The organism is Aeromicrobium sp. PE09-221, from assembly GCF_002174305.1.
Taxonomy (GTDB): domain Bacteria; phylum Actinomycetota; class Actinomycetes; order Propionibacteriales; family Nocardioidaceae; genus Aeromicrobium.
The window spans coordinates 1-57,671 of the sequence record NZ_MIJB01000029.1; the positions used below are offsets into that span (position 1 = coordinate 1).

Annotated in this window: 50 protein-coding genes and 1 tRNA gene (1 of these 51 running past the window's edge); 31 read left to right on the forward strand and 20 right to left on the reverse strand. The window is 68.0% G+C overall.

Annotated elements, in window-relative coordinates:
* Positions 1-107: 107 nt before the first annotated feature.
* On the reverse strand, positions 108-1,298 hold the full coding sequence (locus BHE97_RS15870; RefSeq protein ID WP_236757737.1) for an ArgE/DapE family deacylase: 1,191 nt from the start codon (positions 1,296-1,298) through the stop codon (positions 108-110).
* 319 nt (positions 1,299-1,617) lie between these two features.
* Between BHE97_RS15870 and BHE97_RS15875 the strand changes: the two genes are divergently transcribed.
* Positions 1,618-3,480, forward strand: a complete 1,863-nt coding sequence (locus tag BHE97_RS15875) for an anthranilate synthase family protein (protein WP_087625014.1) — start codon at positions 1,618-1,620, stop codon at positions 3,478-3,480.
* Positions 3,481-3,576: 96 nt separating this feature from the next.
* On the opposite strand, the gene BHE97_RS15880 is transcribed toward BHE97_RS15875, so the two are convergent.
* Both BHE97_RS15880 and BHE97_RS15885 read right to left on the reverse strand, forming a co-directional pair.
* Complete coding sequence (locus BHE97_RS15880; protein ID WP_087625015.1) at positions 3,577-4,260, reverse strand: class F sortase; 684 nt, start codon at positions 4,258-4,260, stop codon at positions 3,577-3,579.
* Positions 4,257-7,697, reverse strand: a complete 3,441-nt coding sequence (locus BHE97_RS15885; protein ID WP_087625016.1) for a S8 family serine peptidase — start codon at positions 7,695-7,697, stop codon at positions 4,257-4,259. The genes BHE97_RS15880 and BHE97_RS15885 overlap by 4 nt, the downstream gene beginning before the upstream one ends.
* Positions 7,698-7,837: 140 nt before the next feature.
* Here BHE97_RS15885 and BHE97_RS15890 point away from each other — a divergent pair, with 140 nt between their 5' ends.
* From BHE97_RS15890 to BHE97_RS15940, 12 genes are all read left to right on the forward strand, one after another.
* Positions 7,838-8,935 carry an ABC transporter substrate-binding protein gene (locus tag BHE97_RS15890; protein WP_170931456.1) on the forward strand — a complete coding sequence of 366 codons (1,098 nt, stop codon included), beginning with the start codon at positions 7,838-7,840 and terminating at the stop codon, positions 8,933-8,935.
* The gene (locus BHE97_RS15895; protein WP_236757738.1) at positions 8,932-10,059 is read left to right on the forward strand and encodes an iron ABC transporter permease; all 1,128 of its coding nucleotides are present in this window, start codon (positions 8,932-8,934) and stop codon (positions 10,057-10,059) included. Before BHE97_RS15890 ends, BHE97_RS15895 begins: the two co-directional genes overlap by 4 nt.
* Positions 10,056-10,916: a heme ABC transporter ATP-binding protein gene (locus BHE97_RS15900; protein ID WP_087625095.1), complete on the forward strand. Its 861-nt coding sequence runs from the start codon at positions 10,056-10,058 to the stop codon at positions 10,914-10,916. The genes BHE97_RS15895 and BHE97_RS15900 overlap by 4 nt, the downstream gene beginning before the upstream one ends.
* On the forward strand, positions 10,913-11,854 hold the full coding sequence (locus BHE97_RS20185) for a hypothetical protein (protein WP_170931457.1): 942 nt from the start codon (positions 10,913-10,915) through the stop codon (positions 11,852-11,854). The genes BHE97_RS15900 and BHE97_RS20185 overlap by 4 nt, the downstream gene beginning before the upstream one ends.
* On the forward strand, positions 11,851-14,277 hold the full coding sequence (locus tag BHE97_RS15905; RefSeq protein WP_170931458.1) for an HtaA domain-containing protein: 2,427 nt from the start codon (positions 11,851-11,853) through the stop codon (positions 14,275-14,277). Before BHE97_RS20185 ends, BHE97_RS15905 begins: the two co-directional genes overlap by 4 nt.
* A gap of 55 nt (positions 14,278-14,332) precedes the next feature.
* Positions 14,333-17,056 carry an immunoglobulin domain-containing protein gene (locus BHE97_RS15910; protein ID WP_087625019.1) on the forward strand — a complete coding sequence of 908 codons (2,724 nt, stop codon included), beginning with the start codon at positions 14,333-14,335 and terminating at the stop codon, positions 17,054-17,056.
* Between the two features lie 96 nt (positions 17,057-17,152).
* Complete coding sequence (locus tag BHE97_RS15915) at positions 17,153-17,830, forward strand: biliverdin-producing heme oxygenase (RefSeq protein ID WP_087625020.1); 678 nt, start codon at positions 17,153-17,155, stop codon at positions 17,828-17,830.
* Positions 17,827-18,219, forward strand: coding sequence for a hypothetical protein (locus tag BHE97_RS15920; protein ID WP_087625021.1), 393 nt, complete (start codon positions 17,827-17,829; stop codon positions 18,217-18,219). The genes BHE97_RS15915 and BHE97_RS15920 overlap by 4 nt, the downstream gene beginning before the upstream one ends.
* Before the next feature lie 121 nt (positions 18,220-18,340).
* Positions 18,341-18,895, forward strand: coding sequence for a Uma2 family endonuclease (locus BHE97_RS15925; RefSeq protein ID WP_236757739.1), 555 nt, complete (start codon positions 18,341-18,343; stop codon positions 18,893-18,895).
* A gap of 58 nt (positions 18,896-18,953) precedes the next feature.
* Positions 18,954-21,221 (forward strand): phosphoribosylformylglycinamidine synthase subunit PurL, encoded by a 2,268-nt coding sequence (gene purL / locus BHE97_RS15930; protein ID WP_087625023.1) that lies wholly within the window; start codon positions 18,954-18,956, stop codon positions 21,219-21,221.
* Between the two features lie 274 nt (positions 21,222-21,495).
* A complete protein-coding gene (locus BHE97_RS15935; protein ID WP_087625024.1) occupies positions 21,496-22,113 on the forward strand; it encodes a DUF47 family protein in 618 nt (205 codons plus the stop codon).
* A 3-nt stretch (positions 22,114-22,116) separates the two neighbouring features.
* Complete coding sequence (locus tag BHE97_RS15940; protein ID WP_170931459.1) at positions 22,117-23,130, forward strand: inorganic phosphate transporter; 1,014 nt, start codon at positions 22,117-22,119, stop codon at positions 23,128-23,130.
* Between the two features lie 143 nt (positions 23,131-23,273).
* Here BHE97_RS15940 and BHE97_RS15945 read toward each other — a convergent pair whose 3' ends face one another.
* From BHE97_RS15945 to BHE97_RS15955, 3 genes are read right to left on the reverse strand one after another with little or no spacing between them, the layout of a single operon-like run.
* A complete protein-coding gene (locus tag BHE97_RS15945) occupies positions 23,274-23,822 on the reverse strand; it encodes a PepSY domain-containing protein (RefSeq protein ID WP_087625025.1) in 549 nt (182 codons plus the stop codon).
* A gap of 56 nt (positions 23,823-23,878) precedes the next feature.
* Positions 23,879-25,159 carry a D-arabinono-1,4-lactone oxidase gene (locus BHE97_RS15950; RefSeq protein WP_087625026.1) on the reverse strand — a complete coding sequence of 427 codons (1,281 nt, stop codon included), beginning with the start codon at positions 25,157-25,159 and terminating at the stop codon, positions 23,879-23,881.
* Positions 25,156-26,316 carry an amino acid deaminase/aldolase gene (locus tag BHE97_RS15955; RefSeq protein WP_087625027.1) on the reverse strand — a complete coding sequence of 387 codons (1,161 nt, stop codon included), beginning with the start codon at positions 26,314-26,316 and terminating at the stop codon, positions 25,156-25,158. Before BHE97_RS15955 ends, BHE97_RS15950 begins: the two co-directional genes overlap by 4 nt.
* 92 nt (positions 26,317-26,408) lie before the next feature.
* On the opposite strand from BHE97_RS15955, the gene BHE97_RS15960 reads away from it, so the two are divergent.
* From BHE97_RS15960 to BHE97_RS15970, 3 genes are all read left to right on the forward strand, one after another.
* Positions 26,409-26,484, forward strand: a tRNA-Thr gene (locus BHE97_RS15960).
* Positions 26,485-26,628: 144 nt separating this feature from the next.
* The gene (locus BHE97_RS21015) at positions 26,629-27,012 is read left to right on the forward strand and encodes a type II toxin-antitoxin system VapC family toxin (RefSeq protein WP_170931460.1); all 384 of its coding nucleotides are present in this window, start codon (positions 26,629-26,631) and stop codon (positions 27,010-27,012) included.
* Positions 27,013-27,123: 111 nt separating this feature from the next.
* Positions 27,124-28,917: an aldehyde dehydrogenase family protein gene (locus tag BHE97_RS15970; protein WP_236757741.1), complete on the forward strand. Its 1,794-nt coding sequence runs from the start codon at positions 27,124-27,126 to the stop codon at positions 28,915-28,917.
* A 155-nt stretch (positions 28,918-29,072) separates the two neighbouring features.
* On the opposite strand, the gene BHE97_RS15975 is transcribed toward BHE97_RS15970, so the two are convergent.
* From BHE97_RS15975 to BHE97_RS15990, 4 genes are all read right to left on the reverse strand, one after another.
* The gene (locus BHE97_RS15975) at positions 29,073-29,513 is read right to left on the reverse strand and encodes an SRPBCC domain-containing protein (RefSeq protein WP_087625029.1); all 441 of its coding nucleotides are present in this window, start codon (positions 29,511-29,513) and stop codon (positions 29,073-29,075) included.
* Positions 29,500-29,844, reverse strand: a complete 345-nt coding sequence (locus BHE97_RS15980) for a metalloregulator ArsR/SmtB family transcription factor (protein WP_087625030.1) — start codon at positions 29,842-29,844, stop codon at positions 29,500-29,502. The genes BHE97_RS15975 and BHE97_RS15980 overlap by 14 nt, the downstream gene beginning before the upstream one ends.
* A 73-nt stretch (positions 29,845-29,917) precedes the next feature.
* On the reverse strand, positions 29,918-30,094 hold the full coding sequence (locus BHE97_RS15985; RefSeq protein ID WP_236757742.1) for a zinc transporter permease: 177 nt from the start codon (positions 30,092-30,094) through the stop codon (positions 29,918-29,920).
* On the reverse strand, positions 30,094-30,405 hold the full coding sequence (locus tag BHE97_RS15990; protein WP_087625031.1) for a metalloregulator ArsR/SmtB family transcription factor: 312 nt from the start codon (positions 30,403-30,405) through the stop codon (positions 30,094-30,096). The genes BHE97_RS15985 and BHE97_RS15990 overlap by 1 nt, the downstream gene beginning before the upstream one ends.
* A gap of 94 nt (positions 30,406-30,499) precedes the next feature.
* Here BHE97_RS15990 and BHE97_RS15995 point away from each other — a divergent pair, with 94 nt between their 5' ends.
* From BHE97_RS15995 to BHE97_RS16030, 8 genes are all read left to right on the forward strand, one after another.
* Positions 30,500-31,228, forward strand: coding sequence for a class I SAM-dependent methyltransferase (locus tag BHE97_RS15995; RefSeq protein WP_236757743.1), 729 nt, complete (start codon positions 30,500-30,502; stop codon positions 31,226-31,228).
* Positions 31,225-32,241, forward strand: coding sequence for a GTP-binding protein (locus BHE97_RS16000; protein WP_236757744.1), 1,017 nt, complete (start codon positions 31,225-31,227; stop codon positions 32,239-32,241). Before BHE97_RS15995 ends, BHE97_RS16000 begins: the two co-directional genes overlap by 4 nt.
* A gap of 93 nt (positions 32,242-32,334) precedes the next feature.
* The gene (locus BHE97_RS16005; protein WP_140400196.1) at positions 32,335-35,148 is read left to right on the forward strand and encodes a TIGR03773 family transporter-associated surface protein; all 2,814 of its coding nucleotides are present in this window, start codon (positions 32,335-32,337) and stop codon (positions 35,146-35,148) included.
* Between the two features lie 113 nt (positions 35,149-35,261).
* Positions 35,262-36,776, forward strand: coding sequence for an anchored repeat ABC transporter, substrate-binding protein (locus BHE97_RS16010; protein WP_236757745.1), 1,515 nt, complete (start codon positions 35,262-35,264; stop codon positions 36,774-36,776).
* Positions 36,766-37,731 carry a choice-of-anchor M domain-containing protein gene (locus BHE97_RS16015; protein ID WP_087625036.1) on the forward strand — a complete coding sequence of 322 codons (966 nt, stop codon included), beginning with the start codon at positions 36,766-36,768 and terminating at the stop codon, positions 37,729-37,731. The genes BHE97_RS16010 and BHE97_RS16015 overlap by 11 nt, the downstream gene beginning before the upstream one ends.
* A complete protein-coding gene (locus tag BHE97_RS16020; RefSeq protein ID WP_087625037.1) occupies positions 37,728-38,480 on the forward strand; it encodes an anchored repeat-type ABC transporter ATP-binding subunit in 753 nt (250 codons plus the stop codon). The genes BHE97_RS16015 and BHE97_RS16020 overlap by 4 nt, the downstream gene beginning before the upstream one ends.
* Positions 38,481-39,419 carry an anchored repeat-type ABC transporter permease subunit gene (locus BHE97_RS16025; protein WP_087625038.1) on the forward strand — a complete coding sequence of 313 codons (939 nt, stop codon included), beginning with the start codon at positions 38,481-38,483 and terminating at the stop codon, positions 39,417-39,419.
* 40 nt (positions 39,420-39,459) lie between these two features.
* A complete protein-coding gene (locus BHE97_RS16030) occupies positions 39,460-40,335 on the forward strand; it encodes a class I SAM-dependent methyltransferase (RefSeq protein WP_087625039.1) in 876 nt (291 codons plus the stop codon).
* Between the two features lie 20 nt (positions 40,336-40,355).
* Here BHE97_RS16030 and BHE97_RS16035 read toward each other — a convergent pair whose 3' ends face one another.
* Genes BHE97_RS16035 through BHE97_RS16045 form a run of 3 tightly spaced genes read right to left on the reverse strand, consistent with a single transcriptional unit; the run spans position 40,356 to position 44,620 of the window.
* Entirely contained in the window at positions 40,356-41,021 is a 666-nt protein-coding gene (locus BHE97_RS16035) for a TetR/AcrR family transcriptional regulator (protein ID WP_087625040.1), read from the reverse strand.
* 21 nt (positions 41,022-41,042) lie between these two features.
* Entirely contained in the window at positions 41,043-42,797 is a 1,755-nt protein-coding gene (locus BHE97_RS16040; protein WP_201791481.1) for an ABC transporter ATP-binding protein, read from the reverse strand.
* Complete coding sequence (locus tag BHE97_RS16045; protein WP_087625041.1) at positions 42,794-44,620, reverse strand: ABC transporter ATP-binding protein; 1,827 nt, start codon at positions 44,618-44,620, stop codon at positions 42,794-42,796. The genes BHE97_RS16040 and BHE97_RS16045 overlap by 4 nt, the downstream gene beginning before the upstream one ends.
* 223 nt (positions 44,621-44,843) lie before the next feature.
* Here BHE97_RS16045 and BHE97_RS20190 point away from each other — a divergent pair, with 223 nt between their 5' ends.
* A complete protein-coding gene (locus tag BHE97_RS20190) occupies positions 44,844-45,014 on the forward strand; it encodes a hypothetical protein (RefSeq protein ID WP_170931461.1) in 171 nt (56 codons plus the stop codon).
* A gap of 10 nt (positions 45,015-45,024) precedes the next feature.
* Here BHE97_RS20190 and BHE97_RS16050 read toward each other — a convergent pair whose 3' ends face one another.
* Positions 45,025-47,415, reverse strand: a complete 2,391-nt coding sequence (locus tag BHE97_RS16050) for a hypothetical protein (protein ID WP_087625042.1) — start codon at positions 47,413-47,415, stop codon at positions 45,025-45,027.
* 146 nt (positions 47,416-47,561) lie between these two features.
* Between BHE97_RS16050 and BHE97_RS16055 the strand changes: the two genes are divergently transcribed.
* Together BHE97_RS16055 and lpdA are read left to right on the forward strand one after the other, a co-directional pair.
* Positions 47,562-48,005 carry a GNAT family N-acetyltransferase gene (locus tag BHE97_RS16055; protein ID WP_087625043.1) on the forward strand — a complete coding sequence of 148 codons (444 nt, stop codon included), beginning with the start codon at positions 47,562-47,564 and terminating at the stop codon, positions 48,003-48,005.
* Positions 48,006-48,104: 99 nt separating this feature from the next.
* A complete protein-coding gene (lpdA, locus tag BHE97_RS16060; RefSeq protein ID WP_087625044.1) occupies positions 48,105-49,502 on the forward strand; it encodes a dihydrolipoyl dehydrogenase in 1,398 nt (465 codons plus the stop codon).
* A 130-nt stretch (positions 49,503-49,632) separates the two neighbouring features.
* On the opposite strand, the gene BHE97_RS16065 is transcribed toward lpdA, so the two are convergent.
* Positions 49,633-50,382, reverse strand: a complete 750-nt coding sequence (locus BHE97_RS16065) for a helical backbone metal receptor (RefSeq protein ID WP_087625045.1) — start codon at positions 50,380-50,382, stop codon at positions 49,633-49,635.
* Between the two features lie 245 nt (positions 50,383-50,627).
* Between BHE97_RS16065 and menB the strand changes: the two genes are divergently transcribed.
* The 4 genes from menB to BHE97_RS16085 all read left to right on the forward strand — a co-directional run bounded on the left by menB (position 50,628) and on the right by BHE97_RS16085 (position 54,155).
* Complete coding sequence (gene menB, locus BHE97_RS16070; protein WP_087625046.1) at positions 50,628-51,458, forward strand: 1,4-dihydroxy-2-naphthoyl-CoA synthase; 831 nt, start codon at positions 50,628-50,630, stop codon at positions 51,456-51,458.
* 240 nt (positions 51,459-51,698) lie between these two features.
* Entirely contained in the window at positions 51,699-52,568 is an 870-nt protein-coding gene (locus BHE97_RS16075) for an ABC transporter substrate-binding protein (RefSeq protein ID WP_087625047.1), read from the forward strand.
* A gap of 26 nt (positions 52,569-52,594) precedes the next feature.
* Complete coding sequence (locus tag BHE97_RS16080; RefSeq protein WP_201791494.1) at positions 52,595-53,425, forward strand: amino acid ABC transporter permease; 831 nt, start codon at positions 52,595-52,597, stop codon at positions 53,423-53,425.
* Between the two features lies 1 nt (position 53,426).
* The gene (locus tag BHE97_RS16085) at positions 53,427-54,155 is read left to right on the forward strand and encodes an amino acid ABC transporter ATP-binding protein (RefSeq protein ID WP_087625049.1); all 729 of its coding nucleotides are present in this window, start codon (positions 53,427-53,429) and stop codon (positions 54,153-54,155) included.
* Between the two features lie 3 nt (positions 54,156-54,158).
* Here BHE97_RS16085 and BHE97_RS16090 read toward each other — a convergent pair whose 3' ends face one another.
* The 5 genes from BHE97_RS16090 to icmF all read right to left on the reverse strand — a co-directional run.
* On the reverse strand, positions 54,159-55,139 hold the full coding sequence (locus BHE97_RS16090; protein ID WP_087625050.1) for an alpha/beta hydrolase: 981 nt from the start codon (positions 55,137-55,139) through the stop codon (positions 54,159-54,161).
* A gap of 17 nt (positions 55,140-55,156) precedes the next feature.
* Positions 55,157-55,642 carry a flavin reductase family protein gene (locus BHE97_RS16095; protein WP_236757746.1) on the reverse strand — a complete coding sequence of 162 codons (486 nt, stop codon included), beginning with the start codon at positions 55,640-55,642 and terminating at the stop codon, positions 55,157-55,159.
* Between the two features lie 178 nt (positions 55,643-55,820).
* Complete coding sequence (locus tag BHE97_RS16100; protein WP_087625051.1) at positions 55,821-56,318, reverse strand: thioesterase family protein; 498 nt, start codon at positions 56,316-56,318, stop codon at positions 55,821-55,823.
* 199 nt (positions 56,319-56,517) lie between these two features.
* Positions 56,518-56,985 (reverse strand): hypothetical protein, encoded by a 468-nt coding sequence (locus BHE97_RS16105; protein ID WP_087625052.1) that lies wholly within the window; start codon positions 56,983-56,985, stop codon positions 56,518-56,520.
* 83 nt (positions 56,986-57,068) lie between these two features.
* Positions 57,069-57,671, reverse strand: partial view of a fused isobutyryl-CoA mutase/GTPase IcmF gene (gene icmF / locus BHE97_RS16110; protein WP_087625053.1) — the final stretch only. It continues 2,586 nt past the right edge of the window; the window shows 603 of its 3,189 coding nt (coding positions 2,587-3,189); its start codon lies beyond the right edge, outside the window; the stop codon is at positions 57,069-57,071.

Consider the following 57,671-nt stretch of genomic DNA (forward strand, 5'->3'; position numbering starts at 1 on the left):
GCGGTGACGCCCCCCTGAGACCCGCGCCCGAGGCCAAGATATGGCCACTTGTGGCCCGTTCTGGACCTCGGAAACGGGCCACAAGTGGCCATATCTTGGCCCTGTGGTCAGGTGCAGCGGGCGAGGATGAGATCGCGGTAGATCTCGGCGCAATGGACGACCTCGTCGATCGGCACCGACTCGTCCACGGCATGGGCATCGGCGATCGACCCCGGCCCATACTGCACGGTCGGGATGTCCGCCCCGACGTAGAGTCGCAGGTCCGAGCCGTACGGCGCCCCGGCAGCCCCGGCACCCGTCAGCTCGCCCACCTGCCGCACGAAGTGATGGTCCGGGTCCGTCATGCCCGCCGCGAAGCGACCACCGGGCCAGCTCACATCGATCGGGTTCTCCCGCAGCCACGGATCCTGCGCGCAGAGCATCCCGATGTGCTGTTCGAAGGCCGCTTCAGCATCCGCGAAGCTCTCCCCGGGGCGTACCCCGTACCGTCCCTCAGCGACGAGCCGATCGGGAACGGTGCTCGCCCAGTCACCGGCACTGAGGATGCCCACCGAGATCGGGAACGGCAGGGGGCCGAAGAGAGTCGGGACATCGGCATTGCGCTCGGCCTCCAGCGTGTCGAGCGCCTCGAGGACCTGGGGGAGCAGTCCGATCGTCGAGACCCCGTCACGGCGCATCGAACCATGCGTCGCCGCGCCGCTGATCTCCAACCGGAAGGTCAGCGAACCCGCATTGGCGGCCACCACCCGGCCGGCCGTCGGCTCCGCGATGAGACATGCATCGCCGGTATGTCCGCGGCGCAGCGTGTCGAAGGTGCCGAGTCCGCCGTCCTCTTCGGCGACCACCGTGTGGATCGCGAACGGACGGGCGAGGGAGCGATGGTCGACGGCACGCGCGGCGGCGAAGATCGCCGCGACCCCGCCGAGCATGTCGCAGGTGCCGCGCCCGCGCCAGCGGCCGTCGCGGATGGTGAGGGTGAACGGGTCGGACTCCCAGAGCCCGACCTCCCCGATCGGCACGACATCGACGTGCCCGGCCAGGATCAGCGCGGGACGGTCCGAGGAGGTGGCGGCGACACAGCCCCACATCTCCTCGCGCTCGACCTCCTCGCCGGGATAGCCAGGATCGGCACGCAGATCCTCGAGGTCGGCGTGCCAGTGGTCGACCTCGAGGCCGAGGGAGGTGAGACGCTCGGCGCACCAATGCTGGATGGCCACCTCGGCCTCGGAACCGCCGACCGCCCCGAAGCCCACGAGGGTGGCCAGGTCGTCGCGCAAAGCGTCCTCGTCGATCTCCACGCGATCAGTGTGACATCTCGCCCTGGGCGGACCGATGATGCGCTGCAATAGCCATAGCGACCCGAGCACATCATCGTTCGTCCAGCCGGGGACAGACGATGCGCGTTGCGGCTGCCGGGGCGACCACGGTGCATCATCATCGGTCCGCCGGAGGCGTGGACGGTGGCCGGACGGAGATGCGCTACGCTGCCCTCCATGACGACTCGTACCTGGTGGCGCCGCCCGTAGGTGGCCTGTCGTCCCGTTGTATCCAACGCCCAGTCCGCCGTCGGCCGGTACTGGGCGTTCGTCGTCCACGGCCACGACACGTAGGAAGACCATGACCCTGCTCGACGATCTGCTCGCCCAGCCGGCCTTCGCCCTCATCCGTGGGCGCGAGGCCGACACCGTCACGCTCATCGGCGGCCCCCGCACCGATATCGAGAGCCTGGCGGAAATCCCCATCGTCGAGGGTGCAGAGGAGCGATGGGACCACCTCGTGCTCGTCCCCTATGCCCAGGTGCGCGAACGGGGCTTCGCGGCACATCAGGACGGCACGCCGCTGTCGGTCATCCGCGCAGACCTCCTCGCCGAGCTGCCCCTCGCGGACGTGCTCGAGCAGCTGCCCGATGTTCCTGTCGAATTCGTCGACCGCGGCGGCTTCGACACCAGCGACGAGGACTACGCCGAGATCGTTCGACAGATCATCGAGGGTGAGATCGGAGTCGGTGAAGGCGCCAATCTCGTCATCGGCAGGCACTACCGCGCGCAGGTCGCCGAGTGGGGGCATGAGCGCGCGCTGACGGTGCTGCGCCGACTCCTCGAGCGCGAGCGCGGCGCCTTCTGGACCTTCCTCGTCTTCACCGGCGATCGCTACCTGATCGGCGCGAGCCCTGAACGGCACGTGAGCCTCGACGCCGGGCAGGTACGGATGAACCCGATCTCGGGCACCTTCCGGATGCGCGGCCTCGAGACCCACGCGGACCGCAAGCGCGAGCTGCTGCGCTTCCTGTCCGATGAGAAGGAGATCTACGAGCTCTTCATGGTCGTCGACGAGGAGCTCAAGATGATGTGCGATATCTGCCATGAGGGCGGACTCGTGCTGGGCCCCTATCTCAAGCCGATGAGCCATCTCGTCCACACCGAGTACCTGCTCGCCGGGCGCACCGACCGAGATGTGCGCGACGTGCTGCGCGACTCCATGTTCGCCGCCACCGTCACCGGCAGCCCGGTCGAGAACGCCTGCCGGCTCATCGCCCGGTACGAGCCCGAGGGCCGCGGCTACTACGCCTCGATCGCGGCGCTTGTCGGTCGCGATGGCCAAGGGCGGCAGAAGGCCGACGCTCCCATCCTCATCCGCACCGCGGATGTCGACCTCGACGGCCGCCTGAAGGTCAGCGCCGGGGCCACCCTCGTCCGCGACTCCGATGCGGCCTACGAGACGGCAGAGACCTGGGCCAAGGCCGCGGGCATCCTCAGCGCCTTCGGCCTCGTCGACGACGCCCCGCCCGCGGCTGACGGCTTCGATGCCTTCACACGTGAGGACGACGTGCTCATCGCCCTCGGCTCGCGCAATCAGCGGCTCAGCCAGTTCTGGCTCAGCGACCAGTCCGGCACGGAGCCCGAGCCGCACCTGGTCGGCAAGCGGGTCGTGATCCTCGACGGCGAGGACGACTTCGTGAACATGCTGTCGCATGTGTTCGGGGTGCTCGGCATGAGCACCGATATCGTGCGCCACGACGAGTATGCCGAGGGCGCGCTCGACGGTCACGACCTCGTCGTCGTCGGTCCCGGCCCGGGCGACCCCCGGGTCGACGAGCCCAAGATGCGGGTGCTGCGGGGCGCCGTCGACCGGCTGCTGGAGCGTGAGCAGCCCTTCCTCGGCGTCTGCCTCGGCCACCAGGCGCTGTGCCACCAGCTCGGGCTGGATCTGACCTTCAAGGACATCGTCTTCCAGGGCACGCAGAGCCGACTCGAGGTGCTGGGGCGGTCCGAGACGGTCGGCTTCTACAACACCTTCGTTGCACGGGTTCCGGAGCAGGGGCTCCCCGAGGGGGTCAGCGTGGAGACCGACGAGAACGGGGATGTGCACCTCGTCGCCGGACCGCACTATCGCGGCATCCAGTTCCATGCCGAGTCGATCCTGACCCAGCGTGGCTATGAGCTGCTGCGCGATGTGGTGAACGAGCTCCTCCCCGCCTGAGCGATGAGCCTGGCGACACCCCGTTGAGTGTGACGTTTGGACGGTAAAAACGACACTTTCGCCGTCCAAACGTCACACTCAACGGGGATGTGATCGTCACCATCGTTCCGGCTCTGAGGACACGTCGCCCGACGACTCGGGGGCGAGCCGGGCGTAGATGACGACGTTGTCGTCGGTGGGACGCCCTTGATCGTCGAACAGACAGCTGATCAGGACCAGGCGTCCCGGGTTCGCCGTCCACAGATCGGCGATGTCGGCGAGCCGGCTCTGTTCGTGGATCATCGTGCGCTGCACGATGTACACGACCTCGCCGTGCTCGGTGGTCACGATGATCTCGTCGCCCGCATAGAGGGAGCTGCGCTGTTGCTCCCGGTCGACGAGGGCGTTGAACGCCGCCGGACCCACCGCCGCGCTATGGCCGATCAGGTAGGCCGTCTGATCGGCATCGGCGCCCATGCCGGCGTAGTCGTCGAGCCAGTACGCGCGGTCGCCCGTCGGCGGTACGAGGACGCCGTCGACGGCGGGCGGCTGCACGCCGACCTCGGCGTGCAGGTCGACGACCGGCACGCTGACCTCGAGCGGGGCGGCCGCGGGCAGCGGGCGGATGTCCCCCGACGCCGCGACCGACTCGACCTGTCGCCGTTCGGGGGGCGGCTCGGGTCGGTCGGCGCCGAACCATCCGACGGCGCCCACCACCGCGATCACCACGCCGACGACGATCACTGCGAGCGTCCCGATCAGCAGTGGTCGCCGTCGGGTCTCGGTCGTCTGCCGTGTCACGGCGTCCCCGCACGGTGGGCCGGTCGCCGCAGTGCCGCGACCACCAGGACCAGAGCGGCGGCGATGAACAGCACGCCGGTGCCGGCGATCAGGGCCTGCTCCAACCCGCTCAGCGACAGACCCGATCCGCCGTCGGTGCGAGGAGCGAGGATCGCGCCCTCGGCCCGCGGGGCTCCGCGAGGCTCGGCGTCGTCCTCTTCGCCGATCTGCAGCTCCACCCAGCCGATGAAGGTCCCTTCTGCGTCGACGAAGGTGAACTTGTACAGTCCGTCGTTCAGGCTGGACACGTCCAGCTGGACCCGGCCCTGGTCGTCGGCGCTGAGCCAGTCGACCGCTGTGCCGGAGGGGTAGACATGGGTGAAGAACCAGTCGCCCTCGTTCGCTCCGGGAATGGTCACGGTCAGCAGGTCGCCGTCCCGCTCGGCCTTCAGCCCGCCCTGATTGGCGCCGTTCAACTCGTCGATGTCGTCGACGGGCTTGTCGGGCGTCGTCGACGGACGCTCAGGACGATCCTGCCGCTGGGCGGTGGTGGTCGCGCCGGGACCCGCCTGCGGGGAGCTGGCGGCCGGGGCGAGCTGGGAAGGCCCTCCTCCGGATCCGCCGCTCGCCGCGCCGGGACGCCAGGGCGAGCCCGAACCGCCCTTGCCGCCGGGAGGTCTGGGGTTATCGGGATCATCCGGGTCGTCGGGGTCATCGGGATCGGTGGGCTCGATGATCTCCGGAGGAACGCTCGCCGCGCCCTCCGGTGCCGCCCAGTCGATCGCGTTGACGAAGACCTGCAACGCCCCCAGCGACCAGTTTCGCGAGTTGACCGAGGGCGCAGTGGCGTTCAGTGACATGAGCACCGACCGGTGGCGACCGGACTCGGCGACCGCGATGCCGCCGCCCCGGGCGGTGACCCCGCGGTCGCCGTCGATAGTGACCGTCTCGGCCAGCACCTGCCCCTGCGGGTACGCCGCGAACCACGCATGGTGCTTGGGGCCGTTCTGATCGTTGTGCACGATGACGTCGCCGATGCCGTAGGCGCCGCCGGTGGCGAAGCCGCGCTGGAAGATCGGGTGGTCGGCGATGACGCGATATCCGGTGGAGGCGATCGAGGGGTCATTGGGATCGTCCGCGGTCGCCCGCCCGCTGGGAGAACCGGTCGCGTTCGCCAGCTGGGCGATGCCCGCGTCCGCGCTCGTGCCGAGATCCAGCCAGAGCACGCCGGTGCCGGCGGCCTCGGCATGCGAGATGAACGTGCGCACCCGTTCGGCGTCGACGCTCGCCGGGGTGTCCCAGACCACCACGTCGTAGCCGGCCTCGTCGAGCTCCGACTGGTCGGGCAGTCCGGGCGTGCTCTCGGCGTTGAGACCCGCCGAACGGAGCGCTCGCACCGTGTTGCCCCGATCGCCGAGCACGAGCACCCGGGTCTGCTCGGCGAGCCGGTATTCGATCGTGGTGGTCCCGCCGGCGCGCACGGTGGCGGCGTCGGAGACGGACTCGATGTACCCCTCGGCGCTCGCGCGGACCTGGTACGCGCCGGCCGGGAGATCCTGGAAGCTGAAGCGGCCGGCGGCGTCGGTGCTGGTCTTCACCGGCTGGCCGAGGACGGCGACCTCGGCGCCCGCGATCGGTGCGCCGTCCAGGTCAGTGACACTGCCGGCCACGGTGCCGGTGGTCATCGGGGTCAATCGTGCCTCGAGCGTGACCACCTCGTCGGTGGGCACATGGGCCTGCACCTGCTGACTCTCATAGCCGAAGCGCTCGACGGTCAAGGTGTAGTCGCCGGGGACCAGGTCGGCCTGGAAGGTGCCGTTCTCATCGGTCGTCCACCGTTCTCCGACATCGGCGAAGGAGACCGTGGCCCCCCTGATCGCCGAGCCGGTGGCGGCATCCCTCACCGTGCCGCTGACCCCTGACGCACCGAGCACTGCGGAGATCGCCTTGTGCACGTCGATGCGGCCGTGACCATAAGCCGGGTCGGGCGCGGCGCCCCCACCGTCCGGATGCCAGGCGGTGTTCTCGAGCGCGTCGACGATCTGGTCGACGCTGAGTCCGGCCTGTGCTGAGCGGAGCAGGGCCACCGCGCCGGCGACATGTGGCGTCGCCATCGAGGTCCCGGTGGAATTTCCCCACTGGCCACCGGGTATCGCCGAGAACACGGCGGTGCCCGGCGCGCTGACATCGGGCTTGACGAAGCTTTCGGGCCAGCCGTACTTCTCACTGATCGCGCGAGGCCACTGCGTCACCGCCCCGCAGGAGCCCGGATCGACCCGGTCGTCCACATCGGTCATCCCGACGCCCACGGCCTCGTACAGGTTGCCGGGCGACGAGGTGCCGCTGGCGCCGCAGGGTGCGTTGCCGATCGCGATCGCCGGGAACACGCCGGCATCGCGGACGTTGCGGATGATATCGGCATAGGCGTCGGAGTAGCCACCCGAGCCGAGCGACATGTTGATGACGGTGGCGGGTGCGCCGACGTGGTCGTCCTTCGACTGCGCGGTGTGCGGGTCGAGTGCCCACTGGATTCCCGAGAGGATGGAGGCATAGGAGCCGCCACCGGGACCGCTCAGCACGTTGGCGGCCATCAGCTCGGCGCCGGGTGCCACGCCAATCCGGGTTCCCGAGGCGTCACCGCCCGCGATGGTCCCGGCCACATGAGTCCCATGCGAGCCTGGGTCGCTGGGGCGCGAGGGAACGGGGTCACCGCTGGCGTCGAAGCTGATCCAGCCGCCCGGATACAGCGGATCGTTGAGATCCGACCCCACGAGACGGCCGGCGATGTCGGGATGCTGCGGGTCGATGCCGGTGTCCAGCACAGCGACCCGGACCCCCTCGCCGGTGACCTCGAAATCGCTCCAGGCCTGAGGTGCCCCGATCTTGTCCAGACCGTAGGTGACGGCGGTGCCGTCGGCCAGGGCGGTGGTCATGGCGCCGGCGACCGCGGCCGGCTCGACGGCGCTCGTCTCCAGCGGGGTGACCTCGAAGTTGGGGATGACCTCGATGGCTCCGGGCAGCTCGGACAGCGATCGCAGGGTCGATTCGCTGGGCACCGCCCGCACCAGAATCGCCCCATTGATCCAGAACCGCTCGATCACGTCCACGTCCTCGGCGAGCTCGCCGAGGGCTTGCTCCGCACGGTCCCACTGGTCCTCGGCATTCGCCCGCAGCGAGCTCACCGATGCCTCGGTCTCGCCCTTGACGGAGGGGTCGACCTCCGGAGGCGCGAACCGGACCACGATGTCGACCGGCTCAGGTCTGTGGTCCTCACCCGCGGACCCCCGGCCCTCCGTGGTGAGTTGATCGCTCAGCGACGCGAGCTCGGGCGAGATGGGAGCGGGCTCCTGCTCGTTGACGGGAGCCGGCATCCAACTCATCGCCGTGAACAGGAGGGTCGCCGCGACGACGAGTGCGGCGATGCCCGCTGGTCGTCGACGGGCACGAACGAGTTTCACAGGGGCCTTCCGATGCGGTCACGGTGAGCCGGCACCCATCGAAGGGGCTGACATCACGCTAAGATATAGCTAAGCCTTGCCTAAATTAGCTGAGGCAAACCTATTGCGCAAGGCAAAAACTTAGGTTAACCTCAGCTATCGTGACTGTCCCCCTCTGTCGCGTCGCCCTCCGTCCCTTCGCGGCAATCCTCGTGATCCTGTGCTTCGGTCTCGGCGCGTGCGGACTCCTGTCCGAGGGCCCCGAGGTCGCCCACGCCTCGGGCAGGGCCGACAGCCCGCGATCCTTCGAGGGTCCCGACACCGCGACGCTCGCCTCCGGTGACATCACGCCGATCACCAGCGATCCGCGGCCAGACCTGCCGACCTCGTTCACGGGCCTCGACGGAGAGACGGTCGAGATCACCGACACCAGCAGGATCCTCGCCCTCGACGGCACCGGAAGCCTCGCCTCGGTCGTCTTCGGCCTCGGCTTCGGGCCGGACGTCGTCGGCCGCGATGTCACCACCGGCTTCGACTCAGCCAAGGACCTGCCGCTGGTGATGGACAATCACACGCTGAACGCCGAGGCGATACTCGATCTCGACCCCACCGTCGTGCTGACCGATTACAGCGTCGGCCCCTATGACGTGCAGATGCAGCTACGCAAGGCCGGCATCCCGGTGGTCTTCTTCGAGCCGGCGACCGGTTTCGAGGACATCGGGCGGCTCATCGGCGACGTCGCGACGGCCCTCGGCGTCCCCGAACTCGGCGAGCAGTACGTCGCGGATTTCGAACAGCGGCTCGACGCCACCTTGGAATGGGTCGAGGAACTGGCCCCCGACGACGAGAGCGACCGCGTCCGCATGGTCTTCCTGTACATGCGAGGGCAGGCGAACGTCTATTACATGTACGGCAACGAGCCCGACGGAAGCCAGGGCATCGCCGGTGTCCTCATCGAGGCGCTCGGCGGGGTGGACGTGGCCGGGGAGCTGGACTGGACCAGCGGGGCGCTGACGGCTGAGGGACTCATGCGGTTGGAGCCCGATCTGTATCTCATGCTGACCCTCGGGCTGGAGTCGGTCGGCGGCATCGAGGGACTGATGGATGTGCCCGGCGTCGCGCAGACACCGGCAGGGGAGCGGCAGCGGGTCGTCGATATGAGCGACTACGAGATGTTCAGCTGGGGCCCGCGGACCCCGGAGATCTTGGAGGCCCTGGCCAGGGCGGTCTACCGCCCAGATCCAGAGGAGGGTCCGTGACGGCCGTCGACGAGGGTCGCCCTGCTCAGATCGAGCGACCCCGGCTGCTCGACCTCCCCGAGACCGTTCCCGAGCTTCCGCGGGCGGGCCGGGGGAGGATCATCGCACTGTTCATCGTCGGCGGAGCCGGCCTGGTCATCGCGGTGCTCACCTCCGCGGCGATCGGTCAGATGCAGATCCCGGTGTTCGAGGTGATCGGTGCGCTGTGCCGTCGCGCTGAACTGATCTGCGGCGCCGACGCCAGCAGGATCAACGGGGATGCGGCCGTCTGGGAGGTCCGGCTGCCACGAGTCGTCCTCGGGGTGCTCGTGGGCGCCTCCCTGGCGGCGGCGGGCGCCGTGATGCAGGGCGTCTTCGGCAACCCGCTCGCCGATCCCGGCGTGATCGGCGTGTCCTCGGGCGCGGCCCTCGGCGCGAGCCTGGCCATCGTGCTGGGTCTCGGCGCGACGAGCTCCTTCGCGATCCCGGCGGGAGCTTTCGTCGCCGGCATCCTCACCTCTTTCCTGGTGTACTCGATGGCTCGCTCCTCCGGCCGGACCGAGGTGGTGACGCTCATCCTCACCGGGGTGGCGGTCAACGCGGTGGCCGGGGCGGGGCTGGCCTATCTGACCTTCGCCGCCGATACCAACCAGCGCGAGCAGATCGTGTTCTGGCAGATGGGCAGTCTCAACGGCGCCCTGTGGGAGCAGGTGCGCACCGTCGCCCCGATCCTCATCATCGGGTTGATCGCGGCGCTGCTCCTGGCTACGAAGCTGGATCTGCTGTCCCTCGGCGACGATGCGGCCCGCCACCTGGGCATCGATATCGAGCGGTTGCGGATCATCGCCATCGTCGTGGTCTCGGTGTTGACGGCTGCGGCGGTCGCCTTCGCCGGGATCATCGGCTTCGTCGGCCTGGTCATCCCTCATCTCATCCGCATGCTCGTCGGCCCGGGACACCGGGTGCTGATCCCCGCGAGTGCGATCGGCGGCGCATTGATGCTGACCGTCGCCGACATGTTCGCCCGCACCGCGGTGCCCTATGCCGAGCTTCCGCTGGGCATGCTCACTGCTCTGGTCGGCGGGCCGTTCTTCTTCTACCTGATCCGTCGGTCCCGCGACCGCGCCGGGGGGTGGGCGGCATGACGGCGTTGATCACCAGGGCCACTGTCCCGCGGGCGCCGGAGCTCGGTCAGATCGTGCTGGAGGCGCGCGGCGTGAGCGTCGATCTCGGTGGAACCCAGATCATCGACGGCATCGACCTGGACGTGAGGTGCGGCGAGATGCTGGCCATCGTCGGGCCGAACGGCGCCGGCAAGTCGACGCTGCTGGCGGCCCTCGCGGGCGACCGCCGCTATCGGGGCAGCATCACGGTCGACGGACGCGAGGTCTCCCGCTGGCGGGCGCCCGATCTCGCTCTGCGGCGGGCGATGCTGCGCCAGGAGAACACGCTCAGCTTCCCCTTCACCGTGCTCGACGTGGTCAAGATGGGCCGAGCTCCCTGGCAGCGGATCACGACCCCGGCGGAGAACGAGCGGGTGATCGCGATGGAGATGACCCGCACCGACACTCTCCGCTTCGCCACCCGGCCCTTCACCTCGCTGTCCGGTGGCGAGCGTGCCCGGGTGTCGCTGACACGGGTGCTCGTGCAGGCCACGCCCGTGCTGCTGCTCGACGAGCCGACCGCCGCCCTCGACATGAACTATCAGGAGCAGGTGCTGGCCATCGCCCGGCAGGCGGCTCGCCGCGGCTGCGCGGTGGCCGTCGTGCTCCACGACCTGGCCGCGGCCGCGGCCTACGCCGACCGGCTGCTGCTGCTCGACGACGGCCGGCTGAGCGCGGTCGGCACCCCGGCCGAGGTCCTCGACAGCACCAGGCTCACCGAGGTCTACCGCCACCCGATCGAGGTGACCCCGCGCGCCGACGGCGTGCTGAACGTCGTCCCGATGCGGTTCGCCGACGACACCCCGCCCCGCCCGACTTCGATGGAGGCAACACCATGACCGACCGCTGGACCGCATCAGGCCAGCCCGATTCCCGCGTGGGTCTTCTCGTGGCTCGGCTGGGAGCCGTGCTCGCGTTGCTGACCGCGATGCTGTTGACACCCGCGGGCCCGGCGTCCGCTGCCGGGAGCGTTTCGGTGTCCCCGGCGCCCAGCGCCTCGGGGCCGACCACAGTGACGCTCTCGGGCTCCGGATTCCAGTACCAGCCCAACGCACCCGGCGGCGTCTACGTGTTCTTCGGCGCGGTCAGCGACCCCGCCGGAGGATCGTGGTCGCCGAGCCAAGGCGGGAAATCCGGTCAGTCCTTCGCCTATGCGAGCACCGGCGGCTCCCAGCTCCTGATCGCCTTCGAGGGCGGGGACTCGGCCGAGGCGGCCAACGGCATGATCCGCCCCGACGGCACCTGGTCCGCCCAGATGACCATCCCCGGCAGCACCTTCGAGGCGACCTCGGGCAATCCGCACGCCGGTCAATCGGCCGCCGGCGAGACGATCGACTGCACCGTCGTGCAATGCGGCATCATCACCATCGGCGCACACGGCATGTGGAATGCCAATAACGAGAGCTTCACGCCGATCAGCTTCGGCGGCAACCCCACCGGGGGGTTCCAGGCCCCGGCCGGCAGTGCGGACACCACCGCCGCCGGCGGTGGCGGTCCCGTCGCGGTGCCCGAGCAGGAGAGCCCGGACGACCAGGCCGAGCCCGAGCCCACGGCGGAGCCCAGCCCCGTGACCGACGACGAGCCGCAGGCCGCGGCCCAGGTGACCGACGATGAGGGATCGGCGGTCTCATGGATCGTCATCGGCGTGTTCGCCGTGGGCCTGCTGGCATTGGTCGCCGCGCTCATCACCCTCGTCCTTCGATCTCGGCGACAAGTCCGACAGCCGACCCCTGTCAGCGCCGGTGCAGTGCCGGCAGATACCAAGGAGCAGCAGTGACCAGTGTCATGATCCCTCAGCGGCGATATCGGTGGCGCTCGTGGACCGCGGCGGTTCTCGCGGCGGCGGTCGGAACCGTGGCGCTGACAGGTGTCGCCTCCGCTGGCACCGCACAGGCCCGACCGGCCTCCGCGGCCGCGGCGGAGTCGGCCGTCACCGTCAATTCCGGCACGCTCGAGTGGGGTGTACGCGCCTCGATCCGCAACTACCTGGAGAACTTCGAACACACCGCCGGCTGGGTGGAGGCCCGAGACGGGGCGACCTACGACCCGGGCGATCCGGCGATCGTGTTCTCCGACGCCAACGGCTGGGTCGATACCGAGCAGCAGTCTGCCGAGCTCTCCTTCGCCGGTGAGGTGCAGATGTTCGGCTTCGGCGAGGACTGGCTGTGGTTCGAGGACGTGCGGGTGACGGTCGACGGCGGCGATGCCGAGATCATCGCCGATGTCATCCAGAGCTACAACGTCAAGGAACGTCGCGATGACGTGACACTCGCGACCTTCGAGCTGCCCGATGGCGCGGTGGGAGTCGAGGACGGCACGCTCGAGATCGCCGCTGGGGAAGGGCTCTTCACCGAGACGGTATGGAACGAGCACCTGCCCAAACTGGGGGGCGCGGCCACCTACGGTCCGCCGAACGACTTCACCGACCCGTTCTCGGTGACCGCGGAGCTCGAGGGATCCACCCCCGGCCCGGGTCCCGAGCCGACCGAACCGGAGCCCACCGAGCCCGAGCCGACGGGTCCCGTGCCCACCGTCCCGGCACCCGACCCCGACGAGGCCCCGTACGGTACGAGCCGGGGTACGCCACTCGCCGGCACCGATTCCTACATCGCCGTGACGCCCGGATACGCACTCGACCCCGACGGTACGACGAGGGTCACCGTCGAGGGATTCAACTTCAATCCCGGGCCGGCGGTCGAGCCCGGCACCGGCAGCGGCGGCATCTACGTCGGTCTTGGGCAGGCAGCTGATCCCGATACCGAGAACTGGCGGCGCAGTAAGGGCGGTGTCACCGGCCCCGGTGCGGATCTGGATTATGCGTCACCCCGGTTCGTGGCACATCAGAACTCCGCTGATGGCGATGTCGCCGATGCCATGATGGACGCCGACGGCTACTGGAAGTTCGAGCTCGACGTCCCCGGTTCGACGCTGGAGAGCTTCTTCGGCGGCAGCGCCATCGACTGCCTGGAGAGCCGCTGCGGCGTCTACAGCTTCGGAGCGCATGGCGTCGTCAATGCGGACAACGAGGCCGCCACCTTCCTTCACTTCCCCGGTGACGGCACCGAGGACGGCTGGCCCCCGCGTGAGAACGAGAATCCGGACGCCCCGCCGACGAGTGAACCCGATCCGCTGCCAGCCGACAGCCAGCTCACCGATGCCAACCGCGGTGGTCTGACCGAGGTCAGCCGTAGTGGACGCGCGCTGACGGTGGGCGTCGGGCAGGAGCACGCCCAGCAATGGGTCGGCGCCACGCTGCATCCGGATCCGGCGTTCATCAGCTGGTACCGGGTGAGCGGCAACGGCAATATCACCGTCACCCTCCCGTCGGGCATCGCGGAGGGTGAACATCGGCTCTCCGTGGTGGACCGGGATTCCGAGCTGCTCGGCTGGTTGCCGTTCAGCTATGCCGTCGACCAGAAGCCCCCGCCGACCGGTCCTCCAGGTGAGAACCCCGGTGGCGTCGATAAGAACCCGCATGGTTCCAGCACGGGTGAGAACCCACAGAGCGGGGCGAGGCTGACGGTGGAGCCGGCCTATGAGCTCGAGGACGAGGGGCAGAAGGTCACGCTCACCGGCGAGGGGTATCCCACCTCCAACGGCGGCAGCAACTTCGGCGGGGCCTACATCATGTTCGGCTGGATCGATCCCGAGCTCGGGGGGAGCTGGGGACCGTCGGGAGACGGCGTCGGTGGACACGGCTATGTGTACATCGAGGGCGAGGAGAACCAGAGCATGGTCAGCTATCCCGGAAACACCACCGTGCCCGGTTTCCCGACGATGGACGAGGACGGCGACTGGGAGGCCGAGTTCACCATCGCCTCCTCGCGGTTCACCGCCTTCGGCCAGGACGTCGACTGCTACACGATGCAGTGCGGTGTCATCACGATCGGCGCTCACGGACAGGCGAATGCGGGTGTGGAGGTGTTCACGCCGGTCTACTTCGACGCCGACGGCTCGTCGATCGACCCCGATGCCCGTCCCGTCGCCGGCGGTCAGGGCGGTGACGGTCCGGGACTCGGTACCGATGGGCTCGCCCCGGCCGCGGGAGCACCCGCCGGATTGAGCGCCGCCACTGGCCTGGTCGACGGCTCGGACCCGGCCGCGGCCCGTCTGGTGGCCCTCATCGGCCTGCTGATCGCGGCGGCCGGTTCCCTGGGCTTGGCCTCCCTCTGGGCCACTCGCCCCGTTCCACGTTCCTGATTCCCCCCACAGCTCGGTCACGCCTTGTGTCCGAGCCCCACACAGAAGGAAAGCAATGAAGAGATCCCCTCGATCCCGCGATGTGCTGCGGCGGTCGCGACGAGCGGCGGTTGTCGCGACGGCGGTCAGTGCGCTCGGGGTGGCCACACTCGCGCCGGCAGCAGCCGAGCAGACGCAGGCTGTCCCACTGTCGAATGGTGCCGAGCGCACTCTTACCGTCACTCCAGATGCCGGGCTGAACACCGACGGTGAAAGCACGCTCACCCTCGACGGCTCCGGCTTCGCGACCACCACGCCCTCGGGCAGCAGCTTCGGTGGCGCCTATCTGCTGTTCGGTGTGGTGACGCCGAAAGATCCAGCCGATCCCGATAGCTGGGGCCCGTCCAAGCGGGGCGTCGCGGGGGTGAACTACAAGTACGCCGCCGGCGCGGGCGTCTACCAGAGCATGGTCAATTATCCCGGCAGTACGACACAACCGGGTGTACCGACGATGGATGCGAACGGCGATTTCCAAGCCGAACTGGTCATTCCTGGTCCCCTTTTCGAGGCACAGGCCGGTGGCGAGATCGACTGCTTCGTCGAGCAGTGCGGTGTCATCACGATCGGGGCCCACGGTCAGGTCAACGAGGGAGTCGAGACCTTCACCCCGGTCTCCTTCGAGGAGGTCGACGAGGGGGTCGCTCCGTCGTTCACGACCGATCCGGTGTCGGTGTCGGTGGTCGAGGGTGAGTCGGCGTCCTTCGAGGTGGAGGTGGCTGGTGATCCGGTTCCGGAGTTGCAGTGGCAGCGTGCGGCTGCTGGTTCGGATGAGTGGTCCGATGTTGCGGATGCGACTGGTTCTGAGTTGACGGTCGCCGAGACCACGCTGGCCGATGATGGTGCCCGGTTCCGTGTGGTGGCCACGAATAGCGCCGGCGAGGTGACCTCTGCTGCGGCGACCTTGACCGTCACCGAGGCGGCCGTGGTGGCTGAGCCGACGACGGTGCGGGTGCTCGGGCCCGATGGCTCGGACTTCCCCGGGTTCTTCGTGGGCAGGGCTGGTCCAGGAGAGCTGCGTGCGTCGGTGACTCCGCAGGATGCTGCTGGCGTCGTGGAGTTCTTCGATGGTGACACCAGTCTCGGCAGGGCCGAGGTCGAGGACGGTGCCGCGTCGGTGGTCACCGATGCTTGGCCTGCTGGTGGGGAGCGGTCGGTGACGGCGACGTTCACCCCGGACGATGCTGAGGCCTTCGAGCCCTCGGAGACCACCTCGGCGGGCCGGTATCAGGTGGTCGACCCCAAGCGCGTGATCGATGACATCGTCGTCGGTGATGAGGGTGTGCGTCAGGTCGGTTCGGCCTCGCTGGACTGGTCGATCGCCAATATGTACAACAGCTTCGGCTACTGGTTCGACAAGCAGGCGATCAGTGGCAATGTGACCGTCCCCGATCTCGTCGAGGGTGATCCGTTGTACAACACGCAGCGGAAGTTCACGTTCAGCGAGGGTTCTGGTTCTCAGGATGCTGCCGGTAACACCGTCATCTCCTTCGAGGGCACGGCACGGGTCACCTCTGGTGCGGCGAATCAGTGGAACTTCACCGATCCGCAGGTGCATATCAGTCCTGAGGGTGAGGGTTATGTGACTGCGGAGTTCTCGGGCTACTTCCGGATCGAGGGCATGGCCGAGTACGACTACGGTCCTGTCCGGGTGACTGTCGCGACGTTCCGTGACGCGGAGGTCACGACCGATGAGGACGGCGTCTCTTCTCTGACCGTCGATCCGATCTGGGAAGGCCAGGCCGATGAGGGCACCTGGATGACCGGTTCGACCGCCTCGTTCCCGAACGAGTTCACGTCGTTGCTGTACTCGGGTATCCGGTCGTTCTTCTACCAGAGCGGGTCGAGCGCCGATTCCTACAAGAAGCCGCTGCCGATCACGCTGGGTTACACGGTCGATACGAGCGTGGCTCCGTCGTTCACGACCGATCCGGTGTCGGTGTCGGTGGTCGAGGGTGAGTCGGCGTCCTTCGAGGTGGAGGTGGCTGGTGATCCGGTTCCGGAGTTGCAGTGGCAGCGTGCGGCTGCTGGTTCGGATGAGTGGTCCGATGTTGCGGATGCGACTGGTTCTGAGTTGACGGTCGCCGAGACCACGCTGGCCGATGATGGTGCCCGGTTCCGTGTGGTGGCCACGAATAGCGCCGGCGAGGTGACCTCTGCTGCAGCGACCTTGACCGTCACCGAGGCCGTGGCGCAGCCGCCGGCGGGCGACCCCCGGGTGCCCGGTGAGGACGAACTGACCGATGACACGGCCGGAGACGTGGAATTCGTCTCCTACGAGGACGGTGTCCTGGTCATGGACGTCGGCGAGCACCTGTCCGGCGAATGGCTGGGCCTAACGGTGTTCTCCGATCCGCAGTCGCTCGGTTGGAAGCTGGTCTCCGCCGATGGTCGCATCTCGGCCGAGGTCGAGCTCGATCCTGGCGAGCATCGTGCGGCGGTCACCGATGAGGACGATGCCCTTGTCGGCTGGGCGGCTTTCACCGTCCCCGGTGACACCGATGGCGGTACCGATGGTGGCACTGATGGCGGTACCGATGGGGGTACCGATGGCGGTACCGATGGTGGCACCGATGGTGCGGGCTCCGGTAACGCCGGGTCCGGCACCGATCTCGATGCGCCGGGACCGAAGGCTGACGGTTCGCTGCCGACGACCGGTGCGGCCGTCGGACTTGCCGCCATCCTGGCCGCCATGGGAGCCATTGCCGCTGGTCTGATGCTGCGGAGGCGCCAGAGCCTCTGAGCGTCCGCCGGAGGGACAGCTCCCTGGGGTCCGGCCGCCCGTGCCGGGCGGCCGGGCCCCGCACCCATGACGTGATCGATTGAAAGGACGGTGGCCATGACGGCTACGACCAATGAGCAGACCCTCTCCGCACGGCTCCGGGCGGTGTCGTTCGGTGGCGCCCATTCGGAGGGTGCCGAGGAAGCTGCCGAACCCGGCCGCTACTACGAGCTCTTCCTGCGGGGAGGGCTCAACGGCGAGCAGGTGGCGGCGCAGGTGGTGCAGCATCTGCAGATGTACCGGCCGCTGGAGGAGGCGGCCCGCCACCACGACGCCGAAGGCCGATTCCCCTTCCGGTTCCCGGAGCTCGATCGGGTACCGGCGCTGGAACGCGACCTGGAGTTCTGGCTCGGGCCGTCCTGGAACGAGCAGGTCATCGCGACGCCACGGATCGCGGCCTATGTCGACCGTTTGAATGAGGTGATCTTCGACTCGGTGCCGCTGTTCGTCGCCCACCAGTACACGCGCTACCTCGGTGATCTCTCGGGGGGCCAGTCGATCGGCAAGAGGTTCCGCAAGGCCTATGAGCTGACTGATTGGCGGGGGGCGGAGTTCTACCGCTTCGAGCAGATCGACGACCCACGGGCTTTCAAAGACCGGTATCGCGCGGCGCTCGACTCCTATGGCTTCACGGCCGACGAGATCGCATTGATGGAGGACGAGGTACGTACCGCCTACCGGTTGAACAACCGGGCGGCCCTCGACCTGGAAGAACTGCTCGGCGAGGCGCCGTGAAGCTCGGCTTCCGTCGTGTGATGGCCGTTGCCGCGATGCTGACCGGGCTCGCGGCAACGGCCGCCTGTACGGGCGGGTCCGAGGAGCCGGATGCCGCGTCCGAGAGTCGGCAGTCGGCCGACCGTGTGCTGCCTCTGCCCGAGCTGCCCACTTTCGCGGAGGACTTGAGCATCGGCCAGAGCATCGATGTCATCGTGGATGTCCCTGATACCCACTGGACGGTTTCGTCTCAGGACGATTCGGTGCTGGCGGCCGAGGTGCCGGCGCCTGAGGACGGCCCATCGGTGATCCGGCTCGACGCGGTCGGAGCGGGGACCACCGTGGTCGTCTTCGAGTCCGAGCCGGATCTGCGGGTCGAGCACGAGTTCACGGTGGTCTCCCAGGACTGAGGTGTCCACAGGGTCGCGCGAGGCCGATGTTCTCCACAGTTTCGATCGGCGTCCTGGCGATCGCGCCTCGTGTCCGTTTCGCTGATGGTCATGGGGAAAGGAGCGAACTACGATGACTGCCATGGCTGTTCCGGAGGTGCTCGGCCTGCCGCGCGGCAGGGCGCTGACCCGCGACGATCTGGACGCGATGCCCGATGATGGGCACCGTTACGAGCTCATCGACGGGGTGCTCCTCGTGAGTCCGGCGCCGCGCTTGGTCCACCAGCGGGTCATCCGGAAGCTGTCGCGTATTCTCGAGGACCATTGCCCGGAGAGCGAGGAGGTGTTCTTCGCTCCTGTCGATGTGGTGCTAGCTGAGGACACGGTCATCCAGCCGGATCTCCTGGTGGCAGCCCGTGAAGCGTTCACCGAGCGCGATCTGCCGGCTGCTCCCCTTCTGGCGGTGGAGGTTCTGTCGCCGTCGACGCGCAACATCGATCTGCTGTTGAAGAAGGAGCGGCTGCGACGTGCCGGCGGTGCCCACTACTGGGTGATCGATCCCGACGAGCCGTCGGTGACGGCCTGGGCACTGGTCGACGACGAGTACGCCGAGGTGGCCCGGGCCACCGGCGCCGGGCGCTTCGACGTCGCGGAACCGTTCGCCCTGAGCCTCGTGCCCTCGGAGCTCATCGGCTGACCCGACGGGCGCGAGATGCCCGGACCGGCGGAACGAGCGTCACCAGTAGGCTGGGGTCGTGACGCTGGATACCGTCGAGCACGCCTCCTCCACCCCCGACCACGAGCAGCCCTGGGCCGAGCTCGGACTCAAGCCTGATGAGTACGAGCGCATCCGCGAGATCCTCGGCCGCCGCCCCACCGGTGCCGAGCTCGCCATGTACTCCGTCATGTGGAGCGAGCACTGCTCCTACAAGTCCAGCAAGGTGCACCTGCGCAAGTTCGGCGAGCTCCCGCAGGAGACGCCGCTCGGCAAGACCCTCGCCGGTATCGGCGAGAACGCCGGCGTCATCGACATCGGCCAGGGGTACGCGGTCACCTTCAAGGTCGAGTCGCACAACCACCCCAGCTACATCGAGCCCTACCAGGGTGCCGCCACCGGTATCGGCGGCATCGTGCGCGACATTCTCGCGATGGGCGCGCGCCCCGTCGCGGTGATGGACCCGCTGCGCTTCGGTCCCCTCGACGCGCCCGACACCGCCCGCGTGCTGCCGGGCATCGTCGCCGGAGTCGGCGGCTACGGCAACTGCCTCGGCCTGCCCAATATCGGCGGCGAGGTCGTCTTCGACGAGACCTACGTGGGCAATCCGCTCGTCAACGCGCTCTGCGTCGGCGTGCTGCGTCACGAGGACCTCCACCTCGCCCATGCCACCGGCGCCGGCAACAAGGTCGTGCTTTACGGCGCCCGTACCGGCGGCGACGGGATCGGTGGCGTGAGCGTCCTGGCCTCGGAGACCTTCGACGCCGAGGGTCCCAGCAGACGGCCCGCCGTCCAGGTCGGCGACCCGTTCATGGAGAAGCTGCTCATCGAGTGCACGCTCGAGCTCTTCGCCGCCGGTGTCGTCAACGGCATCCAGGACCTCGGCGGCGCCGGGCTGTCCTGCGCGACCAGTGAGCTCGCGAGCGCCGGTGACGGTGGCATGCACGTCGAGCTCAGCCACGTGCCGCTGCGGGACTCCACGCTCTCGCCCGAGGAGATCCTCATGAGCGAGAGCCAGGAGCGCATGATGGCGGTCGTCGAGCCTGAGCACCTGTCCGGGTTCATGGACATCTGCGAGAAGTGGGATGTCGAGGCCGTCGTCGTCGGCGAGGTGACGGACGGCGATCACCTGGTCATCGACTGGCACGGTGAGACCGTCGTCGACGTGCCCCCGCGCTCCGTCGCCCATGACGGGCCGGTCTACGAGCGCCCCTATGCGCGTCCCTCCTGGCAGGACGACCTGCAGGCGGACGCCGCCGAACGGCTCCCGCGTCCGTCGACCGGTGAGCAGCTGCGCGAGCAGTTCGAGCAGGTGCTGACCAGCCCGAATATCGCCGACAAGGGCTGGGTCACCAAGCAGTACGACCGTTACGTCCTCGGCAACACGGTGCTCGGTGAGCCCGACGATGCCGGCATGATCCGCATCGACGACGAGACCGGCCTCGGCGTCGCGATCTCGACCGACTGCAATGGCCGCTTCGCCAAGCTCGACCCCTATGCCGGGGCCCAGCTGGCGCTCGCCGAGTCCTACCGCAATGTCGCGATGTCCGGTGCACTGCCGCTCGCCGTCACGGACTGCCTGAACTTCGGCTCGCCGGAGGACCCGGACGTCATGTGGCAGTTCGAGCGCGCCACCCACGGCCTCAAGGACGCCTGCGCCGAGCTCGGCATCCCCGTCACGGGCGGCAATGTGTCCTTCTACAACCAGACCGGTGAGATCCCGATCCTGCCCACACCCGTCGTCGGCGTGCTCGGCGTCATGGCCGATGTGCGCCAGCGGATCGCCACCGGCTTCCGTAGCGAAGGCGCGCACGTGCTGCTGGTCGGCCGCGAGAGTGCCGATGAGCTGTCGGGATCGACCTGGGCCGATGTCGTCCACGGTCATCTCGGCGGGCTGCCGCCCGCGGTCGATCTCGATGCCGAGCGTCGACTGGCCGATCTCATGGTGCACGCCGCCAAGGAGGTCATCGTCGAGTCCGCGCACGATCTCTCCGATGGCGGGCTGGCGGTCGCTGCCGCCGAGGCGGCCTTCCGCCACGGTATCGGCGTCACGCTGGAGCTCGAGGACCCGTTCGTCGACCTGTTCAGTGAGACCACGGGCCGTGCGCTCGTCGTCGTCGCCGAGGAGAACCATGAGGCCTTCGTCTCCCTCGCCGAGCGCTTCGGTGTCGAGCTCGCCTCGATCGGCCGCACCGGTGGCGACCGGATCGTCGTCGACGGCCAGTTCGAGGTGGGAGTGGCCGAGCTCCGCGAGCGCTGGAGCGCGGTGCTCCCTGCGGTCCTCGGAGTGATCGACGCCCAGGGGTAGTCGGCGGCACGCTGCGTTTTGTGGAGCCACCTCCCCCCCAGGCGAGCTCGAACCCCTCGACGAGGGTCTGCGCGACGACGCCATCCTGACCGAGATCCATCTCGGTCGGCCGGGTGATGATCGCTGCCTCGGGGGTCGAGATCGACACTCTCCCGGTCGACCCTTCTGCGGCACACGACCAGCAGATGAACGAACGATGACCGCGACTCATGCCGCTGGACACGTGCCGTTTAGCATGGTGGGCGGCCAACTTCCGCCTCTCTAGGAGTACCGCGTGCGGTTCCGCATCCGACCGGTCGAAACGACCTTCTACGAGCTCTTCACCGAAGCCGCCGAGCACCTCGTCGGCGGAGCGAATCTGCTCGCCCAGGTGCTCGACGTCGATATCGACAATGGCGACATCGCCGAGCGTATGCGAGAGGCCGAGCATCAGGCCGATGAGACGACGCATCGCATCATCAAGCGCGTCAACAGCACCTTCATCACCCCCTTCGATCGTGAGGACATCTACGATCTCGCGAGCAATCTCGACGATGTCATGGACCACATGGACGAGTCGGTCGACAGCATCGTGCTCTACGGGGTCAGCGAGTTCCCCGAGGCCTTCGCCGCGCAGATCGCCGTGCTCCAGCGTGCGGCGCAGCTCACGGCCGAGGCCATGCCGCGGCTGCGCACGATGACCGATCTCGAGGAGTACTGGATCGAGATCAACCGGCTCGAGAACGAGGGAGATCGCAACCACCGGCGGATCCTCGCGCACCTCTTCGACGGCAGCTACAAAGCCATGCAGGTGCTGAAGCTCAAGGACGTCGTCGAGTCCGTCGAGCAGGCGATCGACGCCTTCGAGTCGGTTGCCAATACGATCGAGCAGATCACCGTCAAGGAGTCCTGACCGGTGGATCTCACCCTGGCGATGGTGGTCACCGTCGTCGTGATCGCTTTGGTGTTCGACTACACCAACGGCTTCCATGACGCGGCCAATGCGATCGCGACCTCGGTCTCGACCCGCGCCCTCACGCCGCGCGTCGCCCTCGCGATGGCGGCCATCCTCAACTTCGTCGGTGCCTGGCTCGGTGTCGGCGTGGCGCAAACGATCCAAGAGCTGATCCAGATCGACTCGGCACCGGGAGAGGGCTCTGCCCACGCCCTGACGATCGTGTTGGCGGCACTCATCGGCGCGATCACCTGGAACCTCATCACCTGGTACTTCGGCATCCCGTCGTCGTCCTCGCATGCCCTGATCGGCGGCATCGTCGGTGCGGGCATCGCCTCCGCGACGACCGTGAGCTGGGATCTGCTGGTCAACAAGGTCGCGATCCCGATGGTGCTGTCGCCCGCGGTGGGCTTCCTCGGCGCCTATCTGGTCATGGTCATCATCATGTGGGTCTTCCGCAAGGCCCGACCCACCCGGGTGAACCGCGGTTTCCGGCTCGCGCAGACCATCTCGGCAGCCGGTATGGCCCTCGGCCACGGGCTGCAGGACGCGCAGAAGACCATGGGCATCATCGTGCTCGCCCTGGTGGCGGGCGGACTGCACGATGGCAACGACGTGCCCTTCTGGGTGATCGTCGCCGCCGCCTCGGCCATCGCGGCCGGCACCTACTCCGGCGGGTGGCGGATCATGCGCACCCTCGGGCGCCGGATCATCGAACTCGACCCGCCCAAAGGCTTCGCCGCCGAGGCGACCGCGGCCTCGGTGCTCTATGTCATGGCGATCGGCCTGCACGCGCCGGTCTCGACCACCCACACGATCACCTCGGCGATCATGGGCGCGGGTGCGACGCAGCGGTTCAGTGCCGTGCGCTGGGGAGTGGCACAGGGCATCGTGGTCGCCTGGGTCGTCACGATCCCCGCGGCAGCCACGGTCGCCGCCCTCTTCTACTTCGTGGCCCGCCTCTTCCTCCCCTGACACGGGACTCTCCCTCTCCCGAGAGTGGCGAGTTGCGCACCCCTCGCTGGCCGGGGCGGTGATCTACGCACGTCTCGATGCGAGTGAGAGGTGCGTATCCCACCGCCCCGATGGGCGAGAAGTGTGTCGGTCACCGCCCCGGGTCAGTCCCGGCGGCTGTCGAGGACCGTGAAGCGGTCATCGAGCCAGACATCCCATTCGGTGCCGTCCTCGGCCACGACCTCGACCTCGTACGCGGCCGTAGCATCGCCGATCCGGTCATCACTGGCCTCGACATCGTGGACCGTGCCCGGCACCTCGGCCCGGGCGGCCTCGGATGCCTTGGCCCGCTCGTCCTCGCTCACGGCCCGGTCATCGGCATCGCGTCCGTCGTCCCGGTCGTCGTCGCTGTCGAGGACGGCGAAGTCCTCGTCGAGCTTCACGTCGACATCGCTGCCATCGGGGCGCGTGACCTCGACCTCGTAGGCCTCGACATCATCGTCGTCCCCGCGCTCGGCATCGGTCACCTCGCCCTCACCGACATGTTCGAGGGCCGCCTCGCCGGCCCGGTCACGGTCACCGCCGCGGAGACCGTCGTTGCCCGCAACCCCGGCGATCGCCGCGCCGCCGGCCCCCAGCACCAGCACCGTGGCGATACCGCCCACGAGGATGGTCTTCTTCTTGTTCCCTGAGATCGTGTCCTTGATGTTCATGGCGTCAGTCTCGGCCGACCTCGCTGAAGCCTGGCTGAACGTCGCTGAAAGGACTTTCAGCCCAGTACACGGTCCAGATACGGATTGCTGAAGCGTCCCTCGGGGTCCGCTTGCTCCCGGACGGCGAGGAAGTCCTCGAAACGGGGATACACCTGAGCCAGATAGGCGGCATCGAGCGTGTGCAGCTTGCCCCAGTGGGGTCGCCCCTCGTGGGCGACGAAGATGTCCTGCGCCGCGGCGAAATACGAGGTGTAGTCGCTGCGGTGGTACTGGTGCACCGCGATGTAGACCGTGTCGCGCTGATAGCCCGTCGACATCCAGATATCGTCGCCGCGGGTGAACCTGACCTCGATCGGGAAGCCGATGAACTGCTCCCGCCGCTCGAACCAGCGCTGCAGCTCTGCGATGACCTGCTGGGCGGCCTCACGCGGCATCGCGAACTCCGACTCGCGGAAGCGTACCGTGCGCGGAGACACGAACACGTCGTACGAGTGATCGGTGTACTCGCGGGCACCGAGGGTGGAGCCCGAGATCGCATTCAGCCGTGGGATGAGTGCGGGCTTCGCGGCGGCGATCCGATTGATGCGCTCGTACACCGTGTTGGAGAGGAACTCGTCGTCGAGCCAGTGCTTCCAGCGCGAGAGGGGCGCGCGGGGCGTGCCGTCCGCGACCCGGTTGTTGCGCTTGGTGAGCGCCTTCTCGGTGTGCGGGAACCAGTAGAACTCGAAGTGGTCGTTCCCGTCGACGAGATCGTCGAGACCGCCGAGCACGGTCGAGAGCGTCATCGGCTCCTCCCGGGCGTGGAGCAGGAAGGCGGGCACGCATTGGAGGGTCACCTCCGTGATGATGCCCAGTGCCCCGAGCCCCACGCGTGCGGCATCGAACCACGGATGATCGGCATCCACCTCGACCACGGAGCCGTCGCCGGTGACGAGCTGCAGTGCCACGACGGCCTTGGCGATGCCGAACAGGCGTCCGCCGGTGCCGTGCGTCCCGGTGGCGATCGCGCCCGCGATCGACTGGGGGTCGACATCGCCGAGATTCGGCAGCGCTAACCCTCGCCGTTGCAGCTGCGGGTTGAGGTCGTGCAGGGAGATCCCGGCCTGCACCCGCACCCGTGCCGTCTCCCGGTCATGCGAGAGGACCCGGTTCATCCGGTCGAGCCGCAGCTGTGCGCCCTCGGTGACGGCGATCTCGGTGAAGGAGTGTCCCGCGCCGACCGCCTTGACCGATGCGTGCGCGCGCACGAGATCGGCCACCTCGGCGGTGGTGCCGGGGGTCGCGACGAGGGCGGGGGAGGCGATCACATTGCCGCCCCAGTTGGTCCAGGTGGTCATCGGAAGTTCTTGCCCTCACCGCGGTAGGTCGGAGTGCGGACGACCTGGCCTCCGGATGTGACGACCGCGACCTCGTCGAAGCGCTCGCACATCTCGCCGGCCTTGGCATGCCGGAAGACGACCCGATCGCCGATCGACAGGGAGCGCACGGCGCGCCCCTCGACGGGGGTCTGGACCTCGCCCGCTCCCTCGGCGGGCAGCAGCGAGAGTCCTTCGGGCCACACGGGCCGGGGTGCGCGGGACGGCCCCGTCTGGCCCGAGGCGATGTAGCCGCCGCTGTAGCAGGTCGCGATCTCCCGCGCGGGTTTGCGGACGACCGACAGCGCGTAGAAAGCCGCAGGCCGCGGAGTGAAGGCGCGGTAATGGTCGAACAGCGTGGGGGTGAAGAGGCCGGAACCGGCGGTCAGCTCGGTGACCACCGGATCGCGGCCCGTGACGTGCAGGCTGCCCGTGCCGCCGCCGTTCACGAGTCCGACGCTGGTGATGGCACGCACCGCCTTGACGATCTTCTTGCGGCGACGACGCAGTTCGGCATCCGATCGGCGCTTGACGATCCGCACGGCGAGCGATGTGTCGGGCAGACCGGCGATTTGCGCGTCGTAGAACATCAGCCCGCTGAAGGTGAAGCCGGGACGGTCGACGATCGCCTGCGTGAGCCGTCGCACCTGCCGCTTGGAGTGGACGGGGGAGCGTCGGACGCCCAGATGAGCGCCGCCGATCCGCCAGGAGGCATCGACATCGATCGCGACGCGGATGGCCGGATGCTCACGCCCGAGCACGTGGTCGATGAGGTCGAGATGGTCGACCGAGTCGACCATCAGTGTGATCGCGGCGAGCCTGCTGTCCTGGGCGGCGAGCTCGCGCAGCGCGTGACGGTCGACTGTCGGATAGGCCAGCAGGATGTCGTCGATCCCCTGATCGGCCCACCAGATCGACTCGGCCAGCGAGTACGTCATCAGACCGCTGATGCCATCGAGAGTCAGAGCGTTCTTGATGATCGACCGCACCCGTACGGATTTGGTGGCGAGCCGGATCGGGCGTCCTCCGGCGCGGGCGATGAGATCGTGCGCATTGGCCCACAGTGCCTCCTCGTCGACGATCGCATAGGGCGTGTCGAGGTCGGCGGTCGCGGCCAGCAGCCGTTCGTAGTCGGGCATCGCCCCAGTATCGCGCAGATCACAGGTCACAGGTGGGAGGCGGCACCAGTGGTGCCCGTGCCTGGCGGGCGTGCCCTACGATGGTCGCGCACGCCCCTGTAGCTCAGTTGGTAGAGCGCCTTACTTGTAATAAGGATGTCGCGGGTTCGAATCCTGTCGGGGGCTCCATGGTCGCAGCGGTGGTTTCGATCCCTGCCCAGGGGAGAAACCTGGCGAGCTGGACGGGTCGTCGGAGCCAATCGCGCGAACACTTCGATACCGGCTCGCGATCCACCTCGAGGACGCTAACGGGCCGCGATACCGGGAAGGGCAGTGCCGGAGTCGCGGCAGGGGAAAGATGGGCGACGACGACGCCACGATTCGTCACCTCCATCGCCTCTCCGGCGGCGACACGGCGCAGCACATCCGGCTGTCGTCTCCAGTGATCTGCTGGAGACCGAGCTGCGTCGGATCGGTGTGCGGCACCGCATCGATCAGTTGCTGATCACGGCTGTTCTCGACGGTGTGACCCTCACTCCACTGAGAAGGGATCAGTTCCGCGAAGCGGGTCTGTACCCACAGGAAGGTCTGCGTAGTCTCGACGGCCTGCACCTCGCCGGTGCCCTCGGCGTCGAGGCCTCGGCGATCCTGACCTACGACATCAGGCTTGCCGAAGCCGCCCGCGCCCACGGCCTAGAGGTCGTCGCGCCCGAGTAGGCCACGACACCCACCTCAACCGCTAGGTCGTCGTCAGTTCAGTTCCCCAGTCTCCGTGTCGATCAGGCACAGTCGCGGTGAGGGAGTCAGGAGCGTTCTTGTCCTCGGGCCGTGGGACTGCACGTCCTCGGCGAAGGCAGGTGTCCGGCGGCCGCCGCGTCCGCCGCCGGTGAGGGAGCATCGGCGGTCCCACTCATCCACGACCATCTGGCCTGGGTGCGCACCCAGGAGTTCGCCTCGCCGCATCGAGCCGGTAGCACGGGACCATCGACAGCGGTGGCTGCCGGAGCGAGGATGGTGGTGTTCCTCGGCTCGGGGCCGCGCTCGCGCCGGGGACACCGCCCGCGACGCGAGGAGCTGATGACCCCTATGCCCCGAACCCAGATCCCCGGCCCGGAGATCCTCGGACCGCAGGCCCTCGACGCTGCCCGCCGATGCGGGGTCGATGTCGAGGCGCTCGCGGGCGATGGTGCACATCGGTCGCCGATCAACGGAGCCTCGCTCGGCGGCATCCGCTGGAGCGATACCGACGAGGTCGATGCCGTGGTCGCGCGCTCGCACGAGGCCTTCCTCGAGTGGCGTCGCACGCCCGCCCCGGCGAGGGGCGCGGTCGTCAAGCGACTCGGCGAGCTGCTGGCCGAGCACAAGGCGGACCTCGCCACGTTGGTGAGCCTGGAGGTCGGCAAGATCACCTCCGAGGCTCGCGGAGAGGTGCAGGAGATGATCGACATCTGCGATCTCGCGGTCGGTCTCTCGCGCCAGCTGTATGGACGCACCTCCGTCTCGGAACGGCCCGGTCACCGATTGATGGAGACCTGGCATCCGCTCGGGGTCGTCGGAGTCATCAGCGCCTTCAACTTCCCGGCGGCCGTCTGGTCCTGGAACACCGTGATCGCGCTGGTGTGCGGCGACACCGTCGTCTGGAAGCCGTCCGAGCAGGCGCCTTTGACCGCTTGGGCGAGCGCGGCCCTGCTGGACCGCGCGCTGCGTGAGGAGGGCGCGCCACCTGCGGTCAGCCAGGTCGTCGTCGGCGGTCCCGAGATCGGCGAGGCGCTGGTCGATCATCCGCGGGTGGCGCTGGTGAGCGCCACGGGGTCGACGCGGATGGGTCGCACTGTAGGCCCGCGGGTGGCGAACCGCTTCGGCCGCTCGCTGCTGGAGCTCGGCGGCAACAACGCCGCGCTCGTCACGCCGTCGGCCGACCTCGACCTGGCCCTGCGCGGCATCGTGTTCGCCGCGGCCGGTACCGCCGGTCAGCGCTGCACCACGATGCGCCGGGTCATCGCCCATCGGTCCGTCGCCGATCAGCTCACCGAACGGCTCGCGGAAGCCTACGCCCGGCTCCCGATCGGCGACCCGACCGCCGACGGCACCTTGGTGGGCCCGCTGATCGGTGAGCCGGCGTACGCCGCCATGGGCGGCGCGATCGAGACGGCGATCTCCGATGGCGGCACTCTGGTGGCCGGCGGCTCCCGCGTCCTCGCCGATGCGGCGGCGGACGCCTTCTACGTGGAGCCGGCGATCGTGTCGATGGGGGCGCAGACCGAGATCATGCGGTCCGAGACCTTCGCGCCGCTGCTGTACGTGCTGCCTTATGACGACTTCGACGAGGCCATCGCCCTGAACAACGACGTCCCGCAGGGGTTGTCGTCATCGGTGTTCACCCAGGACCAGGCTGAGGCGGAGCTGTTCGTCTCCGACGAAGGCTCGGACTGCGGCATCGTCAATGTCAACATCGGCACGTCCGGTGCGGAGATCGGCGGCGCCTTCGGCGGCGAGAAGGAGACCGGAGGCGGCCGGGAGTCCGGCTCGGACGCCTGGCGGGCCTATATGCGCCGGGCGACCAACACCATCAACTACTCCGGCGAGCTCCCCCTCGCCCAGGGGGTCGACTTCACGGTTTGACTCCGGCTCGCGCGGGCGCGGACCGATGATGATGCGGTGTGGCTGCCATAGCGACCACAACGCATCGATTCTCGAGGGGGCACGCACCGATGGTGATGCACGGAGGTCGTCATAGCGACCACAACGCATCATCATCGGTCCTCGGAGGGCGGGGATCAGACGTCGACGTGGGTTTCGAGCGAGTCGAGGGCCTCGTTCCAGCCGTCGTAGACGCCGTCGTCTCCCGGGTTTCCCGCGATGCCGGTGACGTTCAGGGTCAGCTCCGTGCCGTCGCCGGTCGCACTCAGCGACAGGGAGACGACCGGCTGGTCCTCCCTGGCGTCACCCGGCGCGCCCCAGGTGAAGACCAGCCGGTGCGGCGGCTCGACCGTCAGATAGGTGCCGCCCGTCGGATATGTCTCTCCGGTCTCATCGGCCACCATCGTGTAGGAATAGGTGCCGCCCTCGCGCAAGTCGACGCGCACGGTCTCGCGCGGCGTGCTCACCCCGACCGGGTGATGCCAGCGGGCCAGCTGGTCGGGATCGGTCCATGCCTCCCAGACGCGTTCGACGGGGGCGTCGAGGGTCCGGGTCAAAGTGAACTCAGGCTCGGTCATCGTCGTGCTCCTTCGTGGTGTCGAGGAAGTCCTCGAGGGCGTCGAGTCGCTCGCTCCAGTCGCGACGGTGCCGTTCGACCCATTCGGCCGCTTCATCGAGCGGTTCCGTGTGCAGGGTGACGGTGCGCCACTGCGCACTGGCGGTCCGCGTGACGAGTCCCGCCCGCTCCAACACCTTGAGGTGCTGGGAGACCGCGGGCGGGCTGATCTCGTACCCCCCGGCCAGCTCGCCGACGGTGATCGGCGCACGCGACAGGCGCGTCACCATGTCGCGTCGCGTCGGATCGCTGAGCGCGTTGAACACCAGACTAAGTCGATCGGTGGCCCTCATTAAAGCAACTCCTTATTTAACTAATTGCTTAACTTAGGCCCGGCGGAAGCGGGGTGTCAAGCCCGCGGTGCGCTCAGTGCTCGTCGTAGTGGTCCTCGTGGAGGGCGTGGCGATGTCCGTCGTGGAGGTAGTCGACATGGTCGTCGTGCTGGACGGTCTCGTGTCCGCAGTCCTCGCCGTGCTGGTGCTCGGCGATCGTGTGCTCGGCGCGGGTCTCGGTGTCGGCCATGGGGATCACTGCCTTTCTCATCAGTCCGCGGCGCCATCGGCCGCGGCGGGTTCCTGGGCGTGGACGAGGGCATCGGCGATGACGTGGGAGACGTGCGCGTCGGCGAGAGCATAACTGATCTCCTTGCCGTCACGCGTCGCCACGACGACACCAGTGTGGCGCAGGGTGCGCAGATGCTGGGACACCAGCGGCTGCGACATCCCTGTGGTTTCGGCGAGGGCCCCGACGGTCATCGGTCGCTCACTCAAGAGCAGCAGCAATCTCAGCCGCGACTCGTTGCCGAGTACCTTGAGCAGTTGCGCTGTCTTGGCCAGGTTGCCGCTCTCGTCCACTGGGCTAGCCCATCACACATATAAACAAATTGCAATATTTCTATTCATCGCCGTCTACTCGCTGATGAAAATGACTCTCATGTATGTTGACCCCATGGGCGATGCCACGGACCGGTATGGAGCGACCGCCGGTCTCTACGATCTGATGGCCGCGAGCTCCCGACCTGCCCAGCTGACTGCAGTGGAGTCCCTGCTGGCCGTCCTGCGCCCCAATGTCGGTCCGATACTGGACCTGGGTGCTGGGTCGGGGCTGAACACCGCAGCGGTGCTGGATCGCGTTCCCGAGGCTCATCTATTCGCCATCGAGCCGAGCCCCTCGATGCGTGCTCTCATCCTGGACAAGCTCGCGGCTCGCCCGGACTGGCACCAGCGGGTCACCGTCCGTCCCGAGGACTTCTTCTCGGCTCCGCTTCCCGAACGACTCGGAGGTGCGATCATCCTGGGCGTTCTCGGGCACTTCGATGCCGGGGAGCGTGCGGCGGTGTTCGCCGAGATCGCCGGGCGCCTTCCGGACGGTGGCGCCGCGTTGTTCGACCTGCAGCCCCCAGAGCGCCCACGGCGGGTCGAGCCTTTCGAGCTCACCATCGCCCATATCGGCGACCTCGCCTATAGCGCCATCGCCGAGTCTTGGCCGATCGGCGGGGATCGGATGCGGTGGCGCATCAGCTATCTGACCCTCGAAGGGGAGCGTGTTCTGGTCGAGGACACCGTCGAGCACGAGTATCACCACCCCGATCCGACCGCGATTGCTGACGAGGCCGGTCGGGCCGATGCGCGCGTGCAGCGTCTGGGGGAGAGCACCTTCTGGCTGCTCACGCGATGACGATGCGACAGATCCCGGTCATCGGTCTCACCGGACATCTCGGCGCGGGCAAGACGACGCTGCTCAACCACCTGCTCGCCCGGCCGGGTGCCCGTACCGGTGTCGTCATCAACGATTTCGGTGCCATCAACGTCGATGCCGCATTGGTGAGCGGGCAGATCGACGAGGCTGCCTCCATCGCCGGCGGCTGTCTCTGCTGCCTCACCGATGCCGGCGGACTCGATGACGCCCTGGAGCGATTGACGCACCCGCGGTTGCGCCTCGATGCCGTCATCATCGAAGCCAGTGGTGTGGCGGAGCCGCTGGCGCTCGCCCGCCTCATCCGGTTCAGCGGCGCGTCCCACGCGCGACCCGGGGGGATGATCGATGTCGTTGACGCCCTCGAACATCGCCGCACGGTCGACATCGACGCAGTCCCGCCGGTGCGGTATCAGGCGGCCTCGCTCATCATCATCAACAAGGTAGACCGGATTCCCGTCGCGGAGCGCGGTGCGGCGGTCGAGAGGTTGGCTGCCCGGATCAGGGTGAGCAACCCGCAGGTGCCGATCCTGTCTGCCGTGCGCGGCGGCATCGATCCTTCGCTCGTCTTCGATGTTGCCGCTGACGCGGATCCGGTCGATGAGCTCCCGCTGGCCGCGCTCGCCCGCGGCGATGGCGTCGAGCATGAGCATGCCGCCGCCGTGACGGTGCCAGCGAAGGGGCCGGTCGAGGCGGACGCGGTGATTGATCTGCTGGAGTCGCCTCCTGACGGCGTCTACCGGATCAAGGGCTGCGTGAGCATCCGGACTCGGCAGCGCTTGCGGCGGTATCTCGTCAACGTCGTCGGTCACCAGGTGCATATTGCCCCGGCTCCCGTGCCGGGACCTCCGGACGGTCTGGTCGCCATCGGCGTGCGGTTCGACGTAGCCGCTGTGCGGAGTCGGCTCGAGATGACGCTGCGAGCCTCTGCGAGCGCGGCGTCGACTGCGCAGGGCTTCCGGCGTCTGCAGCGTCATCGTCGACTGAGCGAGTGAGTCCCCGCGATGAGCACGGGTCGGTGGCTTAAATGATAATGAGAACTGTTATCTTCTTCTTACCTCAACAGTGTTCGCGTGGAAGGCGAGAAGATGAAGAAGCTCACAACGCTTCTCGCCATGGTCGTGTTCGGAGCGTTGACGTTCGGCGGGCTGGCCCCGGCCGCTGCGACGACGCTCGTCCTCGACCGTGGTGAGATCGGCGTATTCGATGTGGCATCGGACGGTGGTGTCCCGGTGCTCCAAGTGCGCGATGGAACCGGACTCGCGGCCGACCGTGCGGTGGTGTGGGACCCCTCCGATGTGGTGATCCAGGTCGACGGCGACGCGGCGCTCACGGGCGATGGCGACTACCGGGTCGGCACTGAGCCGGCCGATGGTCTGCCCGCGCTCTCGTGGAACACCGAGCTCGCCGCGGCGAGTGGCGCGGAGTCGCTGTCGCTGGAGATCAGCGTCGATGGTCCGGGAGATGTCTCCATCGAGACCGAGGATGAGAGCGGTCATGCCCAGCTGCGCTTCGACAGCGCCCAGGCTGAGAGCGTGGTTCTTGACGTCCCGGCGGAGGAGGGCACCGCGTGGTCCTTCAGCGCGGCCGGTGACTACGTGCTCAAGGTCGTGCCGCGGTTGCACACGGCCGAGGGCGTGGCAACCGGGCCGATGGCCGAGTACCGCATCGAGGTCGCGGAGCCGAGCGTCCCGCCGGCACTTGAGCCTGCCCCCGTTCCGGCCCCCGATCCCGTTCCGGCCCCGGCGTCGGAGCCGACGCCGCAGCAGCAGGTCGTGCAGCCTCGCGCCCAGTCGACGGCGCAGGTCGACACGGCGGTGACACCGCAGGCCGAGGGCACGAGGATCGAGCCATGTTTCGGTATCGAGGTCGCCGAGGAGGCCGAGGAGGTCAACGACGGCCACTTCGACTTCGGTGTCCAGGTCGAGGGCGGTGAGCTGATCTCACGCGTGAAGGATGACCGTGCGGCTCCCGCCGAATGGCGTCCCGCCGGCGACCTGCTGTTCCGTCTTGATGAGGCGGCGGAGATGGAGGTTCCGCCCAGCCCGGTCTTCTCCTTCCTCGGGGAGTCCGGGGACACCGTCTGGAACATCGGCCAGACCCAGCAGCCCGGCGTTCCATGGCTCGGCTGGAATACCCAGCACGAGTCGGCGCGCGCCAATATCAACGGCCCGACCACGTGGACCCTGGACGAGGTCCAGGGACCGGGCGAGCTGTTCATCTTCCAGACCGGCAGCTTCGGCAACCTGATCAAGCAACTCGGCACCGCTGATGACTGGCCGAAGGAGCTCTCGATCCCTTCGAATGTCCATGCCCATGGCAACTGGTCGTTCACTGAGTCCGGTGCGTACAGGGTCACCACGACGCATACGGCCACGCTCAACTCCGGTGAGACGGTCACCAGCACCGACACGCTGACCTTCCTGGTCGGTCCGTGCGTTGACGCGCCCGAGGGGAACCTGGACGAGGAGCTGTTGCTCGCCGACGAGGAACTCGTCGGCGACAACCGGAACGAGGTCGCCGTCAATCCGTCGACCATCGAGGCCGGCGACGAGGTGACCGTCTCGGTCCCCGCGGCCGACGAGGGTGACTGGTTGATGCCCGTCGTCTATTCCGATCCGCAGCAGACCTCCTGGGCCCGTCTGAACGCCTCGGGTGAACTGACCGGCGTGACGACCCCCGAGGATCTCGAGGAGGGCGATCACAAGCTCGCCGTCTACGACGCCGAGGGAGAGCTGGTCGGCTGGGGACCGTTGACGGTCGAGACCGCCGATGACCCGGGCACTGATGACCCGGGCACTGACGATCCAGGTACCGATGCTCCCGGCACTGACGATCCCGGCACTGACGATCCAGGTACCGATGCTCCCGGCACTGATGCTCCGGGCAGCAATGCCCCCGGCGGTACCGGGCCTGGCGGAATCGGTGGCGGCTCGGCTCCCAAGGCCCTCGACCCGTGCATCGCCGCTGGAGGGACACGTGGGGTCGGGTCCGGCGATGGAGCCGCCGGCGGCGGAGACGGTACTGGTGGTGGTTCAGGTGGCGGCGCGGCCCAGACCGTGTCCGATGGACACTTCGACTTCGGTCCGATCATCGAGAACGACGCGCTGCTTCCGCGGGTCAAGGACGATAGGTCCCAGCCGCCGGAATGGGTGGATCCTTCGTCGCGGATCTTCCAGTTGGGTGCGGCGGCGGAGATGCAGGTGCCGGATGTCGAGGCATATTCGTTCCTCGGCGAGCCCGGTGACACGATCTGGATGATCCCCCAGACTCAGATCGCCGACGTGCCCTGGCTCGGTTGGAACACCCAGCACGAGACCGTGCGTTCCGAGGTATCCGGTCCGGTCACCTTCAGCCTCGACGGCATCGACGGTCCCGGCGAGCTGGGTGTCTACCTCAATGACTCCTTCGGCGGTGTCGGACAGAAGAAGTTCGGCAGCCTGGACGGCTTCCCGTCGTCCTTCGACGTGCCGCTCAACGTGCACGAGCACGGCAACTGGGCGTTCACCGAGCCCGGTACCTATCAGGTGTCGATGACGTTGTCGGCCACGCTGAACTCCGGTGGTCAGGTCTCGGAGTCGGCGACGCTGACCTTCCAGGTCGGCTCGGGCGGCACCTCGGGTGCATCCACCGCCAGTGAGGGTGTCACCGTGCCGGCGCTCCTGACCGCCAAGCTGCCCGCCGCCGATACGGTGTCGATCGTCGACAGCGACGATGCGGGGGAGGGCGGCGACAAGGCCAAGGCCGAGAGCGCGCCGAAGGCACCGGGCGGTGGCGATTGCATCCTGCCGAAGGCGGGTGCGCCGGAGAACACCAGCGAGCTGCTGCTGCTCGGCATCCTGCTCGCGGGCAGTGGGGCCGCGGTGGTCGCCTCCCGACGCTTCGCGGGCGCCGGTCGCTGATGCGGTGGCGGCGCGGGCTCGGTCTGCTCACCGGTGCCCTCCTGGGGGCGACGGTAGCGGCCGGGTGCGCGCCGTCATCGGGACTCTCCACGCATGACGATCGCCTGCAGGTGGTGACCACGACCGGCCTGTTGCGCGATCTGGTGGCCAGTGTCGGGGGTGATCAGGTCAACGCGACCTCGATCATCCCCGACGGGGCCGACCCCCACAGCTTCGAGCCGACGCTGCGCAGTGCCCGTGACGTGGTGTATGCGGATGTCGCCTTCAGCAATTACATGCTGCTCGAACAACAGAACGTCATCAGGACGCTGGACGCTAATCTGCGTGATGGCGTGCCGAATATCTCGCTCGCCGAGGACGCAGTCAAGTACGCGGCCGAGGTGATCCAGCTCGTCGAGAACCCCAATCTGGATACCATCTGGCTCGGCCTGCGGGCGCGAGGCGACGGCCGTCAGTATGGTGCCGATCGGTCCTCACAGGTGCTGCTGAGCGCCACAGGTGCGAGCGGCCCCGGCGACATCTACGGCTACCTCACGGGGACCTTCGGGGGCACCGAGATCTACTTCGACTCCTCCGACGGTTTCCATGCGGGCGATGGCTACCGCGACGACACCGCCACGCTGCCGGCCGACGCGCACACCCACATGTCCTGGGTGTTCACCGAGCCGGGCATCTACACGTTGACGCTGGCCGCACGGCTCAAGGTGGACTCCGAGTCACGCTCGGTGCCTGTCGGCCAGTCCACCTTCACTTTCGCCGTCGGCGTCTCCGCCGTCGAGGCCGCCAGCGAGGGCCAGACGATCCTCGACGAGGGCCACGCCGACCTCACCGTCGATCTCGATACCTCCGAGGTCTACGCCCTGTACGACCCCGAGGGCGGTGGCGAACACACACAGGAGGAACTCGCCGCCGAGGACATCGTCATCGAGGTGCCGAACAAGGCCATCGACGAGATCCCCGACGGCGAGGGTTATCGGTTCTTGGGTAAGCCCGGCACCCAGATCTACCAGCTGCCGCAGGCGGTCCTCGGCAAGCATGTGCATGGTGAGATCGACCCGCACCTGTGGCAGAACGTCCGCAACGTCATCGCCTATGTGCAGCTCATCCGGGACACTCTCGTCGGCGCCGATCCGGAGAACGCGGCGGAGTACCGGGCCAACGCCGAGGCCTATATCGATGAGCTCGATGAGCTCGATGCCTACGTCCGCGAGACGATCTCCCGGATCCCGCCCGAGCGCCGCCACCTGATCACGACCCACGACGCGTTCGGCTACCTCGCCGCGGCGTACGGGATCGACGTGGCCGGCTTCGTCACGCCCAATCCGGCCACCGAGCCCTCGCTGGTCGAACGCCGCCGATTGGCGCGCACGATCGAGACACTCCATGTGCCGGCCGTGTTCCTGGAGCCGAACCTCAAGGCGCGCTCCTCGGTACTGACCGAGGTGGCCGCCGAGAACGATGTCGAGGTCTGCGATATCTATGGCGACGCCTTTGACGACGAGATCACCGACTACGTGTCGATGATGCGGTTCAACGCCGACTCCCTCTTCACCTGCCTCACCCGAGGCCTGCCCGAGTCCGATCTGCAACCCCGAGAGAGCGAGAGCGAACACTCCCATGCGCACTAGAGGCCGCCTCCGCCGATCCGCCACTGCCCTGGCCGGCGCGGCGATGATCGCTGCGTTGATCCACGCGGGCCCTGTCCACGCCGACCCGCAAGACGACCAGCAAGACGACCCGGAGCTGGAACAGCAGATCGATCCCGACCAGGACGTGGCGACTGACGAGACCACGTTGGAAACCGGCCACGTCGATATGGGGCCACGGTTCACCGACGGTGAGTGGACGTTGATGGTTCATGACGACACCGCGTTGGACGGCTCGGTCTGGCGGTACCTCGATCGCACCGTGATGCGGGTGCTCGACGCGGGTCAGCTCACGGTTCCCGACGACGAGGCCTATTCCTTCCTGGGCGCCGAGCCCGGCTCGGAGGTCCACGTGGTCCCGCAGACGCAGAACGCCGATGTCGTCTGGCTCGGCTGGAACACCCAGGACCCGGAGGTGATAAGTCGTGTCGATCGTGGCGTCACCCTGACGATGGGCAATGTCACCGGCCCGGGGGAGCTCCTGGTCTATCTGCAGGCCGGTGGCTTCGGCGAGCCGGACATCCTGTGGGACTCGCGAGAGGCTCCGGGCCAGGACCTGTGGGTCGATGTCAACACTCACACCCATGCCAACTGGGTGTTCACCGAGCCGGGCGTCTACCTCGTTCAGCTCACCGCGACCGCCGACCTGATCGACGGGGCCAGCGTCGAGGACACCCAGTACGTGCGCTTCGCGGTCGGTGACGATACCGATGTCGATGAAGCCCTCACGGCCGAGGCCGAGGAGACTCCGCCGGCCGGGGACGGCGACGACGCTGCGCAGGACGACGCGGGTGCAGGCATCCCGTCGATGGTCTGGTGGATCGCGCTGTCCGTGGTGGTCGTGCTCCTGTTGGCACTCGCTGTGGTCGTCAGCCTGATCCGCGGCCGGCGGGCCAAGCAACGCGCGCTCGCGGGCCGGAACGAGCCGGGCCGATGACCGACCCATCGGCCCTCCAGGTCGAGAACCTCCATCTGGACCTGGGCGGGCGACGCGTGCTGACCGGTGTGGAGCTGAGCGTCGACCGCGGTGAACTGGTCGGTCTGATCGGTCCCAACGGGGCGGGCAAGACCACCCTGATGAGGGCCGTCCTCGGGCTGCTGCGACCGGTCGACGGCCGGATCCTCGTCGGCGGCCGGGCAGCCAAGGCGGGAAGGACGGGCATCGGCTATGTACCGCAGCGGCATGAGTTCGCCTGGGACTTCCCGATCTCCGTCGAAGGCACCGTGATGACCGGCCGCACCGGTGGACTGCGGCTCGGCCGCCGGCCGGGGGAGGAGGACTGGCGTGCCGTCGCCGATGCCCTCGATCGGGTGCGGATGTCCGAGCTGCGGACGCGTCCCGTCGGCGAGCTGTCAGGTGGCCAGCGTCAGCGAGTGCTCGTGGCCAGGGCCCTCGCCGGGCAACCCTCGGTACTGCTGCTCGATGAGCCCTTCACCGGTCTGGACATGCCGACGGTCGAGCTTCTGACCGATCTGTTCGTGTCGCTGGCGCGCGAGGGCCACGCTGTGCTGATGACGACCCACGACATCGCCGGAGCGCTGCATTCCTGTGACCGGCTGGCACTGCTGAACCGGTGGGTGGTCGCCAGCGGCTGCCCGGACGAGCTGCGCGACGACGAGGTGTGGATGCGGGCGTTCGGGGTCAGCCAGACCAATCCGCTGCTGAAGATCGTGAAGGCGGCCTGAATGTCGATCGTCGAGTTCTTCACCGATCTGTTCAACCCCGATCTGGCGTTCCTTGCCAAGGCACTGGCGATCGCGGTCATGGCGTCGATTGTCTGCGGGGTGATCGGCTGCTATGTGGTGCTGCGCGGGATGGCCTTCATCGGCGATGCGGTCGCGCACGCCGTGTTCCCTGGTCTCGCGGTGGCCTTCGTGATCTCCGGCAATCTCATCGTGGGCGGAACCGTAGCGGGGGTGGTCACGGCGATCCTCGTCGCCGCCTTCTCGCAGAACCGGAGGCTCAAGGAGGACTCGATCATCGGGATCTTCTTCGTGGCCGCCTTCGCCCTCGGCATCGTCATCATCTCCCAGGCACCTGGATACGCGGGCTCGTTGCAGCAATTCCTCTTCGGCTCGATCACCGGTATCCCGGACTCGGATCTGATCATCGTCGCCCTCATGGGGCTCGTCGTGCTCGGCATCGCCTTCGGCCTGCACAAGGAGTTCGTCGCGGTGACCCTCGACCGGGAGATGGCCCGCGCGCTGGGACTCAAGGTGTTCTGGCTGGACCTCACCCTCTATGTGCTGGTCACGCTCGCGGTGGTCATCAGCGTGCAGACGATCGGCAATATCCTCGTGCTGGCCCTGCTCATCACACCGGCGGCCACGGCGCGGCTACTCAGCGATCGGCTCGGGGTGATGATGACCTTGGCACCGGTCATCGGCGCGGTAGGGGCATTCCTCGGGCTCTATATCTCCTGGACCTGGGACACCCCGACGGGCGGCACCATCGTGCTGGTGCTGACCGCGATATTCCTGTTCGCCTGGCTGTTCGCGCCGCGCCACGGGGTGGTCGCTCGCCGACGCCGGGGCGGGCCCGCGAGCGCCCGAGAAGCCGACTCCGCGGACACCGAGATCACCCATACGCCCTCCCCCGTCGGGCCGGCGAGGGAGACCATCTGATGACGTTGACGGGTCCCCCACAGGGACGAGAGGAGTGCCGATGACGGCCGAGGACGAAACAGGACCCGACACCAGCCGCTATGTGGACTATCTGCTCATGAATCGAGAATTCACGGCCTCGGTGGTCGAGGCGGCCGTGGGGTCGATCGATCTCATCGAGACCAGACGACCGCTGAGGGTGCTCGATGCAGGAACTGGCGCAGGGGGAGCGTTGCTGCCGCTGGCACGTCGGGTGGAGGCCGCGGGGGGCGATGGCGCCGTCCTTGCTGTCGATGCCGATGAACGGGCGATCGAGACCGCCCGGGTGCACGCGGGTGACCAGCAGGCCGTCGATCTGCAGATCGCCGATCTACGCGATGTGGCCGCCGAGGCTTCACAGGCCGGTGGCGTGTACGACCTGATCTGGTCGTCCGATGTCATCTGGCCGGCGACCTTCGACGACCCGGCGACGATCGTGCGAGAACTCGCCGATGCGCTCGCCTCGCGGGGCACGCTGGCTCTGTTCACCACCAACTACTACCAATCGATGATGCTCCCGGGGCACTCACGGATCGAACGGCTGATCCGCACGGCCTCCGAGCTCACCTGGGGTTTGCCGACCGACGGGCCGACCCACCATGAACGGCTCGGCGCGTGGATGCGACAGGCAGGGCTGACCGATGTCTCGGTGACCGTCCTCCCCCTGGCGGCCTCGACGACCCTCGGTTCGCCCGCTCGGACGTATATGGAGCAGATCGTCTGGCCGGAGATGCGCCATGCCGTCGCCTCCCGAGGGGGCGAAGCCGGTATGACCGGGGCGGACCTGGCCCGTGCGGAAGAGCTGCTTGATCCTGCCAGCGACCAGTGGATCGGGGCCGACCCGGATGGCTTCACGGTCCACCCGACGCTGCTGTGGACCGGGCATGCACCGGCGTGACCCCGATCATCACCGCTCCATCAGAACTCGGGCCAGTTCTGCTCCAGCCCGGTGAGGATGAACTCGATCTTGGCGTCCAGCACCGTGCGACCGGCCCAGGACTCCTGCGGGTGGAGCGGTGATCCCGGGTCCCGGATGGCATCGCGGACGGCTTGCAGTCCGGTCCGTCCCTTCTCATCGACCGAGCGCATGGCCTCCACCCCCAGGTGCGATGCGAAGACAGTGTCGCCGAGGAAATCGAGCGCGAACATCGTTTGCCGGGGGCTCTTGCCGTGGTCGCTGAGGCTGTCTGCGTACGCCCGGAACACCCGCTCGATGCGGGTGGGCGCCGTGGGATAGGCGTAGACAAGACGACTCAGCCCGGGATAGTCCTCACAGAGACGCCAGCACTCGTCAGCCCACCTGCGCAAGGTGTCACGCCAGGGAGCACTGGGTTCCGGCAGCGCGATGGTCGCTCCTGCAGCATCCAGACAGGCGATCACGAGATCCTCGCGTGAGGGGAACAGACGGTAGATGGCCGTGGTCACGACACCGAGCCTGTCCGCGACCGCCGCGAGGGTAAAACGATCCACTCCTTCGGCGATGGCCGCGGCGACGACATCGTCGGCAGTGAATGCCGGTTTGCGTCCGACTTTGCGTCCGCCGACCGCGATCCGCCTCGTCGGTTTCGCGGGGGGATCGTGCATCGGTCCAGGCTATCGGGGTGTTCAGACGATGTGCCAGCCTTGGGCCCGGTGGAGCCGGTCCCAGAATCGCGCATAGGTGCCGCCCGCCGCTATCAGCTCGGCATGCGTGCCCTGGGCCTCCACGCTGCCGTGCTCGGTGAGAGCCACGATCTGGTCGGCCGCCGCGATGGTGTCGAGCCGGTGCGCGATGATCAGCACCGTGGCCTGCCGGCGCAGGTGCTCGACCGCAGCGACGATATTCGCCTCGTTCTCCACATCGAGTGCGGACGTGGCCTCGTCTAGCAGGACGATCGGTGAGCGCTTGAGAAGGGCACGAGCGATGGCGACCCGTTGACGCTCACCGCCGGACAGTGCACGACCGCCCTCGCCCACTCGTGACTGCCAGCCGGCGGGCAGGCGTTCGGCGATCTCGGTGACACCGGCCAGGTCGGCGGCGTCGCGGATCTCCTCGCGACTCGCTCCCTCACGTCCGATGGCGATATTGGCCTCCAAGGTGTCGTCGAAGAGATAGACATCCTGGAAGACCATCGACAACTGACTCATCAACTGCTCAGTGGTCTGCTCGGTGACCGGCAGACCGCCGACCCTCACCGTGCCGGAGTCCGCGTCGTAGAAGCGGCAGACCAGACGGGCAATGGTGCTCTTGCCACTGCCGGACGGTCCCACCAAGGCCACCATCGAACCCCGGGGGACCGAGAGCGACACGTGCTGCAACACGGGCTCCGCAGTGGGCCCGTAGGCGAAGCTGACGTCCTCGAGCTCGATGGTGCCCGGAGCGGGGAGATGGGCCGGCGACGCGGGCTCCGGCAGCGGTTCGGCGGTGAGCACCTCGTCGATCGCATCGAGAAGCGGGCGACGTGATTCCAGTGACATCGCGTTCTCGGTGATGGTCGACAGGGTCGAGGTGAAGCGCAGCGCCAGGCCGATGAAGGCCAGCGCCGCGATGGGCTCGAGCGTGCCCGAGACCGCCAGCGACCCGGAGACGGCGATCAGTGCGACGATCACGCCCTGGGTCACCACACCGCTCAGCAGCATCCCGGCCGTCTCGATCCACTGCGCCCGGGTCTTGGCCGATCGGGTGTCCTCCAGGGCCGCCCCCAGCGGTGGGAAGTCGTCACTGCGACCACAGGAGCGCAGTGCCCCTTGGCATTGTGCATATTCCACGATCCGGGCCGCCAGTTTGATCTCCTCGGGCTCGTGGATCGCCGACCCCCGGCGCATGAAGGAGGTGGACGTCACCGTGATAATCACGAAGACCGGCGCCGCGATCGTCAAGACCAGTCCGAGGAGCGGGTGCCACAGCCAGGCCGCGATGACGATCACGATCGCCGCGGTGATCCGCGCGACGAGTGGCCCGATCATATGGGCGAAGATCTCACCGGCATTCATCAGCTCGGCGGAGACCATCCGCGAGAGCCTTCCCGATGAGGGACGGGCGAACCATCCCAGTGGCTGCTTGGCGACCTGATCGCCGACCAGGCGGTGGATGCTGCGCAGGAAGTCCAGGGCGACCGCATAGGTGCGCTGCTCCTGTAGGTAATGCAGCCCGAAGCACGTGACCGCGAGGAGGGCGAGTACTACGAGCCATCCACCGATCTGCAGGCCCCAGACGGGTTCTCCGGAGGCCAGCGAGCCGATCGCCGGGAGCAGCGCCGCGAGGGAGAGTCCCTCGACGAGTCCGCTGAGCGCGGCGACGATCAGCGCCGGACGCAGTGCCTCGGGCTCGGAAATCATGCGCCGCAGCCGCGGCAGGATGTCGATCAGGGGCAGGCTCATTTCGTGCCTCCGAGGGTGGCCGTGGTCGATTGCCAGAGCCGGGCGTAACCCGGGTGCGCCATCAGTTCACTGTGCGTGCCAGTGGCGAGGACGCGGCCGGATTCGACGAGGACGATCTGGTCGACGCCCTTGATCGCCTCGGGGCGATGGGCGATGAGCAGCACCGTCTTGTCTCGTGCCAGGTCCGATAGCGCTTGTTGGATCTGATGTTGCGATTCGGGGTCGGTGAGCGCGGTGGCTTCGTCGAGGATGAGCACCGGGGCGTCGACCAGGATGGCTCTGGCGATCGCGATGCGCTGTGCCTGCCCACCGGACAGTCCGGTCCCCGCACCGTAGACGGTGTCGAAGCCTTCCGGCAGCTGCTCGATCTCGTCGAGGACGCGCGCCGCGCGGGCGGCCTCGCGGATCTGCTCGTCGGTGGCGTCGGGCCGTCCCAGCGTGATGGTGTCGCGGATGCTGATCGACGGCAGCTGAGGATCTTGTAGGACGAAGCCGACATGGGTGTAGAGATGCTTGATCCGGTCCACGGGTGCTCCACCCAGCCTGATCTGTCCGGAACGGGGGTCGTCGAAGCGCGCGAGCAGGGTCGCGATCGTCGACTTGCCCGAACCGGAAGGACCCACTAGGGCCGTGACCGTGCCCGCGGTGAGGGTGAACGAGACATCGTCGAGGGCGAGCTCGGCATCCTCGCCCGTGTCATAGGAATAGCTGACATGCTCGAAGACGACATCGTGTCCTTCGGGCACCGCGTGGTCGGCCTCCTCGGCGAGGACAGGTGTCTCGAGGAGCTCGGTCAGGCGCCGGGCCGATGCGCCGGCCATCTGCTGTGCCCACATCGATCCCATCAGGACTTCGAGGCCGTAGGGGATGAGGAGGGCGATCAGTGAGGTGGCGAGGACATCAGCGGCCGTGACCCAGCCCTGGTGCACGAGCCAGGCGCCGCCGCCGATATTCACCGACAGGATGAGCGGCACGGCGAGCAGCGAGTTGCCCAAGGCGCTCACGGTGATCAGTGGACGCACCCATGCGTAATAGAACTCCTGGAACTCATCTGCCGCGTCTTGGAAGGCGCGGTGCGCGCGGCCGACCCGGCCGAAGGCCTTCACGACCGTGATGCCGGTGACGAACTCGACCATGCGCGCCGATACGAGACCGAGCCTCGTGTCCATCTGCACCGTCTTCTCGCCCATGCCTCGCATCGAGACGCTCATCGCCGCGACATAGAGGGGAAGTGTTGCGATCGCGAGCAGACCGAGACGCCAGTCGATGATGAAGGCATAGACCATCAGTGCGGCGGGCATGACGATCGCATTCGTGCCGTCGACCGGTCGGTGCGCGATCAGCTGGTGGATCGTGCCGATGTCGTCTTGCAGTGCCTTGCGTACACGACCGGAATTGGTGGAGGTGAACCAGACGAGTGGCACCCGGGCGAAGCGCTGGACCATGCGCAGTCGGATCAGGTGACCGAGCTTGATATCGGCCAGGTGGGTGACGAGCAGTGCGATGAAATAGATCCCGATCCGGAGGCTGAAGGTGAGCAGCAGGATGCGCAACCACCGGTTCACCTCATCGGCGTCGACGCCCCCTTCGCTGCCCGCCGCGGCGAGCAGTACATGGCCGATCTGCACGAGTGCCACATAAGGCACGACGGCCAGGACCCCGGAGATCGCCGCGAGAAGACGTCCGATCGTCAGCCAGGGCGCCACCGGACGCATCAATTCCTTGAGCGAACGCGCATCGGTCTTCTGTTGAGCCTTCGTATCGGAAACGAGCGTGGCGGCTCCGCCGGAGGGGTCATCGCGTGTCTGCACGTGCGTCGTCATCGCTCTCCGGTTCACTTTCGACAAGCACGTAATAAGGTTCGCCTTGCCTAATTCTGAATGGGATTCAGATTATCGCCCACGGCCTCTACCCGCAAGTCCAGGGTGCGGGGTACGACGAGCCCCGGAGCGCCGCCCTCCAGTCGCCGCTGACCGAGTGTGCGTGGGTCTGTGTCTGTGCCCGCGCCTCCTCCGGCGCGTCACGCGTCATCGGTAGGCTCGGGGAATGGATCTGCGCACCGTGTTCTTCGGGGTGGTGATCGGACTCGCCGTCGGTCTCCCGCTCTGGGTCGCGACCGACATGGCGATCTTCCTGTTCGGCGGACTCGCGGCCGGGGTAGGGCTCAGCCTCGCGTTGACCTGGTCGCCGGAAGATCACGATCGCGGCGAGCGCTGAGCCCGATTCGTCACCACCAGGTGTCGTCGAAGTCGACGATCACCTCGCCGTCCTCGATCGAGATCGACCCGTCGAGGGAGAACTCGATCTCCTCTGGCTCGGGATCCTCGTCGAAGGGCCGCGGATTGGGCCGTATCGTGATGACCGCCTCCTCGCTGCGGAACCCACCGAGTTCGAGCATCTCGAAGCCTTCGGGCTGCGTAGTGACCGTGAGCTCGGCGAGATCGGTATCGCGGACGGCGTAAGGGCACACGTCGTCCATATTGGTGGGCGGGGTGGCGCACTGCTCGACTCGCGCCCGGACCTCGTCGAGCACCGCTTCGCGGAGCGCGTCGCTCGGCTCGGCGGTCACCGCCGCCTCGGCCGCGACGCCGGGAAGGACGCGGAGTGTCACGGGCTCGGTGCTGACGTAGTCGGATTCGGGCGCGGTGACCTCGTAGATCCCCGGATAGGCGTAGAGTTCGGCGCCGTACTCACCCGATCCGAAGAGGCCCGAGCTCTCGTCCAGTGCCACTTCGGCGTCGCCCACCCGCACCGAGTCCTGGGAGTCGCTGCCCAACATCACGGGCACCAGCAGCGGCTCGTCCAGTCTCCAGGTATCGAGGAGCCCGAAGCGCTTCTCGCCTCCGCGGACCTCGAAGGTGTGCTCGAACCGTTCGCCATCGAGGGACAGCGTCGCGGTCACGGTGGCCGAATCGCTCCCACGGTCGTCGACGCGGACCTCGCCCACCTCGAGCAGCGTGGCACCGTTCATCGCCTCGTCGTTCAACAACACGCGCTGCCCGGAGGCGATCCCCGGATCGACCATCGAGCCGGCTCCCTCGGCGTCGCCGTCGGCCAGCAGCGTCAGATACTCCTCGACGACCCCGGCGGGACTGCGCTGGGAGTTGAGGATCGAGACCGTCGCGAAGAAGCCGGCGATCAACAGTGCCACGCCCGCGACGACGCCCGCGCCGATGACGAGTCGCCTCTTGGTGCGGGGGTCCATCGGCTCCGGTGCTGTCGCGGTGCCGCTGGGCGGCTGCGCTGCCGTCGGCAGCACCACGGTGGACTCGCTATCGGCCGCCGGGGATTCTGCCGCAGCGGCTGGGAGCACCGCTGTGTTCTCGACGTCCCCGGCGTCCGGATCGGTGCTGGTGGACGGGCCGTGCAACCAGCGCGCGGTCGCCGTTGATCCCGCCAGCAACGCCGTCAACCGGGGGGAGAGGGCGTAGGCGACGGCCGGAGCGAACTCGGCGCCCACCGAGATCAACCCGGCGGCGATCGCCACGGTGAACGGCGTCCACCAAGCCAGTCCGATACCGGCATGGCCGAACCCGCCGGCGGACATGCGGATGCCCGTTGCCAGCGCCGCCAGCAGGATCCAGATGAACAGGGTGATCGTGGGCAACTGCCAGGTCCGCGACCAGACGGGCACCGACGATCGCTCGCGCCGCACGCCGAGCCGCACGGCAGCCACGGCGAACAACACCGCCGCCAGCGCGATGAGCCAGGCTCCGTGACCGCCGGCGAGGTCCCACGCCCAGCCGATCTGCGTTGAGGTGCCGGACTCTGACAGCGTCACGGCCCCGAGATGGCCCATCGCGACGACGGCGGCGACCAGATTGCCCACCAGCGGGGGGATGGCGAGCAGGGTGATCGCCTGATCGTCGCGGATCAGGGCGATCGCCGTCGCCACCACGGCGACGGCGCCGAAGACGACGAGCCAGAGAGCGTGCAGGCGTACTGCCTCGCGCAGCGCGGCGGCGATGGCATTTGGCCGGGGACGCGTGGCGGCGCGCCGGCCGGTGCTGGCGCCTACCACGACGACGAGGACGGTCACGAGCCACGTCGTGAACCATCGTGGGCGGGCGGAGAACTCCCCGAAGAGGTCGAGCTCGGCGGCGCCCACCGAGGCGAAAGCGGTCAGCACCGTCAGTGCCGTGGCCGCCACGACCGCCTCGACCGCGGTGCGGGCCCCGCGGCCGATAGCGGCGAGTCCTCGTTCGTGCGAGGTCGAGCGGCGCGTGAGCACATGCACCGCTGCCCAGGTGGCGAGCAGACTTCCGAGGGAGAACACCGTCGCGCTGACGGTGGAACCGAAGACTCCCACCGAGATGCCGGCGCCGAGCGCCATGCCGGCGAAGGTCAGTACACCGCCGAAGACCGTGCCGGCCGAGGCCAGGTCGCCGACGGGTGCCACGAGTGCGATCGTGTAGAGGACTCCGGAGACGAGGGCCGTCGCGAGGACCGCGGCTGTCACGACGCCGAGCCGCGTGAGACCGGCGGGCGACCGCAGCCAGGGCATCAGGGTGGCGAGGCTCTCCGCACTCTCGGGACTCAGCACGGACGGAGCCGCGGCCGGGTCGGGGGACACGGTCGGGTGAGATGGACGCTGATCGTCCGAAGTCGCATCGGTCATAGCGGACGTGACCCTACTAGAACCCGACGACGGTCTCACCTGTCGCGCGAGTATGTCGGTGCGGGCCTCTATCGTCGTCACCGCCGGGGACGTGTCCCGGTCGTAGATGGCGGCGCAGCGGTGAGACCGTCGCGGAGAGGTGGAGCGTGACCGGTTACGAGTTCTCGAGCGACCCGGAGCGGGTGGACCGTGCGCGCGTCCACGGTTGGCTGTCCGAGCTCTCCTACTGGGCCGAAGGCCGCGACCGCACCGTGACCGACACGGCCTTCGACGGGTCCCGCCTCTTCGGGCTCTACGACACCGATACCGGGGAGCAGGCGGCGTTCTGCCGTGTGGTCACCGATGGTGCGACCTTCGCCTGGCTGGCGGATGTCTTCGTCGACCCCGATCGCCGAGGCGCCGGCCTCGGTCACCGGCTCGTGGCGGAGGTGTTGGTCGTCCTCGAGCCGCTGCGGTTGCGACGGGTGCTCCTCGCGACCGCCGATGCACACCGCCTGTACGCCCGGCACGGCTTCGCTCCGCTGCCCGATCCCGAGCGCTTCATGGTGCGCCCCGGCACCCCCGTCACGTCCTCGGCGACAACCGGTTGAGGGGCCCGCGGTCGCACCGTTTCGGCGGGGCCACCGGGGCACCGAGACACCGCGGAGCTTGCTAGGTTGGAGGGCGACCGAATCTTCGAAGGGGAGTCCATGTCCAACCGCTTTGACGTCGTGGTGCTCGGTGCCGGCCCCGGCGGCTATGTGGCCGCGATCCGCGCCGCCCAGCTCGGCAAGTCCGTCGCGATCATCGAGAGCAAGTACTGGGGCGGCGTGTGCCTCAATGTCGGCTGCATCCCGTCCAAGGCGCTCCTTCGCAACGCCGAGCTCGCCAATATCGTCAACCACGAGGCCGATGTGTTCGGCATCAGCGGTGACGTCTCCTTCGACTTCGGCAAGGCCTTCAGCCGCAGTCGCGAGGTCGCCGAGGGGCGCGTCAAGGGCGTGCACTTCCTGATGAAGAAGAACAAGATCACCGAGTTCGACGGCCGTGGCACGTTCACCGGACCGAACTCGATCGAGGTCGCGCTCAACGACGGCGGCACCGAGACCGTCGAGTTCGACAACGCCATCGTCGCCACCGGCTCGCGCGTGCGGATGCTCCCCGGCGTCGAGAAGTCCGACAACGTGCTCACCTACGAAGAGCAGATCATGCGCGAGGATCTCCCCGGATCCATCGCCATCGTCGGCGCCGGCGCCATCGGCATGGAGTTCGCCTATGTGCTGCGTGCCTACGGCGTCGACGTCACCATCATCGAGTTCCTCGATCGCGCGCTCCCCAATGAGGATCCCGAGGTCTCCAAGGAGATCACCAAGGCCTATAAGAAGCTCGGCATCCCGATCCTCGCCTCCACCAAGGTCGAAGAGGTCACCGACAACGGCGATGACGTGACGGTCCGCTATTCGGGCAAGAAGGGGGAGGAGACCATCACTGTCGACCGCGTCCTCGTCTCGATCGGCTTCCAGCCGAATGTCGAGGGTGTCGGTCTGGACGCCGCGGGCGTCGAGCTCACCGACCGCGGCGCCATCGCGATCGACGAGCGCATGCGCACCAATGTGCCGCACATCTACGCGATCGGCGATGTCACGATGAAGCTCCAGCTGGCTCACGTGGCCGAGGCGCAGGGCGTCGTGGCTGCTGAGACCATCGGCGAGGCCGAGACGATGGAGCTGGGCGACTACCGGATGATGCCGCGCGCCACCTTCACCACGCCCCAGGTCGCATCCTTCGGCCTCACCGAGGAGCAGGCCAAGGAGGAGGGCCACGACGTCATCGTCGCCAAGTTCCCCTTCACCGCCAACGGCAAGGCGCACGGTCTCGGCGATGCCACCGGCTTCGTCAAGCTCATCGCCGACAAGGAGCACTACGAGCTGCTCGGTGGCCACCTCATCGGTCCCGATGTCTCCGAGCTTCTCCCCGAGCTGACCCTCGCGCAGAAGTGGGACCTGGGCGCCCTCGAGCTGGCCCGCAATGTCCACACCCACCCGACCCTCAGCGAGGCCCTTCAGGAGGCCTTCCACGGCCTCGTCGGCCACATGATCAACTTCTGACCCGACCCGGTCCAGAACCCGTTGAGTGTGACGTTTGGACGGTGATTTCGACACAATCACCGTCCAAACGTTCCCCCGAGCACTTCGCAGAGCTCCGTGCAGGGTGGTGCCCCCACACTCAACGGGTTCGTCAGGTCAGCAGGGACTCGAGCTCGTCGCGGGCGGTGAGCAGGCTGGGGCCGTACCAGGTGAGGGACCGGCCCGAGCACAGCACCGTGCGCACCGTCGAGAAGGCCTCGGGACCGTCCTCGGCCGTGAAGACATAGGGCTCGTCGGGCAGCAGCACGAGGTCGATGTCGGCGCGGTCGATCTCGCTCAGGTCGACATGCGGGTACCGGTCCTCGTGCTTCTCGAAGACATTCTCCAGACCGAGCCGCGCCATGACATCGCCCGTGAACGTCGATGATCCGACCACCATCCACGGGTCGCGCCACACGGCGACCGCCGCCCTTCCTCGAGGTGCGGAGGCCGGGGTCGCCCACGCCTGCTCGGCCTCGGCGAGCCACTCGGGGACACCCCAGGACAGTCCATCGGTGAACAGCCGACGCATGGAGGCGAAGGCCTCGTCGAGGGTCTCGATCCGCGTGACCCACACCGGGATCCCCTCCGCGCGCAGTCGCTGCACGTCGAGCTCACGGTTCTCCTCCTGGTTCGCGACCACGAGATCGGGACGCAGGGAGGAGATGAGATCGAGATTCGGGTTCTTGGTGCCCCGGACGCGCGTGACGTCCAGTCCGGCGGGATGCGTGCACCAATCGGTGGCGCCGACGACGGCATCCGGCTCGGTCACCGCCATGGCCTCGGTGAGCGACGGGACCAGGCTCACCACGCGGCGCACGGGTCGGCGGGTGATCAGCTCGGCTCCCAAATCGTCTCGCATGGCTCCAGCCTAGAAGTCGTGGCCCAGCAGATGGCGGACGGTACAGAACGCAACACCCGGTCCGACGGAGGATGTGCATCTGTGGTTACTACGGCCACCGTGGATGCTCATGCTCCATGCGCGGGCGACGGAAGATGTGCATCTGCGGTTGCCCCAGCAACCGCGAAAGCTCAGCCTTCGTGGGCAACGCAGAGCGACAGAAACCGCGGGCGCGGGTCATCGGTCGATCATCTAGTCTGAGCGGCATGAGTGCTGCGATCGACTGGAATGCCTCGGGGGACTACTCCGATATCCGCTATGAGACCACGAGCGACGGGATCGCCAAGATCACCATCTGCCGTCCCGAGGTGCACAATGCGTTCCGGCCGCAGACGATCCGGCAGATCTCGCATGCGCTGAACGTCGCACGTGAGGACGAGGGGATCGGTGCGATCATCCTCACCGGCGAGGGCGACAAGGCCTTCTGCTCCGGCGGCGATCAGCGGGTGCGGGGAGATTCGGGTTACAAGACCGATGAGGGCGCCACCGGCCGCTTCGATGTGACCGACCTGCACGTGCAGATGCGCCGCACCCCCAAGCCGATCGTGGCGGCGGTGGCCGGGTGGGCGATCGGCGGCGGCCATGTGCTGCACCTCGTCTGCGACCTCACCATCGCGGCGGACAACGCCCGCTTCGGGCAGGTCGGCCCGAAGGTCGGCTCCTTCGACGGCGGCTACGGTGCGAGCGTCCTCTCCGATCTCGTCGGGCCGAAGAAGGCCAAGGAGATATGGTTCCTATGCCGCCAGTACGACGCGCAGGAGGCTCTCGAGATGGGGCTGATCAACACGGTCGTGCCGCTGGCCGAACTCGAGGCGACCGCCGTGGAGTGGTGCCGTGAGATGCTGGAGCGCTCGCCGTGGGCCATCCGGCTGTCGAAGATGAGCTTCCATGCGGCCGAGGACGGTTATGCCGGGATCCAGCAGCTCGCGCACGACGCCAACCTGCTGTTCTACGGCCAGCCGGAGGCCCAGGAGGGACGCGACGCGTACAAGGAGAAGCGCGCGCCGGACTTCTCGCAGTTCCCCCGCCGTCCCTAGCACGCCGGGGTGGCGGTAGCTGGCTAACCTCACCTCGTGCCCGGCGGTAGGCCAGCAACCTTATGGAGGCGGGGCCCAGTGGGGTGACGGGTTACCTCTACTCGTGAGGTGAGGTTGATGAGGTACCGCCACGGGCCGAGGGGTTGCAGCGTGCCCCCGCACTGGTCCGTTCGGGCTAATGCGGGGGCGCCGACATGGCCAGGCGTTGGCGATAGGTACCTGATCCCTAGAATATTGCCCATGCGTTCCCCCCGAATCCTCGGTCTGTCGGCTGCCGCGGGCGTGCTCGTGCTCGCCTCCGCCTGCTCGCCCGCCGACGACAATGACAACGACTCCGCCTCTGCCACGCCCGGTGAGGGCGAGTGCTCGGTCGACAGCCTGCCGGTCAAGAACGACGGCACCCTGACCATCGCCACCGATGACCCGGCCTTCGAACCCTGGTTCGCCGACAACGACCCCAGCAACGGCGAGGGCTACGAGGGCGCGGTCGCCTATGCGGTCGCCGAGGAGCTCGGCTTCGCTGCCGAGGACGTCGAATGGGTCGTCGTGCCCTTCAACTCCTCGTATCAGCCCGGTGCCAAGGACTTCGACTTCGACATCAACCAGATCTCGATCAGCGAGGACCGCGAGCAGGCCGTCGACTTCTCCGAGCCCTACTACTCCGCCGCTCAGGCGATCCTCACACTCGAGGACTCCGAGTTCGCCGGCGCCACTAGTCTCGAGGAGTTCGCCGATGCCCGCCTCGGCGCCCAGATCGGCACCACCTCGCTCACCGCGATCGACCAGATCGGACCGTCGACCGAGCCGCTCGTCTACGACGACACCGTCAAGGCGGCGCAGGCCCTCGAGAACGGTCAGGTCGACGCGATCGTGGCCGATCTGCCGAGCGCCTTCTACCTCACCGCCGCTGAGATCGACGGCTCCGCGATCGCCGGGCAGTTCCAGCCCGAGACCGGAGAGTCCGAGGAGTTCGGCCTGCTGATGGAGAAGGGCAGCGAGCTCAAGCCCTGCCTCGACGCCGCCATCGTCGAGCTCCGGGACAACGGCACCCTCGACGACATCGAGACCGAGTGGCTTTCAGAGTCCGCCGACGTCCCTGAGCTGCAGTGACCTCGACCCCACCCCGGGCGGACCGCGTGCTCAGCGCGCGCCAGCTCGAACGCAACGCCTACCGGATCCGCCAGTCGCGGCGGCGGGCGACGATCGCGGCAGTGTCCACGATCGTGGTGCTCGGCCTGCTGGTGCTCGTCGTGGTCAATGCCCCGGGGTGGGAACGGGTGCGCCTCACCTATTTCGACTGGGGACACGCCAAGGAGTCGTTCCCCAAGATCCTGGACGCGTTCTGGCTCAATATCCGGCTGTTCCTGACGATCGAGCTGTTCGTCCTGGCGGTCGCGCTGCTGATAGCCGTGATCCGGGTGATCCCGTCGCCCGCCCTGATGCCGCTGAAGATCATCGCGGCCCTCTATACCGACGTCTTCCGCGGTATCCCGACCCTGCTGATCGTCCTGCTGGTGGGCTTCGGGGTTCCGGCGCTGAACCTCAATGGGATGCCGACGAGCCTGTTCTGGCTCGGCGTCATCGCCCTCACTCTGAGCTACGGCGCCTATGTGGCCGAGGTGCTGCGCGCGGGGTTGCTCTCCATCCATCCGACACAGTGGGCCAGCGGTCGTGCGCTCGGGATGAGCTATCGGCAGACCCTGCGGCACATCGTGCTGCCGCAGGCGGTGCGACGGGTCTCGCCGCCGCTCATCAACGACTTCGTGGCCCTGCAGAAGGACACGGCACTGCTGTCGACCATCGGGCTGGTGGAGGCTCTGCGTGCCGCGCAGGTGTACTCGGCCTCGACCTTCAACTTCACGTCGCTGTGCGTCGCGGCGGTCTTCTTCATCGTCGTCACCATCCCGCTCGCACGGTTCACCGACTGGCTGACCATCCGATCGCTGCGTCGCGAGAACGGAATCTGACATGCTGCGCATTAAGGATCTGACCAAGGCCTATGGCGATCACGTCGTGCTCGACGGGATCGACCTGTCGGTCGCGCGCGGCGAGGTCGTCTGCCTCATCGGTGCCTCGGGCTCGGGCAAGTCGACCCTGCTGAGATGCTTGGACCTGCTGGAGATCACCGATGACGGCGATATCTGGCTGGACGACCGGGAGATCACCGATCCCACGGTCGATCCCGACGAGATCCGCCGCTCGATCGGCATCGTCTTCCAGTCCTACAATCTCTTCCCGCACCTGTCGGTGCTCGACAATGTGACGATCGGGCCGCGTCGGGTCCTGGGCCAGAAACGGGCCGAAGCGGAGCGGCGCGCGCACGAGCTGCTGGACCGCATCGGTCTGGACGGCAAGTCGGATGCCTACCCCGACGCCCTGTCCGGCGGTCAGCAGCAGCGGGTGGCGTTGATCCGCGCCGTCGCGATGCAGCCGAAGCTCCTACTCCTCGATGAGGTCACGGCGGCCCTCGATCCGATGCTCGTGGGAGACGTGCTCGATGTCGTGCGGGACCTCGCGGCGGAGGGGCACACGATCGTCATGGCGACGCACGAGATGGCCTTCGCCCGAGAGTCCGCGGACCGGATCGTCTTCCTCGCCGATGGCCGTATCGTCGAGGAGGGCACGCCTGAGCAGATCTTCACGGCGCCCCGCGAGGCCCGCACCCGAGAGTTCCTCGCCCGTCATCTGCCCGCCTGACCGCTATCGGGTGACGCGCGCGAGGAAGTCCTTCGTCGCGTCCAGGACCTGCTGACTCTCCGGCAGGTTCAGGTCGAACTGGAACTCGTGGCCGAGAGGCGGCTCATGGTCGGCGGGCCAGAAGAGGGCCGTGACATCGACACCCGCGTCGGTGAGCCGCTCGGTGAACAATCGGCCCTGGATCGTGAGCGGATCACCGTTCCCGCCTGTCACGAGCGTCGGCACGTATCTGGAGCTCACGTGCTCGGCGACGGAGGCTTCGCGTACGCGGGGGGAGTCGAAGGACGTGGTGGCGAAGTAGGCACGTCCGACGGTCCGGACGAACCAGCCCCCGATGCCGCGGGCGCCCGCCAGGAGGGCCGGTGCCTGCGGCCCGCAGTGGGAGATGACCCCGCACAGCTGTCCGGCGCCGATCGCGGGTCGTAGGCCGATGAGATCGGCATAGGACGGCTCGGTGATCGCCGCCGCGAGCTGAGCGCTGATCTGGGCCCCCGCAGAGTCGCCGGCGAGGACGAGCCGGTCCGCGTCGATGTGCAGCTCCTCGGCGTGTTCGACGAGCCAGCCGATCGCCGCGTTCACCTGACGCAGGGGCAGCGGATACCGGGCGGCCGGCGCGAGGGTGTAGTCGACGGCGACGACCGTGTATCCCTCGGCCGCGAGGATCTTCGCGTATGGCTCGACATCGGCCGGAGATCCGGCGACCCAGCCGCCTCCGTGGACCCAGACGACCGTCGGCAGAGGGTGCTCGGTGCCCTCCGGGTACCAGACGTCCAGGAGCTCCTCTGGTCGTGTGCCGTAGGCGACACCACGACGACCAGCGACGTGCGCGGGAACGAAGGGCGCCAACCGTGCGACGGTGCGCGCCCCGCCTCGGGTGAAGGCCCGCCGGATGAGTGCCGAACCCGCGCGCGGCACGCGCCAGAGGCACAGGAGGACGAGGCCGGCTATCGCCGCGAGGAGCAGGAACGCGCGTTGTGGCACCATACGCGCAGCGTAGGACCTCAGAAGGCCTGGTGGGTGCCGAAGGTCCGCTGCCAGTAGGCGAGTGGCCGCCCCGCGGCTGCCTCGGCCTCCACGACATCGCCGAGCACGAGTGTGTGGTCGCCCGCGGGCACGAGACTCGCCACGTCCGCGAGCACCCAGGCGTGCACGTCGTGCAGTCGCGGGGCCCCGGCGTCCTCCCAGGCGATATCGGCGAACCGATCGTGGACGTCCTTGCTGAAGCGCAGCGCGATCTGGTCGTGATGGGCCGCGAGCACGTTGACCCCGAACTGCCCACCCCGGCTCAACCGCGCCAACAGGCTCGACGTGCGCGACAGCGACAGCAGAACCATCGGCGGATCCATCGACAGCGACATGACGCCGCTGAGGGTGGTGCCGTGTGGACGGCCTCCCCCGGAGGAGGTCGTGACGACGCATAGACCGGTCGTGAGGTTCGCCATGGCGCGCCGGAGGGCCGTCTGCAGGGCGGGGTCGCTGCGGGTCACCGTCACGACGCCACGCCCCCGTGATCGCCGAGGGGGGTGGAGATGCTCGCGGGGACGGCGCCGGTGAGGGGAGCGGTCGTTGCCATGTCAGCTACAGTGCTCCGCTCGGCTCCGTTCCGGAGCGCTGCTCACCCTGTGGTCAGGTGCCTCGCTGATCGACGATCTGTGTTAGGACGTGTCAGCGACGGATGGCGATCGAGCCGCTGAGCGGCAAGGCGACATCAGTACGGTCCTCCTCGATCGCCGCCGCGATGAGGGCGGCGACATCGTCGGGGAAGGGCACCGGACGACGGCTGCTGAAGTCGACGTGGACGGCGATGGCCTCCATGACGCAGGCGAGCTGACCACGTGTGCGGTTGGTGATGAGTGCGGCCATATGGAGGGCCTTTGCACCGGCATCGACGGTGACCGTGTGCACACCGATCTCGTCGCCTTCGACCGCCTCTGCGAGATAGCGCAGGTGCTGCTCGGCCGTGAACGTGGTGAGTCCGCGTTCGGCGATGTAGGTATCGGGCATCCCGAGGTCCTGACGGTTGCGATCCCACATGGCGTGTCCGCCGAAGGCGAAATAGTGGCCGATGTTCATGTGGCCGTTGACATCGAGATGCTCCGGGCCGACCACGTGCTCGGCGGTCAGGGGCAGTCTCACGATCTGCTCGTACGGGAAGGGAGACACGCTCCGACCTTACCGGCGAGTAGCCGTCGGCAGGCGAGGGCCAGGACGGCGGTGCCCTCGTGCGGGCCTCCACACCGCTCGGTCCCCCGTCTCCGCGACGGGACGAGGAGTGCGGGATCGAGGCACGCGGGACCCCGGCGACGAGCACTCCTCGCCGGACACGATCATCCACTCACCCGGTCTCGAACCGGGGTGACTCTCAGACCGGCGGTGGGGTGTCGCGGCGCGCGTGTCGGGGATCGCCGACGGCCGGATCGTCCGCTGCCGACCCCGCATCGTCGGAGCGCGCCGAACGTCGAGGGGTCTCCCCTCCCGGTCCGTCGGGGTCGATCTCGTCGGCCTGGCGGAGCTGGTCATCCGCGGCGGTGCGCGTCGTATCGGCTTCGGCCCCGAGCGCCTCGGCCTGTGCGGCCAAGCGGTCGGCCTCCAACTGCGCCTGCTCGGCATCGGCCTGAGCGGTCGTGGCTTCCGCCTCCGCGCGGTGCGCCTCGACATGTCCCTCACGGGCGTTCTCACGGAGGTCGGCCGCCTGGATGCGGCGATGCTCACGCTGCTCCTGCTCACGGCGCTGCTTCGCCTTGGTGCTGTTGCGCAGCGCGAAGGCGATGATCGCGACGATGACGAGGACGGCGACGATCGCTACGGCGACCCAGATCATGGTGTCCATGCGGTGCTCCCTTCAGCGGGTGGATCCGCTCTCACCCCTTCGTACCGCACTCACGACCGTCCCGCTCGGCGAGCAGGGTCCGCTCAGGCGTTGCGCCGGTACTGGCCGCCGACCTCGAAGAAGGCATCGGTGATCTGCTGCAGGGAGCACACCCGCGCCGCGTCCATGAGCACCGCGAACACGTTCTCGCCTCCCATCGCCGCTTCCTTCAGGCGTGTCAAGGCCACCTCGGCATCGGCGCGGTGGGTGCGGTGGAACTCCTCGAGGCGCTCGAGCTGGGACCGCTTCTCCGCCTCGGTCGCACGGGCGAGCTCCACGGTGGGCGGCTCGTCGCCGGTGTCCTGCGGTCGGAAGGTGTTGACACCGATGATCGGCAGCGAGCCGTCGTGCTTGCGCTGCTCGTAGAGCATCGACTCGTCCTGGATGCGGCCGCGCTGGTAGCCGGTCTCCATCGCCCCGAGAACGCCCCCGCGTTCGCTGATCGCATCGAACTCGCGCAGCACCGCCTCCTCCACCAGGTCGGTGAGCTCGTCGATGATGAACGAGCCCTGCAGGGGGTTCTCATTCATCGCGAGCCCCCACTCGCGATTGATGATGAGCTGGATCGCCAGGGCACGGCGCACCGACTCGGCGCTCGGGGTCGTGACCGCCTCGTCGTAGGCATTGGTGTGCAGGCTGTTGGCATT

Excerpts from the sequence above, each read along its gene's own strand:
- BHE97_RS15875 (WP_087625014.1), top strand. The coding sequence starts at position 1,618 with ATGACCCTGCTCGACGATCTGCTCGCCCAGCCGGCCTTCGCCCTCATC.
- BHE97_RS15900 (WP_087625095.1), top strand. The coding sequence starts at position 10,056 with ATGACGGCGTTGATCACCAGGGCCACTGTCCCGCGGGCGCCGGAGCTC.
- BHE97_RS20185 (WP_170931457.1), top strand. The coding sequence starts at position 10,913 with ATGACCGACCGCTGGACCGCATCAGGCCAGCCCGATTCCCGCGTGGGT.
- BHE97_RS15910 (WP_087625019.1), top strand. The coding sequence starts at position 14,333 with ATGAAGAGATCCCCTCGATCCCGCGATGTGCTGCGGCGGTCGCGACGA.
- BHE97_RS15915 (WP_087625020.1), top strand. The coding sequence starts at position 17,153 with ATGACGGCTACGACCAATGAGCAGACCCTCTCCGCACGGCTCCGGGCG.
- BHE97_RS15925 (WP_236757739.1), top strand. The coding sequence starts at position 18,341 with ATGGCTGTTCCGGAGGTGCTCGGCCTGCCGCGCGGCAGGGCGCTGACC.
- BHE97_RS15945 (WP_087625025.1), bottom strand. The coding sequence starts at position 23,822 with ATGAACATCAAGGACACGATCTCAGGGAACAAGAAGAAGACCATCCTC.
- BHE97_RS15950 (WP_087625026.1), bottom strand. The coding sequence starts at position 25,159 with ATGACCACCTGGACCAACTGGGGCGGCAATGTGATCGCCTCCCCCGCC.
- BHE97_RS15955 (WP_087625027.1), bottom strand. The coding sequence starts at position 26,316 with ATGCCCGACTACGAACGGCTGCTGGCCGCGACCGCCGACCTCGACACG.
- BHE97_RS15975 (WP_087625029.1), bottom strand. The coding sequence starts at position 29,513 with ATGACCGAGCCTGAGTTCACTTTGACCCGGACCCTCGACGCCCCCGTC.
- BHE97_RS15980 (WP_087625030.1), bottom strand. The coding sequence starts at position 29,844 with ATGAGGGCCACCGATCGACTTAGTCTGGTGTTCAACGCGCTCAGCGAT.
- BHE97_RS15985 (WP_236757742.1), bottom strand. The coding sequence starts at position 30,094 with ATGAGAAAGGCAGTGATCCCCATGGCCGACACCGAGACCCGCGCCGAG.
- BHE97_RS15995 (WP_236757743.1), top strand. The coding sequence starts at position 30,500 with ATGGGCGATGCCACGGACCGGTATGGAGCGACCGCCGGTCTCTACGAT.
- BHE97_RS16000 (WP_236757744.1), top strand. The coding sequence starts at position 31,225 with ATGACGATGCGACAGATCCCGGTCATCGGTCTCACCGGACATCTCGGC.
- BHE97_RS16005 (WP_140400196.1), top strand. The coding sequence starts at position 32,335 with ATGAAGAAGCTCACAACGCTTCTCGCCATGGTCGTGTTCGGAGCGTTG.
- BHE97_RS16015 (WP_087625036.1), top strand. The coding sequence starts at position 36,766 with ATGCGCACTAGAGGCCGCCTCCGCCGATCCGCCACTGCCCTGGCCGGC.
- BHE97_RS16020 (WP_087625037.1), top strand. The coding sequence starts at position 37,728 with ATGACCGACCCATCGGCCCTCCAGGTCGAGAACCTCCATCTGGACCTG.
- BHE97_RS16025 (WP_087625038.1), top strand. The coding sequence starts at position 38,481 with ATGTCGATCGTCGAGTTCTTCACCGATCTGTTCAACCCCGATCTGGCG.
- BHE97_RS16030 (WP_087625039.1), top strand. The coding sequence starts at position 39,460 with ATGACGGCCGAGGACGAAACAGGACCCGACACCAGCCGCTATGTGGAC.
- BHE97_RS16035 (WP_087625040.1), bottom strand. The coding sequence starts at position 41,021 with ATGCACGATCCCCCCGCGAAACCGACGAGGCGGATCGCGGTCGGCGGA.
- BHE97_RS16040 (WP_201791481.1), bottom strand. The coding sequence starts at position 42,797 with ATGAGCCTGCCCCTGATCGACATCCTGCCGCGGCTGCGGCGCATGATT.
- BHE97_RS16045 (WP_087625041.1), bottom strand. The coding sequence starts at position 44,620 with ATGACGACGCACGTGCAGACACGCGATGACCCCTCCGGCGGAGCCGCC.
- BHE97_RS20190 (WP_170931461.1), top strand. The coding sequence starts at position 44,844 with ATGGATCTGCGCACCGTGTTCTTCGGGGTGGTGATCGGACTCGCCGTC.
- BHE97_RS16050 (WP_087625042.1), bottom strand. The coding sequence starts at position 47,415 with ATGACCGATGCGACTTCGGACGATCAGCGTCCATCTCACCCGACCGTG.
- lpdA (WP_087625044.1), top strand. The coding sequence starts at position 48,105 with ATGTCCAACCGCTTTGACGTCGTGGTGCTCGGTGCCGGCCCCGGCGGC.
- BHE97_RS16065 (WP_087625045.1), bottom strand. The coding sequence starts at position 50,382 with ATGCGAGACGATTTGGGAGCCGAGCTGATCACCCGCCGACCCGTGCGC.
- menB (WP_087625046.1), top strand. The coding sequence starts at position 50,628 with ATGAGTGCTGCGATCGACTGGAATGCCTCGGGGGACTACTCCGATATC.
- BHE97_RS16075 (WP_087625047.1), top strand. The coding sequence starts at position 51,699 with ATGCGTTCCCCCCGAATCCTCGGTCTGTCGGCTGCCGCGGGCGTGCTC.
- BHE97_RS16085 (WP_087625049.1), top strand. The coding sequence starts at position 53,427 with ATGCTGCGCATTAAGGATCTGACCAAGGCCTATGGCGATCACGTCGTG.
- BHE97_RS16090 (WP_087625050.1), bottom strand. The coding sequence starts at position 55,139 with ATGGTGCCACAACGCGCGTTCCTGCTCCTCGCGGCGATAGCCGGCCTC.
- BHE97_RS16105 (WP_087625052.1), bottom strand. The coding sequence starts at position 56,985 with ATGGACACCATGATCTGGGTCGCCGTAGCGATCGTCGCCGTCCTCGTC.